Origin of the sequence: Desulfobacter hydrogenophilus, assembly GCF_004319545.1 — a bacterium.
Taxonomy (GTDB): domain Bacteria; phylum Desulfobacterota; class Desulfobacteria; order Desulfobacterales; family Desulfobacteraceae; genus Desulfobacter; species Desulfobacter hydrogenophilus.
Genome location: NZ_CP036313.1, coordinates 2,936,617 through 2,994,287 on the forward strand (window position 1 = coordinate 2,936,617; position 57,671 = coordinate 2,994,287).

Here is a 57,671-nt window from a genome sequence, read left to right on the forward strand (position 1 = left end):
TATCAGCATCCAGGCTCAACCCACAACAAAACATGAACGTAATTTAACCTAACGGCTATGTTGAAATCGGCTGATCAGATGGTTTATAGGGCTGATAATCTGTGTACCCTTCAGGTCCCGGGGTGTACCATAAGGACATATCTTCTGAAGGATTCAGCGGCCAGCCATTCTTTAACCGTTCCGGCAAATCGGGATTGGTAATATAGGGTCTGCCAAAGGCTGCCAGGTCCGCATCTCCACTTGCGATTCGCGCTTCAGCCGATTCTTTTGTGTATCCGCAATTGCCCATAATGATACCTTTGTATATCTTCCGGAACTCGGACAAAGTCATGGAATCGCCCTTTTCATGGAAGCCAAAAGCAAGGCCATCCATGATGTGCAGATACCCCAGGTGCAATTTATTCAGTTCTTCTGCGACATACAGGAAGGTCTGTCTAAAATCACTGCTGCCCATATCGTTAAAAATACCATTGGGGGATATCCGGACACCAACCTGTTCTGGAGGCCAGACTTCTAAAATAGTATCCAGCACTTCTTTTAAAAACCGGAATTTATTTTCCAGGCTGCCGCCGTACGCATCGTCCCTGAGATTGGATTTTGAATCAAGGAACTGATTGATCAGGTACCCGTTGGCCGCATGCACCTCTACGCCTGAAAAACCAGCTTCTTTTGCATTCACGGCTGCTTTCCGGTAATCATCCACGGTGGCTTTAATTTCATCAATGGTCAGGGGACGGGGTATTTCATACTCTTTTTTCCCTAAAGGCGTGTGGATGCCGTCGCCTTCCAGCCGGACAGCTGAAGCCGAAACCGGAGCATCTCCATTGTGGAAATCGCTGTGAGACGCTCTGCCGCAGTGCCAGAGTTGTAGAAAAATCGGAGTTCCTGTGGGGTTTAATTTCCGGGTGACTTTTTGCCATCCCTCTACCATTTCGCTGGTGTATATTCCCGGGGAATCAATCCACCCGATACCTTGCTTTGAAATCACTGTTGCTTCCGTGATGAGTAACCCGGCCGATGAACGCTGAAAATAATAGTCGGCCATCAAGTCATTGGGTATGCGTTCGGATCCGGCACGTCCCCGGGTCATGGGGGCCAATACAATTCTATTTTTTAGATTATAGTTTCCTATTGAAATTGGATCGAATAAACTTTTCATGTTGAAGCTCTCCTTGATTAAGAATGATAGATCATCTTAAGTATAAACTGGACAGAATCGTTGAACAATAGGGGATATCTATTTGGAAAAATGAAATACCGCATTTTGGGCCCGGCAATGGGTCAGTAGCTGTTTGAAGCAGCAGTGTCTGGCCAGCAGGGCGTCTGAATCGGGAATGACCGAGAAAAAGGCCTGGCTGCCCATGATGACCAGTTTCTTTCTGGCCCGGGTCATGGCTACATTGAGGCGGTTGGGGCTGTTTAAAAATTCGCTGGTCAGATGATCTGGGTCCGAGGCGGTGAGACCGAAGAGGATGACGTCCCGCTCGGCACCCTGGATTCGTTCTACGGTGTCCACGAGGGGTAGGGGGGGAAGGGAGGGATAGCCTGCCATGGATTTTCCCAGGCGCTGGAGGATGGCGTTGTTCTGGGCCCGGTGGGGCGTGATGATGGCCATCCGGTCCGGGGCGAGACCGTGGCCCAGGATCAGGCGCCCGGCCAGGGCGGCCATAAGATTCGCCTCCACATCCGATTGCTGGCCGCACCCCTGGTGATCCGTTAATACCAAGGTCACAGGCTGTTCCGGATTCAGGATGTCGCTGAGTATCGATTCGTCCCCTGTTGGACTGTATGTTTCGTCTGGGTCGTTCAGGTAAAGCCGTGCATTTTCCACTGAAGGGTCCGGGTAAAGCCGGCTGTGGTACCAGGTTTTGGATGGAAATGCGCAGATTTCTTTGTTCATCCGGTAGGTGGTGTCCAGGGTGACCTGGCAGTCTTCAGGATACAGGTCACGGATATTGGAGAGAATGGAACTGTTCAAGCGTATTTCGTTTTCATCGTCATCTTTATTGTCATCAGGGTCATGGGGATCATAATTGCCCATGACAATGGGGGGAAGCTGATGGATATCGCCCAGGAAAAGAAAATTTCCCCTGGCGTAGATGAGACTGAGCAGGGCCTGGGGCACCGGGACCTGGGAGGCTTCGTCAAAAATCATCCAGTCCAGGGCCAGGGGAAAGCCTTTGTCCTTGCTGTTGAACAGGGAATAAAATCCGTATCCGGTGGCGCCTAAAATCAACCAGGACCGGGTTGGCAGATCCCGGACGTCCTTTGTATATTCCACCTTCATGACGGCATCGTCGGGATTGGATGTTTCGGATGCCAGAGCGTTGTCTTCTCCCCATTTCACGCATTGGCCCGGAAACTCACCCGGCAGATATTGGTTGACCAGTTGGACCACTTTTTCCAATACCGTGTCAATGGCCTGGTGGGTCAGGGCGCTGATGCCGATGCGCAGGGGATTTCCGGCCTCATGGGCTTCAATGATCAGGGCAATGATGATCCATCCCAGCAAATGGGTTTTCCCAGTGCCGGGCGGTCCCTGGATCATGGCGGTGCGGTATTGGAAGGGGAGCTTTAAGGCCTGCTGCTGTGAGGGGTTGAGGCCGTGGTGGTCCCGGGCCAGCCATTTTTCCACCCAGGCTGCCGATGTAGGTGTCTGCCTTTCCAGGGCTGTTCCGGCCAGAAGCTGCTGGAGATGGAAATATCTGCTTTTTGAAAACAGGGTCTGGGAGGCGTGGTGCAGCTTTTCCCGGTTCCAGTCATCCATATCTTCTTCAAGGGAGTAGAACAACGTTTTGTTGAGATTTATCTTGCCGGACCGGGAAAGCAGCCCGATGTCACCGGCTTGCCTATCATATTCGACCATGATCACGGGAAAGCCGTTTTGCAGATCGACCATGCCATGGGGAACCAGTTTGAGGAAATCCCCCTGTCGGAATTTGGCCGGCTGGGTCTGGTCTGTGGGCCTGAAAATATTGATAAAGCGCCCGGTGTTGTCCAGCCGGGTCTGGTGGAATTTCAGGTATCCCAGGGACCTGAACCGCAGCATTCGCTCTTCCAGGGGCTGTTCCTGGAGCATCATGATATCTGCCTCTTTCAGGCGTTGCTCCTCCTGGATAAATGTTGTATAGGCCCGGGCTTTTTTATCCACATCGTTGCTTGAGGGCCACTCCTTGATCCACTGGCTTTGCAATTGGGACACGGCGGTCTGATACAGCTCTGCCATGAGCGCAAGGCATTTTTTTGCTTCGGCTGCAGCTTGGCCTATATCGCTGATAAATCCGCTGTTGTGGTGAAATAGGGTCGGTGGTGGTGCAGGGATGGTTTGGCATTTGAAGATGCGGCCCAGGGTATAAAGGGATGCTGTGCCCGGAGCGGGCATGTAAAAATGGGCGGTCAGGACCTTTTGTATGTCCGTCCAGGAAGAGGGCTGGGTTTGGTTGAGAAATTCCCAGGATAGTCTCTGTGCCTCCCCAAGCCATTTATTTATTGTCGCGGGTGTCTGGGATCCAAAATGGAAAATATGGGGACACTGACCGGTATGGATGCTCTCTTTCCACAATCGCGTCAATTCCTTTAAAAAGGTCTGTCGGACTGCCTGCCGTTCCGTTTCGGTTTCCATGGTCCATACATTTGATTCAATAATTGTCCGGCCGTCTGTATCCAATACCAACCACCCCAGGACCCGGGGCAGGCCGTCCAGGGGATTTTTTTCCAGGTGGATGAAAATGCGCCTGGATAGGTTGGCCGGGAAGCGGTGGGTCTTTTTTTCATGGCAGCTTATACGGCCGGTTAAAAAGGCGTCACACCACCCAATTAATTTTTTCTGCTGTCCAGGAGAGAGGTGACCGGTCTCTTTTTCAAGGGCACCGGATAGCTGTTCAAGGGTGGTGCAGCCCATCTGCTGCAGGGCAACCAGTTCGCCTTTGGTTAATTTTGGCAGAAATCGGATATCCTCATGGATCAGGGCATGGTGGTAGCAGCCAGGAAATCCCGAACAGGCGGTGCACAGGCTTTGAAGCCTGTAATCTGCATGGGCCGGCAGGCCGGAAAGCACATGGCAAAGGTGGTGCAGAAGGGTTGGCAGGGCCGCCATGTAAGGGCTTAAATCAAATTCATGGATCCGATACTGTTCTGTTTCCCGGACGTCACTTAACGGCGGCGGGGTAATGATGAACCCTTTGCGGGAGATCCGGGCAGGCAGCTTGCAGCGTTCAATAATTTGTTCTATGGCCAGGGCATAGAAGGCCACCTGCCATTTATGGTGGTATCCTGGTGTCCGGCTGTGCTTGATATCCCCGGCTTTAATGATTGCCTGTCCGCCTTTGCCTGGGGACAGTTTCAGAAGATCGGGGATGCCGATACCTGTGATATGGGGGAATTGATGGATGGGCGCTTCTGTCTTGAGATAGCACTGGGACAGCCAGACCGGCCGGGCTTTTTCCGGATCACGGTCGGCCAGTTGTTTTATTGTTTCTTCCAGCAGCTTAACGGAAGGGGCCCACCGGGGCTCTTCGGTCGCTGCAGGTTCCGGAACCGCCGGTTGGTTCCCCTGTTGTTCAAGGGCGGCCAGCACCGCCTGTTCATGTTGGACGCCCTGTTCCCGGACAAGGGCCATGACATCTTCCTGCTCTTTTACAGGGTGGGCCAAGCCAAGGTAGGACAGACAGAACCTGCGGTCACACTGCCCGTGAAAAATATAATCACTGACCATGGTGGCGGTGAGGGAGCGAGCATCGCCCGGGTCCGGGTCAAGGCAGGGAGATTGCCATACGGGGGATAAAAAGGGTGAATTTTCCGGCGGTTTTGCCGTCTGTTTTTCATGGGACAGGAGCGCGGTTCCGGCTTCCATCTCAAAGCGTGGAGATTCGTCGGTCGTTATGGGCAATGGTCCGGAAAGGTCGGCCATATCCCCGGAAACAATATCCGAATCCAATTTTAGGTACCGGGCAAAGGTATCCGCCACCCGTTGATCAAAGAGGAAATCCGCCACCTCTTCCACCATCTGTTTTCTGGGCAGGGTTCGCCAAAAAATATTCAAGGGGATCATGCTGCGCAGGACCCTTAAATGGGCGGATACCCATGTGTGAAATTTTTTTTCTGTAACGGGCAGGTTCAGTTTTTGAAAGTCAATCCAGCAGGAGCATTCCACCCCGGTTTCGCTGGAGGCCACCTCCAGGTCATCATCCTGGAAATGGTCCCGGACGGCCCATTCCAGCACCAGGTTACCGGCGGACCCCAGAAAGGTGCGGAAGTGGAACCTTGCCCGGGTCCCCGGAACCACCTCAATGCCGTTGGCCAGCGTCACCCGGTTTTCAGAATATGACAGCTCCCGGCGGAATAATTTTTGGGTCCGGGCCATGAGGCCGCTGTCTTGGGGCAGGGTGCCGGTGCCCAGGATACGCCCCATGGCCTGGGCTGTTTCCCAGGAGACATGTGCACCCAACCCTACCCAGACCAGGTCTTTATCATCTTTTTTCATGGTCGGCCGGGCCGTGACCTTGCCGGGATCACCCGCTTCAATTTTCAAAATTTTAAGGCGCCGGCCCGAAAGATAGACCCGGTCCCCCACCTCCATCTGGTCCACAATGGATTGGGGGATATCGGCAATGGATTCCATGTCTACTTCAAGGATGTATTCCTTTTCGCTTTCCGGAAAGTTTCCCCATATTTTGTATTCCATAAAATGGTTCCGGTACTGCCAGCCGCCTCGAAGCAGGCCGGGCCGCTTGGTCCGTCTCAGCCAGCCCTTTTTTTCAAGGGCCTTGAAAATATCCGGCAACAGGCTTTTGCGGTCCGGAAACAGGGATTTCAGGGCGTTGAGGGAAATTTCCTTTTTTTCGTAGAGACAGGAGATGACCTGCTGGCTCAACACACTGGGCAGGGTTTTGGGGGTCGGGGCCTCGATTCTTCCCTGGCGGCCCAGCGCCAGCAGGGCAAGAAAGCGGATCGCCTGGTTGCCGGCGGATTCCCCGGCGGTGATGCCCCAGAAATTGATGGACTGCCCCCGGCGGTTGGACCGGCCGATGCGCTGGAGAAAGGCCGACACCGAGCCCGGGGGCTGATAAAGGAGCACCGCATCCACATCCCCCACATCAATGCCCAGCTCCAGGGTTGAGGTGGCAATGCACAGGGCATGGGGATTTTTCCGGAACCGGTCTTCCGCTTTTTTCCTTTCCTTTGCCTTGAGGTTGGAGTAGTGCAGCTCGGTGACATCCCTGAACACCCCGTTGCGCCGGACAATGCCGGAAAGTCGGTCGCAGGCCGACCGGCTGTTGCAGAAAATAAGAATTTTTCGATACGCCCATTCCCGGTATAAATCATTGAGCAGGGCGGGCAGCTCGGTCTTCTCTTGTTTCAGATGAAGAAGCCGGGCCTGAATCTGTCGGTCCTGGCGGGTCGCACCGGCCGAGATGGCGGTGCTGCAAGGTCTGAAATTAAGGAAATCCATGACCTGGGGGATACCGGCAATGGTCGCGGACATGGCAATTTTTTGTATGGGCTCGCTCGTTCTGCGTTCCAGGCGGGTGAACAGATAGACCAGGTGTCGGCCCCGGTACTGGTGGACCAGGGGATGGACTTCATCGACAATCACGGTGCCCACCCGGGCCAAAAAGGCTTTAAGATTGGCATTGCCGCTGCCCAGCATTACATCCAGGGATTCCGGGGTGGTGAACATGATGTCCGGCCGCTTGGTTCCCCCCTTTTTGATGTCCCCGGTCCGGATGGCCAGGATCAGGTTCAGCCGCTCGGTGATGATGGGTTCAAACCGGCGCATGAGGTCCTTGGCCAGGGCCCGGGTGGGAATGATGTATAAAACGCCATGGGCACAGCCCGAGGTGATGACCCGTTCCAGGGCCGGGGCCAGTACAGCCTCACTTTTGCCCGATCCGGTGGCTGCCTGGACGATGAGATCCCGGCCCTCAAGGATGGGGGCGATAGTTTCAATCTGGACGGGCCGCAGACCGGCAAAAGCCCCATAAAAGGGGCGGAAGGTGTTGGGGAGCCTTAAAAGGGGGTTGGGTAGGGGGGCTGATTGCGGATCAGGGTCCTGGACCATAAGGCTCAGCAGGATTCTTTTTGCTGTTCCAGGTCCAGCTGGTTGACCAGAAGTCTTAATTTCATTCTGGATTCGGCCCCTTTGTTTTGGGATAGGATCTGCTTCATTTCCCGGTCTATGTCAGCGGTCTCCGGTGCCCATTCGTAGGCCCGGCTGTGGAGGATTCTAAGCTTGCCCGATAGTGTCTCCCATTCACCGGGTGACAGGTCCTGGAGAGAATGGATATTTATTTTTTTCCAGGCCTTGTGGTAATCGCGGGCAAAGCAGGGAATCTCTTCGGTCGGCTGGTCGGCTTTCTGCCGTCCGCCGGGTCTGCGGGTCCGGTCCCAGGGCTCGGTTTCAACCAGGGTAAAAAAATCATGGGTAAAGGCAAATACCGGGTAAAATCCCTGTGCCGGACGTTCCGGGCAGAAGATTTCATGGAGGAGATCATAGCTTTTGCTGCGGCTGGTGATGCGGGTCTGGCCGATGGATTCCCCTTCATCAAAAAGCAGGACCCATCCCCCGTATCCCATCTCTTTGAACAACCGGGCCAGTCCTTTTACCATGGCCAGATATTCCTTTGGTTCCCGGCACACCAGGGAGCCGCCCTTATAAAACGGCACTTCCCGGTAATGGAATGCTGCAGCAAGCTTATGGGCCGGGATCTCTTTGCCCATAAGGGCATTTTTCAGGGTCCAGGCAAAGGATCTGGGCTGAAACCGGGCATGTTTTTTAAGTTTGCGCTTGTTTGCCGGAATCTCCATGTTATTGTGGACCATGGCCGCCAGGATGGCCCGGAATCGGTGGGGCATGTCACCGGTGATGAAATCGCCGATAGCCTTATCCTTATTTTCCGGCCGGGCCAGCCATTGGGCGGCTGATTCCTTCCATACTTTTACCAGGTTGGTTTCCTCATTGGGAAAAACCATGGCCCCCATCAGGGCCCGGTAGACCGCTTTGAAATCGTGGAAGGGGATCTGCCGGGGGTCCAGGTTGATATAGCTGACCACAAAATTATTTTCCAGGGCCCGCTGTTTCAAATAGGTGAGGCTGTGGGATTTGCCCTGGCCGTATGCGCCGCAGACACAGAGGTGGTAAGGCGTTCCCTTGTCCAGGGCTTCGACCCCCCGGTCAAAAAGCTGGTTGAGCTTTTCTTCCCCCGAGGTGAGCCATTGAACCCCCAGTGGATCAAACAGACCCTCCCTAATGCGTTCTACCGCCCTGCGCAGATAAAAATTTTTGGTACCGTTGATCTGCTCGCTAAATGCCTTTTCATCCATGGTATCATTTCCGGTTTAAGAGTCCCGATTTAATTGTCCCAAGAGGGCTCCATCTGTTTCATCTTTTCCTCTTCCATCTCTTTCCGGGTTTCGACCATCTGCCGGGCCATGTCCATATCCTCCGGGGACTGGCCCTGTTCGGCCAGGTCCAGGACGCCGATGAGCTGCTTGATGAAAAGCCGCACCTCGCTGATGACACCCATTCTTTTCTGACTGGCACAGATATCCTCTATGACCTTGTCCGTGACCAACGCTTGCGGGGACCAGCGGTAGGCGACGCCGTGCAAAGACAAAAGGCACCGGCCCAGGTCCACCAGTTCTTCGGTTTGAAGGGGCGTCTGGTGGATATCCACAAGGACCCCTCGATAATTGAGGCGTTTGGCGTCGCCCATTGATGTCCCGATGGACCGCACCCGGCTCCACAGGGCGTCGTAGGACTTAAATCCTTTTTCCGATACCAGTACGTCCGGGATGATGGAAAAAAAGATGTGAAGGTATTGGGCGGTCTCGCTGTTATCTATGAAGAGGCGGACATTTTCGTAGGCGGCATTGCGCACCGAGGCACTCATGGTCACCACCGTCTCCATTTCATCCATGAGCAGGATTAAGCCCTGGTGTCCAAACCGTCGCAAAAACAGGATCAGGGAATTCATCAGCTGCCGGGCATTGGTCTTGGTCAGGTATTCGTAAATCTGGAAGGGCTTGATTTCCCGTTTAGTGACCTTGCCGCCGTCAAACCAGTGCATGAGGATTTCCCGGTCTGCTTTGCGGCTCACCTCATCCTCCTCCTCTGCCATGGGGGCAAACCGGTTGTTCACCAGGGCGGCCAGTGCATTGGCAAAGTTGATATCCATGTCCGGGATATCCCTGAATCCTTCGGCCAGGGCCGTGCATTTTTCTGTGGCGGCTTCTGCTTTGGCGTCTTGGAATTCCGTTGACAGGGAGTCCAGCCAGGCGGTCAGCAGATCCCGGATGCCCACGCCGTCAAAATTACCCTGGAGCTGCCGGACAATGGATTGGTAAACGGTTTCAAATTTGTGGATGGGCACATCCCGGGTCAGGACCACAAAGGAGACGGCAAATCCTTTTTCCATAGCCAGGTGCTGGACTACGGACATGAAATGGGTTTTACCATCTCCGTAATCCCCGCTGATGAACCGTACCTTGGCTCCGCCTTGGGCAATGTAGTTTTCAAGATCGTCTTCGATATAGGAAAGCCATTTTTGACGGCCCACGGTAAATACCGGCACATATTCCACAGGCACGCTGCCCTTGCGCAGATCTTCGATGATGGATCTGGCCTGGAAGGGTTTGAGTTCTTTGAGGGCATCCAATGATATCATGACCAAGATTCCTTAGGATTTATGGAAAGAGATGGCAGTGATCTGGCGCAGTTCCCCCTGGGTGTCCAGGAGCCACAGGGCCTTGTTACGCCCCGGGGTGAGTTGAAGTTCGTACCCTTGCGACGAGCCGCCGATGCCCGCCTGGTAGTAGCGCCACAGGTCCACTGAAAATTGATCCAGGCTGTAACCGTTGAATTTTCCCTTGTCCATGTTTTGGAAAAAGGTTTTGGACTGCAGGGAGATCACATAGGCCAGGTAAAAGTGCTGCATGGGAACGGGACGGGCGGCAGGTAGATCTTCTTTTTCAAGGAGTTCCAGGTAGACCTTGCACAGGGCATCAATGAATGCCTGGGGATCATAGGGTTTCTCATACAATTGTTTCTTTAGCCGGACCACCATGGCCATGATCCGCCGGGGATCAATGGATTTGAGCACCTTTTTGTTGATCTTTGTGGAACGGCTGGCGAAATCAATCTCCCCGGTGATGCCCTTTAAAACCGTGAACCTGGGAAAATCCATCTCCATTTCGAGACCGGCCTCTTCGCATTTCTGGGTCAGGTCTTCGATGAGATCCATGCGGTACTGCTCCACCTTTTTATCGGCATAGGCCCCCAGGGTTTCAAATACCGGGGCGCAGCTTTCAAGGGTTTCGTCCTCGCATATATCCCTGGCCAGTTTGCTTTTGAGCAGTTCATCCAGTTGGAGAAAGTCATCTCTTTCCGCACACCGGATGCATTGTTTGATCAAATCGGCTTTTTTTTGTTTTTGGTTCAGATCCCGCTGAAAGGGCTGAACAATCTGTTTTAAATTTTCTTGTACATTCTCAAGAAATTCATTTGGTTCCGGCATTTGATTCCTCGTTTGTTTTCAAATTTTAATTGATCAATTTTCTACACTGATGCCGGAAAAATTTCAATGGTTAAGGAATAAGTACCAGCAATTCCAAATTTATTTTGCACAAAGCCTCAAAGGGCCATCAAATAAAATAAATTTTTCTTTGTGGACGCTGTGTCCTTTGTGGCTTACTTTTATATATTATTTGTATTTAGTATAAAATTAGAGAAAAGAGTGAGTATGAAAAAAAGATATGTAACAGTCTTGCTGGTTTTAATGGTTTGGGGTGGCTTGCTGCCGGGCATTTTCCCGGAAGCATGGGGAGTTCCAAAAATAAAAATTCTGTTCATAGGGGATTCCATTACCGCCGGATACGGGATCGCCAAGGAAGAAGCCTATCCAGCCCTGTTGGGACAGAAACTTGAATCGCTCGGGATTCATCATGTTGAGATCATCAACGGCAGCATCAGCGGTTCGACTACGGCCAGTGCCCTTTCCCGGCTCAAATGGTTCCGGAAAACGTCTCCTGATATTCTGGTACTGGCCTTGGGGGCCAATGACGGCTTAAGGGGCCTGTCCGTGGAAAATATGGAAGACAACCTGGGCAGGGCCATTACATTTGCAAAAAATAACAACATGGATGTCATCCTGGCCGGTATGCAAATCCCCCCCAATTACGGGCCGGAATATGCTGATGATTTCAAACAGGTTTTTACCACACTGGCCGATGACCACGAAATTGTTCTGATTCCTTTTCTCCTGGAAGGGGTAGGGGGCAGGTCGAACATGAACCAGCCCGACGGGATTCATCCCAACCGGGCAGGGCATCAACAAATCGCGAAAACCGTATTTCCTTTTATTTTAAAACAGATTCAGGAGCCGTGATGGGACTGGAAATTAATCATCTTTGCAAGTCTTTTTATTCTCCGGGAACCGGTATGATCCAGGTCCTGAATGATGTGAACCTTGAGGTCAGGCCTGGCCAAACCCATGCCGTCATCGGACAATCCGGTTCGGGCAAGACCACCCTTTTGTCCCTGATTGCCGGTCTGGACCGCCCGGACAGCGGGGATATCATTCTGGACGGCGAAAACCTGTCCATCATGAATGAAGACCGGCTGGCCCGGTTCCGGGCAGAGAAAATCGGGATTATTTTTCAGCAGTTTCACCTCATGCCCCATTTGACGGCACAGGAGAACATCAGCCTGCCTTTGGAAATCCTCAAGGCCCCGGACATTGAAAAACAGACCCATGCCATGCTGGAAATGGTGGGTCTCTCCCACCGGCGGCACCACCTGCCCGGCGCCTTGTCCGGCGGAGAATGCCAGCGGGTGGCCATTGCCCGTGCTTTGATCATCAAACCCTCCCTGATCCTGGCCGACGAACCCACGGGTAACCTGGATACGGCCACCGGCGAAACAGTGTCTGATTTGCTGTTTAATCTGGTGGAAACCGAACATAAAAGCCTGATCCTGGTGACCCACAATGTTTCCCTGGCCGACCGGTGCCGCAGTACGTTCACCCTTGAACGGGGGGTGCTGTACTGATGTTTTGGATACGGACGGCGTTCAAGGAACTGATCACCCACAAGGGGTTTTCCCTGTTTTTCATCCTGAACCTGGCCCTGGGACTGGCCGGGTTTATCGCTATCCAGTCTTTCCGCGAGTCCCTGGACCGCCACATGGATGACAACCTTAAAGAAATTCTCACTGCCGACCTGGTGCTGAGTTCATATGATCCCCTGACACAGCAGGAAATGCAGCAGGCCGACCGGATACTGGCCGGATACCGGGACAAGGCACGGCTGGTCACGTTTTTTTCCATGGCCCGGGGACATGACCGGTCCAGGCTGGTCAGGGTTATGGCCATGGACGGGGCCTATCCCCTGTACGGTAGCTTTACATTTGAAGGAGAGACCGGTTCAAAAGATATCCAGGGCAACCCCGGGCTGTTTATGACCCGGGACACGGCCCGGGCCCTTGGGATTAAGACCGATTTCGACCGTGGAAAACCGGTGACGCTGGGAGAAAAAGATTTTATGATCCGGGATTTTTTCAAGGATGATCCGGACAAAAACCTGACCGGGTTTGAATTGGCCCCTAAGGTTTATATGGGTCTGGACCAGTTGGCCGGGACCGGGTTGATCCGGTTTGGCAGTCGGGTCCGGTATCGGTATTACTACCGATTCGAACCTGGCGTTAATCTGGAAGGAAAAATCCGTGACATAAAACAGTATTTCTATGATCCGGCCCGGAACCAGCCCCGGCTTAATGTCCATGACGCCCGGGACGTCAACCAGCGACTGGGGCGTATCAGCCGGTATTTTACCCGGTACATGGGCCTGGTCAGTATCATTGCCCTGTTTCTGGCCGGCATGGCGGCGGCTTATCTTTTCAGGGGTTTTTTAACTTTGAAGTCAAAGGAAATGGCCATTTTGATGGCCGTGGGGGCGGCCCGGAAACATATTTATTTTTATGTGAGTTGTCAGCTCATGTTCCTGGGTACACTTTCAGCCATCCTGGCGGTGATCGTCTCCATGGTGCTTCTGCCGGTTTTTCCCGTGATTTTCAAGGACCTGATACCGGCTCACCTGAACCTGGGGGTCTCCTTTGAAACCCTGGCTGTTGCCCTGGTTGTGGGCGTAGCCGGCAGCCTGATGTTTTGTCTGCCCCTGTTTGTCACGATTTTCAGTATCCGGCCCATGACCTTGCTCCAGGGACATTCCGTGACGGTCCGGCTTTCAAAACGCAAAACCCTGTGGCAGGTATTGTCATTTGTGCCGGTCATTGGAGCGCTTTTCCTGATGTCTGTAATGGTGTCCGGGACCATCGCCGACGGAATCCTGTTTGCCGGCGGGTTTATCCTGGCTTTGGGCGTGTTTTCCCTGATCGGTGGTCTGGTGTTTTGGGGATGCCGTTTTCCGGCCGCTTCAAAGCAAATCCCGGTGAAGATCGCTTTCCGGAACCTGTTCCGCAACAAATGGTCGTCCCTGTCCTGTTTTGTAACCATTGCCATGGGCGTGTTCCTGATTGCCATTGTCCCCCAGGTCCGCAAAGGCCTGGAAACCGAGATTATCCGGCCCGAAGGATTGAAAATTCCGGCATTGTTCCTGGCCGATATCCAGGAAGAGCAAAAAGCACCCCTGATCCGGTTCATGGAGGCGCAGGAGGGGGACCTGACCCGGATTTCCCCCATGGTCCGGGGACGAATCAACACCGTGAACGGCCAGCCCTTTTTCGGGCGGCAGGATAAATCCGGAAAAAGGACCCGGGGCAGACGGCTGGAGTTTATTTTTTCTTTTCGCAAAACCCTTGATGCGTCCGAAACGGTGATCCAGGGAGTGTCCATGTCCAAAACCCCCTGGGAATTTGGCAGCAACACACCTTTTGAAATTTCCCTGGAACGGTCCTTTGCCGAGCGCCATGACCTAAAGATTGGTGACGCGCTGGAAGTGGATATCCAGGGGATTTCCATGACCGGGAAAGTGGTCAACCTGCGTCAGGTAAAATGGGCCAGCTTCCAGCCCAATTTTTTTATGTTGTTCCAGGATGGGGTTCTCAACGATGCCCCCAAAACCTATCTGGCCAGCGTTTCAAACCTGGCCCAGCCCCGCCACCATGAACTGAAAAATAAAATCGTAGATCGGTTTTCCAATATTTCCGTCATTGATGTGACCCAGACGGCCCAGACCATTCTGGGTGTGACCGACCGGCTGTCCCTGTCGGTGAAATTTATGGCCTGGCTGGCCATTGCTGCGGGGCTTTTGTCCATCTTTTCCATTTCCCGGCATGAGGCCTTTAAAAACCGTAACCAGATCAACCTGCTCAAGGTCCTGGGCACGGATTTCAACACCCTAACGCTCATTACCCTGCTGGAGTCCGGGTTTGTCGGGTTTTCGGCAGGAATTACGGCCCTGTGTCTGAGCGTCGCGGTCTCCTTTGGGATCTCCTGGTATTTTTTTGACAGCTTGTGGCAGCTGGACGGGGGAACCCTTTTCCTGATCCTGTGCCTCTCAACGGTGACCTGCATGGCCACCGGCCTTGGGGCGGCCTGGCAAGTCATGAAGGCCCGGCCGGTTCAGCTACTGGGTCAAGGGTAATCAAAAAGTAGAGGATTGTCCTTGAATCCTGTTATGCATTGATTTATAACTCCTATAACTTAAGGCGTAACTATTTAAAATAATGGATAATAAGAAATGACCACGGCATGTGTAAGAAAGATATTGCCCAATGTTAAGGATTTTAAAACGTTTTGGAAAAAACAAGGTCCTTTCAGGTACGCTCTGACAAGCAATGAATACCCGCCGGTGCTGCTGGATCTCGAAGAGTGGATATTTGGTCAGGATAAACAGGCGGTGCTTAAAGAGCTGATGCAGTTCTCCCGTATGAAAATGTCTTTTGTATCAGCCCCGTTTAACCCGGACAATAAAAGTATCCTGCGTCCTGATGATCTCTGTGCCTGGAAGATTGTCCATTTCCCGGAAGCCTGGAATGCCATGGTATGCGAAGGGTTTCTGCCCGAAGGCCAGCTCACCCGGGCGGTGGTGGATGAATGTATTGCCCTGGGTTTGAACCAGGATAAATCAGGTATAGAACAGGCTTTTTTCAGCCTGCTGGAAAGGCAGCTGGATTGCATGGGTTATGTATGGCTGCCGCCCCGGGGGAACGCAAAGAGCGCCTTTATTCATGAATACCTGGATGAGTGGCGTCAGGATGAGGAAGAGGCCGGGCTACTGTAGTATGTGTAAATATCAATCTTGTTTTTATATCATTAATCTGCGGTCCTTAATGACGCAGGGCCCACTTGTTCCCTCACCCAATCCAAAAATGCGTTATTGCCACCAGACACATCCACCCCAACGATACAGGGACAATCATAGCTATGCATGCTCTTCACCGCCTCCTCCAGTTCAGGCAGACAATCCGCATGGGTTTTTGCAATTATGACCACCTCGCGTTCTTCCTGGATGGTCCCTTCCCATTCATAAACCGAACGCATACCATCAATGATGTTTACACAGGCGGCCAACCGCCGTTGAACCAATACTTTTGCTATTCGCAATGCTTCGTCCATATTTCCGGCTGTCATGTAAACAATTTTGATCTCCATGCGTCCCTCCATTCTTTTTCGTCTTTTGAGGTCATACCTTTGGGTTTAGGTCTTGAATTATAAGGTTTTTTTGGGTTAAAAAGTAACAATTCAAGACTTGACCCTGCCTCCCCTGTGATTCAACCACACAAGCCCTGCAAATAGAACAAGCCATACAAAGGTTCTTAAAATCATTGCCCGCACGCTATCAATTGCAACGGCACTTCCTGTTTTGTAGAGGTAAACAATTGCCAAAAGCACGACCGCATTAAGAATAAAGATTACACCCGCCATAGCCTTTCCTACAACCAGGTTACGCCATGCAATTATACCTGTGGCAATATAGGCAAAACCCATAAGCGCATTATAAATCAGTAGTGGCCTATACACAATATATCCCGGATCAGATCCGCCAAGGACCCGCAATCCGACGATGATTGTTAATGCACCAAACAGAATGGCGATGAGTACCAACACACGTTGTGCAATTTTGTCTGCCTTCATTCGTTTCTCCTACAATTTCAGATAGCTGTCCAACGTGCGGTCCACGTGGAATCAGTGGGGCTGGCTTATCATTTATTTCTTCGAAGTCTCCAACGCCTTCCCCAGAACACCCGTAAATTCAGCAAAACTTTCAATATGAGGTAAATGCCCCAGGCCGGGCAATTCATATAGTTCGGCATCAGGGATAAGTTTGGTTGCAATTTTGCCCAACCGATCATAACGCCCAAGCTCATAATCTACATTTTCTTTTTTCCATTTGCGGCCTGGTCCGGTACGATCTCGTGTGCCAATAATCAGGCTGACAGGAACAGATAAATTATTAAACTCAGTAATAACCGGTTGGGTAAAAATCATATCGTAAGTCAGGGCATTGACCCAGGCAATTTGTTCTTTGTCCGGCCCTTGCAGTTGCCCAATCATGAAATAAGTCAGCGCGGCATATTGATCATTCCATTGACCGTCATAGTAATTTTTTTGTTGATAATGCCTGATTGCCTCCGGAGTTTTTGCCAACTCGTTTTTATAAAAGAAGTCAGCATCTTTGTACTCTACGTATTTTAAGTAATTTTCTAACCCAATAGGATTAACAAGAATCAGCTGTTGTGTAGATTGCGGATACATAAGGGCAAAGCGACTCGCTAACATTCCTCCCATTGAATGCCCCATGACAATTGACTTTTGGATTTTCAGGGACGCCATCAAGTTTTTAGTATGATGCGCCAAAACCGAAAAAGAATATTGATAGTGCGTTGGTTTGGATGATTTGCCAAAACCGATTTGGTCGGGAATTAGTACCCCATACCCTTTTTTGTTTAGATAAATTGCTGTGGGCGTCCAATAGTCGGCGTTGAAATTTTTTCCATGCATCAAGGTAACCACCGGTTTATTTTGCTCACCTTTTAGATAGATGTAAGCCATGCGTAACTCTTGGCGTTGAGATGTTAATGGGAAAAAGTTCACCGCAAAATCATATTTATATCTACTTAATTCAGCGTCAAAAGAAAGTTTAGTTATATTTTTATTATCTTGGGCAAAAACAAACTGAGACGCCAACAAAAGATAAACAATGCTAATCAATTTAAATTTTGACATATAATTCTCCTAATAACTGTCATGACCGACCTGGTCTTTCACCGAGGTCAGGCCAATGATTTGATCTGGCTGGGTTTTGGTGGAAATTCCCAGAATCCTTTAATGCCGAAGGTCTGGAACATTGATGCTAAATTACTTTTGTCCAGATGCCGCTGGAGGGAGCTTACCATGAGTGGGACCTCTTCTGCGGGATAAAGCGCTCTGATTTCCCGGGCAAGATCGTTGACCCGCATCTGTCTGATGAAAAAATCCGTTATGATTGCCGCCGGTTTTTTGCTTACAATGAACTCGAATGCCTCCTGGGGGTCTGAAAAGGTTCGAGCGCAGAATCCACATCCGTGAATGAGTCTTGAAAAAACATCCGTATAGGGGGCTGATTGATGAATCACCACAACCACCGGGCTGTCTGTCCGGATTCGATTTTCCCTGATTTGGGCAAATTTTTTGGCGGTTGAGGTCCGTTTGCGTTTTTCAAGAATGCTGATCCAGGTGTCAATAGTCCTGACCTGGGCAGACGATTTTAGATAATTTGAACTTATATATGAAAATGTATCCGAGGTCATCAACGCTTCTATGAGCCGAGGTGCGCATGTGTCCAGGATAGTCGTGGCCACAGTTTCTCCAGTTTTGGTGCCCGATTCAATTTTTTTTCTTATTTCGGCGACCACATAATCCGAGCAGTGTGTGTCCAAAGCCCTGATGGCTGCCATGCTCACAAAAATAGCCGGATCTGCGACCGCGGTTACAATGGGCGCTGTGGATTCAAGTTCAGGGTAATGTGACAGGGCTGTATACAAAGAAAAACGGACCGAATTTTTAAGCTCTTTTTTTTCGGTAAGGGTCAGAAGATCGCCCAACGATTCCTGGGGAATGGTCCTGGCAATAAGCCTTAACAGGTTCTCCAGCAGATCGGGTGTCTGATTTTCCAGATTGTCATGCAGGGCATCGGCCACTTCAGGTCCTTTGTCCCCAAAGTATTCAAAGGCCTTTAGACGGTCTTCAATTTGAGGAGAGACCAGCAGCTGGACATTGGGGTCCTCAGGGGCCCGGCAGGGTGGTGTCTGTTTGGGCGGTTGGAGTTGCCTGGATGGGTTTGACAGTTGAGATGGTTTTGACTTTTTCCGGGACTGGGGCATGGGAGGTACTTTTCGTTTCCCCCTTAAAAAGGCCAGTGCATCCAGAATATCGGAATCACATTTGTCGGTTTGCGCAATTTGTTCCAGTCTCTGTACAGCCTTGTCCGTGCCGATACGTTCCATGGCCGTGACCGCTTCCTGCCGCAGTTCAAGATCATCGTAAAAAATAAATTCCGCCAGATCATCAACGAGAAATTCCATGCCAAGTCGGCCTGCGGCCCGGAAAATGTCCTTGAGCAGATCCTTGTCGGTCGCCTTGCTCAGAATATGTTTGATTAAATGGGTGATGGGGCCGGGACGGTCCGGGTTGGTGTGGTTGATCAGGATCATGGAAAATTTAAAATTGATATGTGCCCTGTCCATGATGAGTTGATACAGACGTGGGTGAAGGGGATGGGTGGGCCCCATGGTGTTCATAAGAAAAAATAAAATATTATAGGCAACATCGTCCGGCGCCAGGGCAAGCGGTTCAATTATAGCCTGATATTGGTCTTCATCAAGGGTTAAAGTCTGTAGCAGGGTCTCTGAATTTATTTCCCCTGTGTTGATAATCCTTTCAAATTCCGAAATAAATGACGCCATACATTCTCCCTATGAATCATACCCTTTGGGATTTTTTTGCTGCCAGTGCCATGCATCTTTGCACATATCTTCAATGTCCAGGGTGGCTTCCCAGCCAAGCTCGCGCCCGGCTTTAGACGGGTCTGCCCAGCATGCGGCAATGTCGCCCGGTCTGCGGGGAACAATTTCGTAGGGGATCTTGTGTCCGCAGGCTTTTTCAAATCCTTTGATCATCTCAATTACGGAATATCCCCGGCCGGTGCCAAGGTTGTAAATACCTACACCTGGGGTTTCCATGAGTCTTTGAAGGCAGCAGATATGTCCTTTGGCAAGGTCGGTGACATGGATGAAATCCCGGACCCCTGTTCCGTCCGGGGTATCGTAATCATCGCCGAAAACATTGACCCGGGGCAGCTGTCCTATGGCCACCCGGGCTACATAAGGCATCAGGTTGTTGGGAATGTCCCTGGGATCTTCGCCAATATCTCCGGATGGATGTGCCCCCACCGGGTTGAAATATCGCAACAGGGTAATGTGCCATTTGGGGTCGGCTGTATAAAGATCGGACAGGATTTCTTCGATCATCAGTTTGGTTCTGCCGTAGGGGTTGGTGACGGACAACGGAAAATCTTCGGTGATGGGCAGGCGGGCCGGGTTGCCGTAAACCGTGGCAGATGATGAAAATACAATGGCGGTAACACCTGCTTTTTCCATGGCTGCCATCAGGTTCAACGTGCCGGTGATATTGTTGTGGTAATAGCGCAGGGGCTGTGAAACCGATTCGCCCACAGCTTTAAGCCCTGCAAAGTGGATCACGGCCTCAATATTTTTATGGGCTTTGAACACTGCATGGGTGCCGGCTTCATCCAGCAAGTCCGTTTTGAAAAACGCAAGGTCTTTTCCCGTAATGTTTCTAACCCGGTCAAGGGCCTTGGCGGACGAGTTGACAAGATTATCCAGTACGACCACTTCGTGGCCTTGGTTAAGCAGTTCGACGCAGGTATGGCTACCGATATATCCGGCTCCGCCAGTGACAAGAATTTTCATTTGAATTCCTTGTAAGATTTGAAAGTTATCGCTTTTTTCCAGGATGCCTTGTTGAATATTTCAGAACATATTTTACATGTTTCGCACACTTTTGTACAGGAGGTAAGGGGGGTGAAAAACTGCCTCCCCAGACGGGAATTGTCTATGTGGCATTGCCGGGCAAGTGTTTCCGGTGTATCCATTAGATCAAGAAGGTTGCCGTTAAAAGACTCTTCAATATAAGCACTGATGCACCTTTTTAAAAACCGCACGCCCCGGGTACGGCCGCAAAGCTTTATCCCGTCGGCAACACCCTGATAGTGGTGAATGTCTTCGGGCCGGATAAAAGGGGATTTAAGAAACGCGTGGGGTTGAACGTTAAAATAGGCCTGGCACCCCAGATCTTGATTCATTCGAAATGTGGCTTCCCTGGCAAGTCCGGTATTGGAAAGGGCAATATGGGCATCGTGGGTGAGTTTGAACGGGCATTGGTAAATGCAGCCTTCATTGGCCAAAAGTTCAATGCGTATGTTCGGGTCGTACGCTTTGACTGACTTTGACAGGAAGGTCAGTTTTTCGGGGTTTCTGTTTAAGGCGCGGTCAGGCACAATGCGACTCGGCTCTTTAAACCGGGAAAGGGTAAGCAGATCAAAAAAAGAGAAGAATTTTTCAGGGCTGTCCAGCATGGCGTTTATTCCCGGTATCGCTTCAAGGCGAGGGACGATTTCATGTCCGGTTTGGTCAAGGGCGCGCAAAAGATACATATCTGAAAGCACAATGCCTTTTATGCCGACGGTATTGTCAAGGTGCGCAATATCATCGAGTATGCCGGATAAAATAGTGTTGTCCGCATATACATGGGGGGGCATGAAGCGGGTGTTCATTAAAATATATTTGTCAACCGCTTTTAAGCCGGACAGGGTGGCGCATAGATCCTGGGTCCCGGAGGTAAGATTGTCACCGATTCGTACCCTTGCATCGGTGACAGGCCCTGAAGGCAATGGAAAATATATGGATGAAAGGCTTGATGCGTGTCTGATGAGAAATTGAGCATAGCCTTCGTCCGGAACAAAGGGAACAGATAGTTTCATAAATAAATCGAAGTCCAAAGCAAAGGTGACAAAACTTTAATATGTTACAAATGCATCAAAAAGGCAAGATCAAGATATTGACACACAATAATGCATGGTTAAACTTTAATTTAATCCCGGGCGAAAGTCTGGAATCCATACACTGAATAAAAGGAGTGTTTTTAATGATTGAACTTACAGATGCTGCAAAAACGCAGATCGACAATTATTTCCAGGGGAATGAACCCTCCCCCATCCGGATTTTTCTTAACTCTGGTGGCTGAGCGGGTCCGTCTTTAGCAATGGCTCTGGATGAGCCTAAAGACAGCGACGACCTCTTTGACGTTAAAGGGCTTAAATTTGTGGTAGACAAAGAGTTTATGGAAAAAGCACAACAGATTAATATTGATTTTAACGGTATGGGCTTTAGCCTTGATTCCGGTATTGACCTGGGCCAGGGCGGTAACTGCGGGGGATGCTCAGGCGGATCCTGCGGATAGACCGGCTCAACCTGTGACTGTTATTGAAAAGGCGTCTTTGCATGAAAAAAGCAAAAGACGCCTTTTTACTTTTTCTAAAAAGAAAATCGTTCGTAATTTTTTTTATATGAAAGTTCCAATAAGTTACTGAATTACTTTCATGCTTTGTTGTGGGTTGAACCTCGGTATTGATAGACCAAGTCAGCCCATGGCTGTTTATATGAAATAACCACCAACTACTTGAATCCTTTCATCGTTTGTTGTGGGCACGATGACGAACGTTCAAGGCGGCCTATGGCCGTTATTCAGTAATTACATAGAGATAAAGGGCCCGGGGACCATGGGCGCCGTGTACCATGACCAGTTCAATGTCCGCGGTTTTGCTGGGACCCGAGATCATGGTCATGTGGTGGGGAAGCACTCCGGGGTCCCTTGTGTCCGGATCATATTTAAGCAGGGTATAAAGTTCTTTTAAATTGGTAAGTATCTGTTCTTTTCTAATCACTGCCACATGGATGGCGGGCAGCAATGAGACGGCCCGGGCCTCTTTGGGCCTGGATCTCATGACCAGCGTGGCCGTGTCTGCCAGGCAGAAATCAGCCGAGGTTACACCGATATAGGAATCAATCATTTGTTGCCGCACCCGTTCCTTAGCCTTGGATCTTTTGATGTTATCCATGCCTGCGCTGTCGAAAACCGCCGTGTGAACCGGCACGTTCTGGCCTTTTAATGCGGTTTTAAGATCCAGGGCATTGACCAGGGGATGATCCCACTGGACCACACTTTTTTTTGTGCCCCATTCCGGCTCCGTCTCTTTCACCAGTTCGACAATGGCTTTTGACACCTGGGCTTCATCCTTTACCGGAATGACATTGAGCTTCAATGGTACCGCCTCCCGGCAAAGATGATCTATCAGACCCATGTAATCTTTACCTTGGCGGGATTTTATTGTTTCCACAATGCCAGTCTGTTCCGGATTCGGGTCATTAGGGGATGTAAAAATTTGTGCAGCACGTTTTTCAGCATTATCCTGTTTAATGCCTAACGCTGCCCGAAGGGTTGCCATAAATTGAGTTTCATTGGTATTGGCTTGCATAAATTTTAGGTCCTCAACGATCTGCCTTTTGGGCGTTTAGCTTTTTAAACCGTTTTCGGAAAGGGGTTTGGGAAAGCGGTTGTATATCCCTGGATTTAGTCCAGCCCGCACCGGGTCCCGGCATTTTGGTAATCATGCCCTTGGATGTGGGAAATATTTTCTGGCCCAGGGCAAAGGTTGTAAGCACGGCGCGGTACAGGGCAGGGTGCCCGGCCAGAAGCGCCCACGCCTGGTGGATGGTTTTTTCCACAACGCTGACCGGTTTGGTCTCCCACTGGTCATCTCCGTATGCCAGCCGGTACCGCAATTCAAGCAGCATCCGGGGCAAATCAATGTTCACCGAGCAGGCCTGCTTGCAGGCACCGCATAATGATTCTCCCAGGCAAAGGTCTTTTGCCTGGTTCATGCCCTCCATCAGCGGTGTGAGCACCGCTCCGATGGGACCGCAATAGGTTGAGTCATAGGCATGACCGCCGATTTTACCGTAAACCGGGCAGGCGTTGAGACAGGCCGAACAGCGGATACAGCACAAAATTTCCCTGAATTTGGGATCTGCAAGGATACGGCTTCTGCCGTTGTCCAGAATAACCAGGTGAAATTCTTCGGGACCGTCGGGAAATTCCGGTCCGCCCGGTCCGCCGATGTAGGAGACGTACCCGCCCAGTTTTTGGGCCGCCGCTCCCCTGGACAGAAGGCGGAACAGGATGTCGTGGTCCTCGAGATTGGGCACCACCCGCTCCATACCCATGATGGCCACATGTACTTTGGGCAGGGTGGTGGACATGCGGATATTGCCTTCGTTGGATACCACGGTCATATGGCCGGTTTCCGCACAGGCCAGGTTGCAGCCGGAAATTCCCATATCTGCGGTGAGGAACTTTTCACGCAGGGCTTTTCTGGCGATCCGGGTCAGTTCTGGCGGATCTTCAGTATAGGGAACCCCCAGTTTTTGTTCAAACAGCCTACCTACCTGCTGCCGGGTTTTATGGGCCGCCGGGGCAATGATGTGGGAGGGTTTTTCTCCGGCAAGCTGCACGATGTATTCGCCCAGGTCGGTTTCGTTGACTTCAATGCCCTTTGCTTCAAAGGCAGGATTCAGGCCGATTTCCTCTGTGACCATGGACTTGCCCTTGACCACCTGTTTGACATGGTGCTGTTGGGCTACTTTAAGACAGTAGTCCACGGCTTGCTTATCTGTCCGGGCAAAATAAACTTTTCCGCCGTTATCCCGGACTTTGGCAGCTAACCGGGTCAGCACAACATCCAGGTTGTTGATGGTTTTTTCCCGGATTTCATGGGCTTTAAGGCGCAGGGGCGGGCCTTCGTCCAGGTTCTGGTAGGAAAGCGCCGTGGCCTTACCCAGGCCCGACTGAATTTTATTTAAAGCACTTTGCAGGATTTCATCTTTGATGGCTAACGCGGAATTTTGTACATATTTTTTTGTGGCTGTATCGTGGTTCATACCGCACCTGCCTTTTGGCCTGCCAGAAGCTGGGCAATGTGCATCACCCTGACATTGAGGTTGTGACGGTTCAGATACCCCTTGATGTTCATCAGGCATCCCATATCACAGCCCACCACGGCATCGGCTCCAGAATCAAGAATGTTTTTTACCTTTTCTTTGACCATGGCCGTAGAGATATCCGGGTATTTGGTTGAAAATGCACCCCCAAAGCCGCAGCATGTGTCCGAATCCTTCATCTCCACAAATGTGGCGCCCTTGACCTGGTTGATCAAGGCCCGGGGCTGAGCTGCCACGCCAAGATAACGTTTCAGGTGGCAGGAGTCATGGTAGGTGATGGTCCCGTCATAATAGGCGTCTGTGTTTTCGATCTTGAGCACGTCAATCAGGTACTCGGTGAGTTCAAAGGTCCTTTTTCCCACATCAATGGCCCGGTTTTTCCACGCCGGCTCATTTTCAAACAGTTCGGGATAGTGATGCCGGACCATGGAAACGCAGGAACCTGACGGACAAACAATGGTTTCAGCATCTTCAAAGGTCTCAATATAATGCTTTGCCGCCTTTGCCGCTTCTTTCCGGTATCCGGAGTTGAACGAGGGCTGTCCGCAGCAGGTCTGATTTTCCGGGTAGTCCATGGTAATGTCAAGACGCTGGAACAGCTTGACCATGGCCTCTCCGACTTCCGGGTACATGCCATCCACGATGCACTGGATGAACAGGGTTGCATGTGTCATTGAATTAATTCCTAACGGGGTGTATTTTGCCGGATGGGGCCTGTAACCAGGATCGGGGATGCCTCTAACTTCTCTGCGGCCATGAGACTGACCACCCGCTCAAAGGCGCTTATGATCATCATCTGCTCCCAGTCTTCAATATCGGAAAAATGTTTAGTGAATGTTTCCTGGAGTAGAGGTGGCAGGTTTTTGATGACATCCTGGCCCTTTTCCGTGAGGAAAAGGCTGACAGCCCGTCTGTCATCTTCTCTTTTTTTTCTAGCAATGTATCCACGGGTTTCAAGCCGCTTGGTGATATCCGTCACGGTTGCTTGACTTAAGCTTGTGCCCCGGGATAACGGGGTAATGGAAATTTGACCATGGGAGGAAATTTCCTGGAGTACAATAAGCTGGGGGCCTGTCAGACCAAATTCTTTGTTCAGCTTTCTGGAATGAATATCAACTGCCTGGATAATTTTACGAATTGATATCAAAAGGGTTTGACATCTTTGTTTGCTCAGTTCTGTTACGGCCATAGTTATATGTATTAATATTGTATCTGCGTTATTGATTTTATATGAAAGTTCCAATAAGTTACTGAATTACTTTCATGCTTTGTTGTGGGTTGAACCTCGGTATTGATAGACCAAGTCAGCCCATGGCTGTTATTAAGAAAATCTGTGTAATCTAAATAGTATTGTATACTATTGTCCGGGCAGGAGGCAAGCACCAATGCTTTTTGTCCTGGTTGACCTGCAACATCGACCATGGTACCTATGTATTGGCCGACCGAAAATCGTAATTTTTGCCGATTAATTCGTTGAGCACAAATTTTAATCCTCGAAATACGCCATGTATTCCTCCGATTAAAATTTGCGTCCGCTTTGTATTCGACAAAATTTACAGGTTTTCGTTCAGACACTATGTCATCATAAGAAAAAATAAAACGCATTCCAATGTCAATTTTTCGGGGAAATATCATGGAACAACAGATTGGAAACGTGGTTTTGAACAGGTGTGCTGCTGTTTGCACCGTCATGTTCATGCTCCTTGTCGGTATTGCCGGGTGCGGTGGAGAAAAAAAAGATACGGATTTAATCCTGGGTAACTGGGTTTATTACAGTAATCGCACCTATCTCCTTACCGTCATTGATATGAAAGGCACATGGACCTCTTCTGTTCGGATAGCAGACGTGACCTCCAAAATTGTTGATTCCAGGGGGACGGCCGGCGGTACCTGGGATTTGGATGAGGGTCAGCTCGTTTTTACCGTCGTGGCGTCAGATATCAACGATGTCTGGGAAAAAGAAAGCACTTACTCTTATAAGTTGCTCGAACTCAGGGACCATTTCATGGTCCTTGAGGGCGACAACGGTCGCAAGGAAGAATGGAAGAAAACGGTTCAGCTGAAGGGAAAAGAGGGCCCCGGTGCCGTCAATTCGATTGTTACCATGGCGCCCTATACTGTTAATCTGGATAAACATTCTTCCAATGCCAAGGATCGCTATTTGTGTTTGAGTATGCATTTGGAACTTATGGAACTGATGCCGGAACAGCCTGTGCCCCAATTTCATCCCAGGGCCAGGGATGCCGCCATCATGTATCTGTCTTCTTTGACCTATGAGAATGTATCTGATTTTGATCGCATCAAGGTTCAGAAAGAAAAAGTTAAGGATATACTCAACCCCTATATGGAAGGGTTAATCAAAGAAGTTGTCATTGACCATGTGGTTGTTGCCGTTTCTGCCGCAAAGGTGGAAGAATTTATCATTGAACATACGGCGGCACCAAGCGCGGAGGAACCCGCTGACGGGGAAGAGGGGGAAACCGGCGAAGAAGAGAACCCAAAAGACTCCTGATCGACAGGTGGTCAGTTTTCTTCCTTTGGCTTTATAACCAGTACGCCCCCGGATTTAAGACTGATGCTGGCTTTATCTTGTGTGAACACATTGCTGATACCCATGGTTGACCCCATGCAAAGGTTTTTATCCGTTAACGGATACTCCAGTCCCTCCAGGGTCAGCCCTTTAACATGGTCTGATACCGGGATGACGGATATCAGGTCGCCGGGATGGCCCGTGAGTGTCAGGCGGGAAACAACAATATGAATATCATTATGTGCATCTAAGATCGTGACCGGGATTCCCTTTGCTGCAAGTCTGCGCAGAAGGAAAATATTTGCCAGGGTATGGTCGAGTCGGGTGCTGGTAGCACCCATAATGAGAAGGTCGGTACATCCATGGTCAACGGCATATTCCATGCACAATTCCATATCTGTCTGGTCCTTGCGTACCGGGTGCTTTAAAATTTTAACCTGTTTTTTTTCAAAAAATAAAAGGAGCTCTTTAGGAATGGAATCAAGGTCGCCGATGATAATCCGGGGCACAATGCCCATGTGGTGAAGATGAACTGCCCCGCCGTCTGCAGCAATAACCATGTCCGCTTGTTGTATCCGGGGTAAAAGTCCGTCTGCTTCAGACAGGGTTCCGTTTGCTACAATGACTATTTTCATAATTCTATTTTCATACCAGAAAAATAATATAATGCAAACAATACTATTTATTGACACAATGTCCAGAAGTTCATATTTTCCAAGCCGATGAAGGTTTTCAAACGTATACATACATATCTGTTTTTTGAGTTTATCCCGCCGTTTGCCATAAGCACCTTTTTTTTAACCTCGGTGTTTTTGATGACCCGGATTCCGGATATCACGAATATGGTGGTTAACTACAACTCCAGTATTACGGACATTCTTCTTCTGATCTCTTATACTTTGCCGCGGTTCATGGAATTTACCATTCCCATGTCAACCATGATTTCGGTGCTTTTGACCATCATGCGCATGTCAGGGGAAAATGAGATCATTGCCCTGAAAGGGGCGGGTATGTCTTTGTACAAACTTTTGCCTCCGGTACTCATATTCAGCGGGATAACCCTTTTAATAACCATGTGGGTGACGGTTTACGGGATACCCAAGGGTAAACTGGCCCTGAAGGTGAAAACCATAGAACTTGCCAGGTCCAGTATTGACGCAGCGTTGCAGGAGCGTCAGTTTAACGATCAGCTTGACGGGATCATGATTTATGTGGCCCATGTGGATATGGGTACCCGGGATTTGACGGACGTATTCATTGAGGACCGCAGGACGGCCGATATGGTCTCTATCTCAACAGCGCCCAGAGGGCGCCTGGTGCGCCAGGAAAATCAGGATCTATACACCATCCGCCTGTATGACGGTATGATCAATCAGGTCAATGTTCAGGATCATTCCGTGACCAATATTAATTTCGGGCACTATGACATCAACATCGATCTTACTGCCATGCAAAAAGATGGGGAAAGGGAAGTGAGAAAAAGTTTTGATGAAATGGGTCTGCATGAACTGGTCCAGCGTATCCGGAACGGTTTTAAAACGCCGGAAAGAGAGAGTGAGGCACGTCTGGTGTTGCATGAAAAGTTTTCCATCCCCTTTGCATGTCTTGCTTTGGGGATGTTGGCATTCCCTTTGGGGGTTCAGTCCACATCTTTTAGAAAATCAAACGGTTTTGGTATGGGGCTGGGTTTTTTCCTGCTGTATTATTTGCTGCTGGCCTTGGGTTGGTCCGGCGGAGAGGCCGGTCGTTATCCGCCGGTCATTGCCATGTGGCTGCCCAATGTGGTGATGGGGATTGCGGGCATTTTTCTTTTGGTTCGTAATGCAAAGGAGCGGCCCGTACGTCTGCCCCTTTGGATTCGAAATCTTTCGGCAACTGTTGTGGCTCGTTTTAGAAAAAGGATAAAGCCGTGATCCGATGCCTCCATAAATATTGGCTTAAAGAATTTGTCAGGATTTTTATTATTATCCAGGCATTGGTCATGGTATTGTTCATTTTTATTGATTACCTGTCCCATATGGACAGAATTCTTGAATATGATGTGACCTTTGCCAGGGGCCTTTGGTATGTGCTGCTTAAGCTGCCGTATATGTTTGTTCAATTCACCCCGGCAGGACTGCTTCTTGCTGTTATTTCCGTGTTTGGTCTCATGAACCGGAATCAGGAAATTACTGCTTTAAAGTCTTCGGGTGTCTCCGTTTATTTCTTGGTTAAGCCAGCCATTTGGGTAGGATGTCTTCTGGCGCTGTTGATGCTGTTTTTGGGTGAAACCGTGATCCCCTTGTCCATGGCGCGTTCCAACTACATCCGTTACCATGAGATGAGTGGAAATAAGGGGGTTGTTCATAGTCAAAAAGACATCTGGATTCGCTCGGATAAAACGCTGGTACACATTAATTTTTTTGACCCGGTTCAAAAGACAGTGGCCGGCATCACATGTACCACTATGGGCGCAGGATTCAAGATTGCCTCGCGCATTGATGCGGCAAAAGGGTATTATGACAACGGTCAATGGATTCTGGACGATGTCGCTGAACAGGTGTATGACCCCAAAATTGACGACTATCATGTGGCCATAAGGCCCAGAAAGGTCGTCGATCTCGACCTGAATCCTGACGATCTTGGCCGCATGACCAAAAAGACCAACGAAATGAGTTATACCGAGCTGAGACGGTATGTCGAAAAAGTAACCGGCGAAGGGTATGACGCCACCACTTATAAGGTTGATATGCATGGAAAGCTGGCCTTTCCTTTTATCTGCGTGATCATGGCGTTGACAGGGGCTGCCACGGGAATGAGGAATTTTGTGAAGAGCAATTTGCCCGTGGGCATTGCCATGGGTATCGGCTTTTGTTTTCTATACTGGTTTGTCTTTGGGTTTACCGCTTCTTTGGGCTACGCAAAGATTTTGCCGCCTGTGGTGGCCGCCTGGGTGGGTAATCTGGTTTTTTTATGCCTGGGGTGTATCTACCTGATTCAGACGGAATGATGTTGATTCCATGATTTTTTTTTATCATATCATCACCCTGGTGGTGTTTTCTTTCTGCCTGCCTTTTTTACCGCTTGTCTGGATATTTTCAGCCAAACGGCGGGCCAATCTATTGCAACGTCTGGGTCTGTTTACCCGGTTTCCTAAAAAAGAAGCCAATACGCGCAGAATATGGGTTCATGCCTTGTCCGTGGGTGAAGTGAACTCAAGTTTGCCCCTGGTAAGTGCCTTAAAAAAAAATTACCCTGCCCATGATATTGTTTTTACGGCATCCACCAAAACCGGATTTGAGCGGGCCCTTGATCTGATGCCCCCGGGCCGGGCCGATTCCCCGGTCACGGCGGTGGGGTATTTCCCCTTTGATATTTGGTTTGCCGTGATACGGGTTGTCTTACGCATTTCACCGGATATCGTTTGTCTGGTGGAAACGGATTTATGGCCCGGTTTTTTGTCTGTCATGCACCAACGCCGGATTCCGGTGATCCTTGTGAATGCCCGGTTGTCACCAAGGTCCTTAAAAGGGTACCGATGCATGGGACCGCTGAGCAATTTGTTTTTCTCAACACTTTCTTGTGTCATGGCCCAAACCCGACAGGATGCTTTGGGCTTTGAACAGCTTGGTGTGGCCGGGAATCGTATTGAGGTTACCGGCAATATCAAGTTTGATCAGCCCTGCCCGAAGTTGTCCCGGGAAGAGATTTCAAGTCTTGTCCGGGATCTGGGATTTCACACGGGTGACCGGATAATGATGGCCGGTTCCACCCACCCCGGTGAAGAACCCATGGTGGTCCGGGCGTTTATCCAGGCAAGACAAACAGACCCTGCACTCAAACTTGTCATTGCGCCCCGGGACCCGGGCAGGTGTACCGCTTTGCTCAGGGAATTGCCTTTAGCCGGATTCAGGGTTGCATGTTACCTGGATCCGCTTGAAAGCAAGCACGGCGCAGATATTATGTTTCTTAACACCATTGGGATTCTGGCCAAGGCCTATGCGCTCTGTACATTTGCCTTTGTGGGCGGGTCCCTGGTGGCCCAAGGCGGGCATAACCTTCTGGAGCCGGCCATGTTTGGCAAGCCGGTCTTTTTTGGACCCCATATGACGGATTTTCATGATATGGCCCAGTTGTTTGTCCAGGGTGAAGGCGGCATTCAGGTTGAAGATGAAAAAGCTCTGGCCGTTGAACTGGAAAAAATGCTGGACAATCCGGATTACTGCATCCGAACAGGGCACAATGCCCGGCAAATTTTTAAAGACAACGCAGGGGCGATAAATGCCTGTTTAACCCGGATGGAGGCATTTCTTGACTAAATCCTGGTTGGACCGGATAGAAAAACGGGTATTGCAGACCATGGAAACCCCGGGGCACTTTGCACCTTTTTCTTTTGATCAGGTGCTGGCCGGCTGCGCAAGCCTCTACAAAGCCGGGGTGAGACTACGTTATGGCATGTATGGGAGCGGTTTTTTTAAAGCCAGGCGCCTTGATTGCCCTGTGATTTCCATCGGCAACCTGGCCGTGGGCGGGTCCGGTAAAACACCCATGGCGGTTTGGCTGGCAAAAATGCTGATGAAAAAAGGGTTGCGCCCTGTGGTGATCAGCCGGGGTTACAGAGGGACACTTGAAGATGAGGCTGCTGTGGTATCGGACGGCCGGGAGGTGTTTCTCGATGCAAAGACCTGCGGTGACGAGCCTTATATGATGGCCATGGAAAAAGCCTTTCCCGTGGTGGTGGGAAAAGACCGGTATAAAGCGGGGCTGATGGCTGTGGAAACGTTTGCACCTGATGTGATTATTCTTGATGACGGATTCCAACATCTGAAATTGAGCCGGGATCTGAACCTGGTGCTTCTGGATTACAAACAGCCTTTGGGGAACGGACGCATGCTCCCGGCAGGCCGGTTGCGTGAAACCCTTTGTATGGCAAAGGACAGAATTGACGCCGTCGTGTTTACCCGGTGTCCCCCGGATGCATTTCAATTGGACGCGTTTCAGGAAACTGGGAGTCGATCTTTTACAAACGATATCATTAAAACATTGCCGTCTGTGCCCGTTTTTTTCTGCACCCATGAGCCCTTTGTGGCGCAATTATTTCCGGCCGAAAGCAATAATAACACAAAGGATTTTAAATCCTGGAACCTGAAAGGGAAAACCGCTGTTCTGTTTTCAGGCCTGGCCCGGAATGCTTCCTTTGCACAGTCCGTGCAGGATCTGGGTGTAAACGTTGCCGACCACTTTGAATTCTGTGACCATTATCGGTATAACGAGCCTGATTTTAAAAGGATTTCAGCCCGGGCTGAGGCGTTGAATGCTGATTTCATTCTGACAACCCAGAAGGACTGGGTAAAGGTGAACCCGGTATGCTTCAGGGGTGTGACGGTTGCTGTTATTGGTATTCGGTTGCGCTTTTCTAACCCCCAGGGCCTTGAAAAATTTATTTTGAACAATAGGAAAGGGTAGAGCAGTGCGTCAGGGGTGCCCATGATAATTTATTGATTGCTCTTATAATCAATTTCGCGGTAGGACAGCAGTTCTCCTTTTTCGGCAAAAAGGGTCGAATTCTCACAAAATGACCGCCAAAATATATCTGACTGACAATTGTTCAGGTGTTTTAAAAATCGGTGGTTTAGTTTCCTCATAACACTTCGGGATAGCGTTTCTTTATCTTTAAAGTGTCTTAAATCTGAATCTATCCAGGCAAGTTTACCCTCAACCGGGTGATACATGATATTCCCAAGTCCCAAATCCTTAGGATAGAGCATTGCGTTGAGCATCACTGCCAGGTCACGGCCGAAGCACTGGATGATGCCAAGGCAATCCGGACGGTGCACAAATTTAGGATTTAAATCGTCGTAACCAGATAGAAAATCCATCTCGTGCATTGATTCCACCCCTTTGCGCATTTTCGGGAATAAAGAGAAAGCTGAAAAATAAGTTTTCGGGGTGACCAGGCCAAGTTCGGACAAAATGGCGGCGCTTTTTGATTCTCTTTCAGCTTGGGATTTTAAGGCATATTTTCTAAAAATATCTTTAGGGATTGATTGCCCGTAACAAACCTTTAGAATATAATCGTCCACTTTGTAGAGGTTGGCATGCAATTGCCTTTTGAATAAAAAGGAATCGTCAAGCATTTCTCTACTTGCAATGCGGGAGTCTCCTTTGCAAACAAATAAATGCGAGATGCCGCCTATGTTTATATTTTTAAAAAAAAAATCATTCATAATTTTTTCAAATAGGGCCCTTCATATTTCAGATTCCGGTCTGTCTTTCCTGATTTTCCATATCACAGTAAGTAAAGAAAAAATTATAAATTGGACCATATCAATAAAATGCGTGGTCATGACCTGCAAAACGCCATTTGCCAGAAACATGGTTAAAAGTGCAAGACAACATCTTGAGAGGCTTTGTATGAATAAATTTTTCTCATATAAAATCAGCCGGCAACACATGAATATGCAAACGGCAAATAATCCGGCATACAGTAGCATCCCCACAAGACCTGTCCTGGTAGCCATGCTCAAAAACATATTATGGGGCCGGTCAAATCTATTCTTTCTGTATTTTTCAGGTATCTGGGAACTATATGTTTCTTTATCAATAAATTCAGGATTCCGGAAAGTATCAATTGAAAATCCAGTTCCTAAAATAGGATAATCTTTTATTATCTCTATTGAATACAGAATTAAGCCTTTTCTGGCATCATCTTCAAAGAGCTTAGCCTGAATCCTGTTTTGCATAGGGCTTAGTGCTATAATTAAAATTATGGTAATCATCAAAAAGCTTAAAATTTTTTTGTGATCCCACAGCTGTACAGGAAATGCGATGCAAAGCGTCAAGATGGCCCCCCTTGACTGGGTTGCAATAGTAGATATGACTAAAACCATAATTGCCACTGCCAGAAAAGAACGTTGAAATTTATTCCGGCATATTTGAATCAACCACACGGCCAGAAAAATACCCAACGTAAACCCAAAAGGAACCGCATCCGGGGCAACTGCTTTAAGTCCAATAAGAAAACGAGTAGCGAAATCATGCCCCATTATGCCATAATAAAAAACTAAAGCACCCACGGCAAAAATAAATTCCGAGAGAACAACACAACCGGCAAGCAATAATAAACGTTTTTTTGTGCCGAATAAATTTATGACGACCAGATAAAAGATTAAATAACGAATCAAATGAGAGTATAGGTCGCGGGCGCTATCCTGTTTATCCAACGCAAAAATAACACTTATTGCGGCCCAGAAAAGAAATAAGACCAATGCGTAGAGCAGGGGCGTGTTATAATAAAAACCGTCAAATTTATTTCGTGCTATGGCTATCATGGGCAAAATGGCAGCATAAAAAAATAGTTGATCTAAAAATGTTGTGTGGGGGAATGGATTTAAAAAAATAACAAGCAACATTAAAAAAACAACTATCTCTTCCAACCTGTTATTTACATTATAATCCGTTTTTTGAGCAGCTATCGAAGGCTGCAATAAAGAAGCCATTTTTTTCATAAATTTGAATAGATGAGTCATATTTACTCTCTGGTGTAATTTTTCCATCATCCTGATTAACACAAGACAAAGGGGTTTCAATTATCCTAGAAGGAAGACTAACATCAATCATTGGAATCATTCACCCCATTTTTTTTTTACGGCTTCTGCAGTTTGATCGTCATAGAAATGTTTGAAATAAATACCCGACAATCTTTCGCTAATATATTCTTCAGAAAATTTTACTTTCTGAGTGAACTCTTTATATAATTTGCCATAGGCTTTTTCGACCCCGACATTTTGAGCCTGTAAAACAAATTCTTCGATATTTAAAAAAGATCTAATTGCAGATTCTATAACTTTATTTTTTGCTTCAATTTTTATTAGCAGCAGACGGATACGCCCATTTTCATATATCTGGTAACCAGTATCAGGAATAGCCTTATTATAAACATCGATCCCAAAATTTTTTTTGATATGTTCCTGGAACCACTTATCCGCTATATCATGGTCATAACTCTCAAGGAATTTTCTTTTTAATTTTTCTATAGGTGTTGATAACGGACCATCGTATTTTTGAAAAAAATGTGACACATTGCGACTAATTGGCTCTCTTACCATTGTAATAATATCGAGAGGGTTCCCTTTTTGAAAATATCTATACAGATACCGTGGCATCCAGTTATGAAAATTGTATGAAAACCCATGACCATGGATAATAGGCTCACTATATGACATTTTTAGTGATTCACGAACTGAAGTAGACCCTACTTTTCCCATTTGATAAATAAATACAGGACAGGTACTTTTTTCAAGCTGTTGGACAAACAGTATCCTTTTACCATATTTTTTGCATTTCTTTAAAAGTTTATACTCAACGTTTAGTTTGATTTGTTGGAACATTATCTGCTTTGCCTATTAATAAATGTTTTATTTTTAAAATTTTTTTGAAGTAATGATTTTCATGTAATCTTGAGGGAAAATTTTTTTTATATAATCCAAGGCCTCATAGGGGGAATCTGTGCCGTGTATCAGGTGACGTTTATGTTTAGACGGGAAGTTCTCATTTACATATGTACGGATTTCATTTTTTATCTTGGCACATTCTTTGGCCAAATATTCTTTGCCGCCCCCGTCGGTATCAACGTAATTGGACCGGCATACAACAATCGAATAAGGAGCGACCAGGTGAAATTTTTTTTTATCCAACTCGATCCAATTTCCGCCACGGGTGAATTGAATGGCACAGTTTATCTGTTCTTCGGTCAATTCCTTAGAAAGCAGAATTGAATAATTATCACTGATCACCCCTTTTATATATTCAATAATATCCGCCTGTGCCGCATCATCTCTTATAATAAAAACGACTATGTTTTTTTTATCCGTCAGAAGTTCTTCCCTTAGAGGCTGTTCTTCCATTTTGGTTATAGCGTCTATTGTTTCATTTCTTTTAGGCCATTTTACAAGCATATCATAGGGCATGTTGAAGTTTTCGTTTTTTAAAAACTGATGAAATCCATTTAAAGAGAGTTCAAAACGGTCCTTAAAACCATTGCATTCAATCAAATATAATATTGTTTCATAATATTTATTCTCCGGTGTAATTTTTCCATCATTCTGGTTAAACCCTTTGATAAGGCCTTTATGATAGGTAAGATGATATAAAAGCGACACTAAGTGGTAATAATCATTCGGTACATAGCAATCCTGATTGTTTTTTACCTTTTTTTCCAGAATTTTTAAAGCGAACACAGGCGGGAAATAGGGATAGCATTCTACACTTTGGTAGGTATCAAAATATACATCACAGGGAATTGAACCTGGGAAACGGGCTGCCACTCCGATTATTTTTAGAATATGGGAGGCCTTCAGAATGAAATCGACATCTTCATCAGGACTGGGATTACCGTCATGCAACCCCCTCAATACTACATAATCCACGCCACTCTGATTCAAGGCCCGTATGAAGGCATGGAAATTACCAATCATCAATTGAAGCGCGTTCCCTTTTTTGCGAGACGTTCTCCACCGTAATCGTATTTTCGGATATTGGTATAAAAAAAACAGAAAACGCTTTAAATTCATTCGGTGTACCATAAAAAAAATTCCAGTCCTTATTGTTCGGGAACCAACTCTTAATACGGACAAAAATTCGTTTCTATTATACTTTGACCTGAGTTAGCGGCATAAAGATTGCTTTTTTGAATATAACACATTGAAATTTTAATATAAAATTAATATAATGGCATTAAAAAAACATTCACTTCGGAGGTGAAGACCGATGCCGACCACTATCAATGTAAAACATGGAAATGAAAACCTTGTCAGTCAAAGCGGATTGCTCCCTGTAGGTGCATTGCTTAAGTCCATTAATTTTGCTGAGCGCTTCAAAAATTTACCGGATGTACATTGTGTTGATCCTAATATTTCTCATGGAGAGATCCTTTCGTCCATGTTAGGACTTATTTGTGTTGGTAAGCCAGACTACATCGCTATTGAAATTTTCAGGCAGGATCCATTTTTTTTTACCCAAGCTATGGGAATCAGCAATTGTCCTTCCCAATCAACCTTGCGTGAACGTATTGACCTGATCGGGGAATCTGCCAATGAACTTATCAAGGAAGCTTCAGTTGAAATGATTCGAGGCAAAGCACCCGCCATTTCACCAGTTCAGACGAGTGTCGGCAATTATATTCCCTTAGACCTGGATGTCAGCCCCTTTGACAATTCAAAAACGAAAAAAGAGGGGGTTTCCAGGACATACAAAGGTTGTGATGGATATGCACCGATGTTCGGATATCTGGGAACTGAAGGATATTTAATCAATGTGGAGCTTAGAAAAGGCAGTCAGCATTGTCAAAAAAACACCCCGGCATTCATTCAAGAAATATTGAAATTAACCAGGCAGATCACCCAAGAACCTCTTCTTATGCGTCTTGATTCAGGAAATGACAGTCAGGATAATTTTGAAATAATAAAAAAATACGAAGGTGTTGATGTCTTGGTTAAGCGCAATTTACGTAAAGAATCTTTGGATGGCTGGTTTATCCTGGCTCAGAATACTGAAAACGTTAAATTGATTCGCTGTAAACACAAAAGTGTGTGGGTCGGGCAAACAACTGTTGACCCCAAAGGGCATGCATTGCCACGTCCGATTGTCTTCAAAGTGACTGAACGATATGAAGAAAAAGGAGAACCCCTGCTTTTTCCCAAAATCGAAGTAGAGACCTATTGGATTACCATAACCGGGCTGAGCCCCCAAGAGGTCATTAATTTATACCATGATCATGGAACCAGTGAACAATTTCACTCAGAAATTAAAAGTGATATTGGGTTAGAACGGTTCCCCAGCTGCCATTTTAGCAGCAACAGCCTGATTCTCCATCTCGCTCTTTTGGCGTACAACACCCTTAGAATCATAGGCCAAATTAGTCTTGAGGAACAGGATGAGAACAATCTTCCGGTCAACCGTAGAAAAACAGTCTCACGAAGGAGGTTAAGAACAGTCATGCAGGACTTAATGTATATGGCCGGCCGTTTAATTTATAGTGGCAGGCGGTGGAGCATTTCATTTGGTAAGATTAACCCATTCGCCCAATTGGCTGAGAACGTATTGCACCGATTACGTTGTTCTCCCGGATAAGCGCATTATTGGGTGAAAACTTGGGCTGGAAAAGTTATGCGCAGAGCGCTAATGGTGAACTATTCCTATCTGGCGTGATTTGAGCATGGGAATTGAGTATAGTTCAGTAAAAAAACGGATTAGCTAGGATTGCCAGCCAATAAACCATCAAATATGATCTTAGGTCAGGGTTTGCAGAGGCCAAACCTCAGCAGATTTTTATGTATCAGAGGGCAAAGGCTGATTAGGCAAATTTTATGCCGGGAATTCAGGTTTGATATAATTTTTTTATTTTGGAGATTGTATATTAAAACATGGAGGCCCTTATCTTTTATAATCAATGACGTGAGATAACCGGATATCTCATTGAGCAACACAAACAATGCACGGTCTTTTGTTTTATCCTCTATAACAGCAGACATTGAAACCGAATTCATGGGCGTATCAACTTTCTCTTTCATTCGCTTCAATTGTTTGTATACGTCGGACTGCTTTGAGATATTATCAAAATGGAAACCAATCCCGGACCTTTCAATATATTTAATCAACAGCCCGAACTGATAAATATTTTTAAAAAAGATAACCGGGTCGTCCTCTTCAGTGACGATGGGATATAAAACATTTTTGTGTTTTTTAAAAACCGCAAATCCGGAAAGGTTGTCGTCATGCCGGATCGTAACATAAAACAATTCCTCTCCACCCTTTTTCAGGGATGACAACGAATCCAATAAATTTGCCCCAAAGCCGGAAGGGGTCTCACCTATTAAATCCAAAACCTTGCTTTTCACCAAATACGGTAATTCAGGATAAACAATTATCTCTTTTAAATTGTTATCTATTGCAAAATTAATCCGTTCATTTAATTTAAATTTTAAGCTGTGAAGCTTTCTGTAATAATCTTTTCTTCTCCAAAGTAATTTTGTTTTATATGTCGTCCGGCAGTACGCGTATAAATCAAACCCGGCAGGTTGTGTCTCCCGGCTGAACTCAAAATCAATCAAATGGTTTGAATGCAAACCGGTCAATATATTATTCAGCGCAAAATCCCCGTGCTCAGGACAAATAGAAATTTCATCATAAGAGCGCAGCTGCGTAAGGTATTTTAAATATTCAGGTAGAGAACGAATGTAATTATGATATTCTTCAGGCCAGCTGTTCAGAAAGGCATCAGTAATTTCTTTGATACTTTGATCGGATATTTTCCTTACGGATGTGTGCTCTTTGTACAATGCCTTTAAAATTTTTTCGCTGTTAAGGTTCGGTTTTCCCGGCGTACCATCGAGATATGGGAACACCGCAAAATAGATATCGTCAATTTCGTCCACTAAAATCGGCATATTTACGGTGGCATATTTTATTATTTCTTTAAAAAATTTTGAATAATGAATAGATCTCTTAAGGTAGAATTTCTGGATACCGTTTTTAGCCAGCTCAATATAATATTGTCCCTTACGCCCTCTAACAATGATCGACTTACGGGCCCGCGGCCTATTTTTTGGATTGTGAATATATAATATGGAAAGTTGTTCTGAAAGCCTTTGAGAGATAGCGGTTAGAATGTTTTGTTCTCTTTCATTCAGGCTTGTTTTATTATTTTCATTGATATTGATCATAAAATTGATATAGGTCTTTAAACCCTAAATTAACACCCCTGGCATGCCTGGATAGCAGGTCTGTCAAAAAGCTTGCTACCCATCATATACGTCCAGCTTATCCAGAAATCTTTTTTGAAGCCCCTGTGGAATATTATAAAAAATATCTTTTTTAAGCCCTCTGACATCTCTATTTTTAACACGTGGCGGTTTGTACCATCGTTTTGGCCGCATATCATCAAAGTCCAACAAACAAATTCGATTATCCTTAAAAATCAGATTCGACATTCGTATGTCTCCATGAATAATACCCAGTTCCCTGATTCTATCCACAAGGGAAATCACCATATCCATTCCCTGCTCTATCTTCTCGGGATATTCAATATTATTCTTAAAATACGCTTCTCCAGTGATGCCTTCCACATATTCATAAATAAAATGTGACATGCCGCGCAACACTCCGCCGATTCTTTTTTCAACAAAGGCAACCGGCGTTGGCACAAAAAGACCTCTGGAGATTAAAAAATGCGAATAGTACCAGTTCCGGCTTGAGCGTGTCGGTCTGAAATATCGTTTAAATTTATGCCACCGGGATTTATAATTGTGTCGTTTAATCACAAGCTTTTTACCGTCCAATACAACAATGCCGACTTTACTTTTAAAGTTATTTTGTATGATGTGGGTTGTGTTGTTGTTGAGAAAAGCATCCGGATCGTCCAGGAGTCTGAGCATGTCATCTGACAGGAATTGTTTATTGCACACCACTACGGCTGAAAACGTTTTTTTTGAATAAACCTCATCTATCATATGGTGTTTGTCATCCTGGTCCATTTACTTTTTTGATTTTTTCTTTGACAAAATTTTTTCATAAAGAGCCTCATGGGAGGCACCGACCCGTGACCAGCCGTATTGTTCAGCTGTTTTCCTTGCGCGAAGACCAATTTCCCGTCTCTTTTCACCGGACCGCATTAATTCTAACAATCCCGGAAGCTCGGATGCCTTGTTCATCAAAAAACCATTTTCGCCGTGCCGAATCAGGTCGGCAATTCCTGAGTTATGGCTGACAATCACCGGCAACCCGCATGCCATGCCTTCAAGAATACTCATGCCAAAGGCTTCTGACCGGGAAGGCAGCACAACAACATCGGCAAGGGCATAATATTTTATAATATTATCCGTGATCCCTTCCATACTGATTCGCTGCCCGCAATCATGTGCCTTGATCATTTTCTTAAACTTGGGGATATGATCCCCCTTTCCAACGACCAATAAACGCATCTCCTCAGTAATGGCGGGTATCAACCGATCAAGCCCCTTACGCTGAAACGCCGACCCGACAAAGAGCACGGCAAGCTCATTTTCTTCGATGGCTTTTTCTTTTCGGGCCTGTTCACGTATGGCATGAATAGAGCTTCCGTCAAATACGGTCAAATCAACGCCAGGCGGAATCTCAACGATATTGCCGGTCCGATGATAGTTCTTTTCAACATCCTTTGATATGGCCGTGGAGACGGAAATCAGCCAGGGGGTTTTCATCTGCCGCCGTTCAAGCCAGAGATAAAGCAAACTGCGCAGGCTCAAGTATTTCTGATCAATTTTTCTGAATAAGGTATATTTTTCCAATCCTTCATAATAAGAAAAACTGTGTAAAGTCAAAACCTCCTGCGTATAGTTACGCTCGTGGGAATGAATAATGTCATAATTATGATTCTTAAGTATTTTTGCCGTTTCCCTCACAAAGGAAATGGTATTTAGAACACTTGAAAACCGCATGCGATTCGGCACAGGAAAAAAACCAATTCCGTTCAAAAGTTGGGGCTCTGCTTCACAGGCAAACACATCAACATGGTGTCCACGGCGGCATAAAGCCTGAATCAGCTCCACAACATAACGTTCCTTGCCGCCCGACAAGGTAAACCGCTTCACCAAAATGGCAATTTTCAATGCCTTGACCCCATTCTTTCATTCCTTTAGAAAACATATATCTAAGGCAACCATTCTTGACTACGCCACATCTTTAATTTACTATAAATAGCTTATCAATAAAGTTTGAAACAAATATCATAAAACAAATATTTTTAATAGAAAATGAAAAAATCACCCGGAAAAATGACATGGTTGATACTTGCCCACTGCTATAACATGGACGGTAGGGCGGCAAGCCAAACAATAACAGACCGCATTCCGTTTCTCAGGAAGAAAGGGGTTACCCCGGTTGTAATCAGTGCCCCAACCGGTAGGAAGGCTATAGACTATCCCCATTACCAGGTGTTTTCGCCGGCACCGTCCGGACTAAAATTCGAACTGCGCCATGTCATTAAAAGCAGTGCACAGGACAGCTTTTCTGGCAGAATTATAAATTTTTTGCTGACAATGATCATCCTGCCATTTTTTCTTATAGAAAAAACGGTGATTCACTTAGACAGTCATTGGTCGTGGCTTTTATCGGCTTCATTATATGGCATCTTCATCATTCCCAAACATCGTCCAGAGCTAATTTACTCCACAGCCGGCCCCTCTTCAACCCATTATACCGGATTCATTTTGAGCAGGATTTTTAAACTGCCCTGGGTAGCAGAACTCCATGATCCGCTGATTTATGACAATGAAAAACAAAAATGGCATAAATATTTTTTCCACAAATACCTTGAAAAATTAATATTCAGATATGCCGACAAGATTATTTATTTTACGGACCAAGCCAGTGCAAATGCATTGAAGCGCAACCCTGGTGCCAAGGACAAATTGAGTGTTATCCGCCCCGGCGCATCCCCTGCTGAAAACTGGACCCAAACTTATCAAAAACAAGAAAAAATTCATTTCGGATATTTTGGATCCCTTGCCGCCAAACGCAACCTCAAAAAAGTATTTAAAGCCTTCCATGACCTTTTACAGGAAGAACCGGACTTATGCAGGCAGGTTGTCATTGATATTTATGGAACAGCCCTTGACCCGGTAACCATGCAGGCCCTGGATGCGTATAATTTAAAGGCCATTGTAACGGTTCACGGCAGGCTGGAATACGATCCAACGACGGGAAAAACAGGCAGAGAACAGGTTCTTGAAGCCATGAAGAGAATGGATGTACTCATCCTTGTTCATGGGGATGATATTTTTCGGTGCGATGAATACATTCCCTCTAAATTCTATGATTATATGCTGGTTCAGCGTCCTATTCTGGGCTTAACCCATCCGGGCTCCGAACTTCAAACGATGCTGGAGGAGAACGGTTTTTTTGCCGCAGACAGCCAAAATGAAACAGAAATAAAGTCGACACTTCAGAGTTTGATTTCCCAATGGAAAGATACAGGCTTGCCCGATTTTGAACATGCCTCTCCTTTAACGGTCCAAGGCGCTGTCAACCAATTGATGGAAATCAGAGCGAATATTGTAAAAGACTGATACTTTTATGGAAAAAATTGCATTATTTTGCAAATCCTACTCAAAAGATTTGCTCAGAGCAAAACGAATGGCTCAAAGCGTTCAGATGTTCAATCGTGACGCCATCCCCCTTTACATCAGTGTGCCGTCATCTGAACTGAATTTTTTCAAGGATAAGTTTAACGATTTACCCTGCCATTTTTTAACCGATGAAAAGATAATAGAAAACTGCATTAAAGCTTATGGGCCATTTCCCAGGCTGTTTCCAACGTATCTGATGCAACAGCTTGTAAAGCTTGAATTCTGGCGGTTAAAAAAATGTGAGCACTATTTATGGATTGATTCGGACGCATATTTTTTAAGACCATTTTCTACAAAAGATTTTTTCCATGGCGAAAACACCCCTTTGCTTGTGATGCATAAAGCTAAAGACTTAAGAGCCTTTTCAAAAAAACACGATCCCAGGATAGCCGAAAAATTAGATAACCGTATTAAAAAAATACAGCGATTATTTGGAAGAAAAGGAGAAGCCTTCTATTTTGGAGATCCGCCTCTTATCTGGAGCAGCTCCGTCCTTGAGGCCCTGTCCACTGAATTTCTGGAACCAAAGGGGATGACCATATATGAACTTCTTTATTCATATCCCTGTGAAATGCAGCTCTACGGTGAATTTCTCCTGGCATCCGGCAACTATAAATTTGCCCCCACTGAACCATTTTTTAAAATTTTTCACTATGCAGAACAATTTTTTGAAGCCCAGAGGCAAGGCGAATCTGAGTTTAGCCTTGCAAAGACACATATGGGTGTCCTAATACAGTCCAACTGGACCGATCCCAAAGAAAAGAAAAAGAACAATATGGCAAGATTTAAAAAATTTTTAAGGGAACAGCAGAGAAAGCTTGGATTAATGGGATCTCAAGAGTTCTAACTATTTGTTTTTTCCACAATTTTATCATCGACAAGGCCGCTGACACACCGATAATTTCCAGAGTCCATGACTGCTTTTAGAAGTTGGTCGTTTTTTTCAAGGTTGGTTCGGTCATTTTCTTCATGCCAGAGGTGAAAACAAACAGCCATAAACGGATGTTCTCTGCGCCTTATGCCATAGTTATAGAGTCTTGCCACAAGTTCTGAGTCCTCTCTGCCCCACCCCTGAAACGCCTGATTAAATCCGTTAACTGCAAAAAGATCTTTTTTGAAGAATCCCATATTACAACTCCGGATACCTGACATTTTATTGGTTATTAGCGCCGGTACAAAAGGGAGTCTGACCAGATGATGGGCATTGGAGATCTGTCCTTTAAGGGCGTTTGCAATAAGCCCCAGTGTTTTCCGTGTATGGGAAAAATTAAACGCGTCTTGAAGCGCCTTTTCCACAAGCACCCGCTTTCCCTGAAAAAAATATCCGGGCTTGGCGAGCTGGAGGTGATCCTGAATAAAATACCGGCCAGGGATACAATCTCCGTCAAGGAATATGATATAGTCTCCCGACGATTTTAAAATTGCCTTATTCCTTATTTCGGCCGCACGAAAACCAAGGTCCTCATGCCAGACGTGCTGCACATGACAATCCGGAGATGACAGGGCAATTTGATTAACAAGAAGTGAGGTCTCTTCGGAGGAACCGTCGTCTGCAACAATAATCTCCCGGGGCAATCGGGTTTGGTTCAACAAACCTTCAAGGACCTTTTCCAGACTGTCCGGCCGATTAAAGGTGGTGACAATGACAGATATGTTCATGGCACCCCCATCTGCTTTTTTACTGCGGACATCACCTGATCCACGGAAATGTCACGCATGCATGATTTATGCTCACACTCTCTTTTGAAGCAGGGGGAGCATCCTGTGGCTGAACGTACCACCACATGATCTGGGCCATACGGCCCGGTCCGCCACGGTGCGGTAGATCCGAAAATGGCAACCACCCGTGTGCCGGCAGCTGCGCCAAGATGCATGGGGCCGGTATCTGTGGTGACAAGCACATCTGCCTGTTCATACAAAGCTGCCAGCATTTTCAGGGTGGTCAAACCGGCCAGATTGACACAGGTTTTATTTGTCATGGACATGATGGCATCAATTACCGGCCTGTCCTCAGGTCCCCCTGTGAACACAATCCGTGCACCGTATTGTTCCTGTATCCGGTCACTTAAATCTGCAAATTTTTCATTGTCCCACAATTTGGTTTCCCAGGTTGCCTGTGGGTTGATGCAGATGATTTTTTCTTTGGAGGTGATACCATTTTTTTGGAGCAGCGTATGGACTGCATGCCTGTCTTCAGGGGTAACCGGCAGTCTGTATTCAACCTTATCCGCCTTGACGCCAAGGGATTGAATCATCATCAGACCTCTTTTCAGGGCATGGATCTCCATGTTCACCGGCGCAATTCGAAGGTTATAGAAAAGATGGCTGCATTCGGCATGTTCCATACCTTTATCAAACCCGATCTTTTTCTTCCCCCGGGCAAGCATGACCATAACACCGCTTTTAAGCAAGCCCTGAAAATCGATAATCATATCATATTCAGTTTCCCTAAGCGTATGTATAAATGATAAGATTTTCATAAAGGCACTTGGAAAAGAAGAAGAAAAAAGAGACTTCATCCAGTGCTTACGCTTTGAGACAATGACATTGTCAAGGGACGGATGCCCGATAACAAGATCCGCCGCAGCCTCTTCCACAAGCCAGGTGATACAAGCATCCGGAAAATAATCCCTGAGGGCATTCAATGCAGGAAATGTGTGGATAACATCGCCTATGGCACTCATTTTTACAATCAGGATATTCATGGGTTTGAATTCTCCATCATGGCGACAGCCTCTTTGAAAACCATATCAACGGAAATTTTATCCATGCATTGATGATGTTCGTACCGGCACTCGGGTTTCATGCAGGGGCTGCAGTGGACGGGCACCCTGACGATACGGCTGTTGGTATTGGCCGGCGGTGTTGTAATATGGTTGGTGGAGCCGATTATGGCGACTTGGTTTATGCCAAGCGCCGCTGCAGCGTGCATCAAGCCCGAATCGTTGGTGATAAAGAGAGAACACCGTTCAATCAGCGCAAAGGCTTGGGCGAGGTTTGTTTTTCCTGCGAGGTTGACACAAACATCTCCTGATAATCCGGAAATTTGTTCTCCCAGGGTATTATCGCCGGGACCGCCGAATATCAGCACCTTTACACCAAAATGTTCGGCAAGTTTTGCTGAAAGTTTGGCAAACCGATTGGGAAACCACCGTTTTGCTGTCCCCCCGGTGGCACCTGGATTTATGGCAATAACAGGTTTTAAAATATCAATACCATTGTCCTGAAGTGTTTTCTCGGCTTTTTGTTTTTCGTGGTCACTGATAAAAAGGTCAAGGGTTCCACCATCGTCATACAATCCCCCTCCCTTAAGGATTCCCCGATAATAATCAATAAGATGAACCCGTTTAAGTTTGGGGTCGAGTTTTATACACCGGTTCAGCAGCAACGCCCTGCCGTCGGTATTATATCCGAGCCGCTCCGGAATTCCCGCAAGAAAGGTTATCAATGCCGCCTCAAACGCATTTTGCATTAACACCGTAAGGTCAAAATTATACTGTCGTAAATCTTTTGCAAGCCGTATCGTACCCCAGCCCTTTTTGTGACGGCCACTGTCATCATAGATCAGCACGCTGTCGACAAACGGGTTGTTGTGAAAAACAGGTGCCACCCAGGGTTTCACAAGTATAAAAATTTCAGCTTCCGGGAAATTTTTTCTGACAGCCCTTATCACGGGGGTGGTCATAATTGCGTCGCCGACCCAGTTTGCCCCTCGTATCAGTATCCGGGCAGGATCAGATTGTCTTAGTTTAAATTTTGTCATTTGCCTTCACACCTTGGCCAAGGGCAGAAATTTTTTGTTTTCCATCGATTATGAATCCAGAAATACTGGTCTGGATATTTTCTGACCATGGATTCAATGACCTTATTGTAATTTTTGGTATTAATTTCAAGATTTTTGATCGGGTCATCGGTTTCCACTGTTGGGATTTCCGGTAGAAATTCAATGGTAAATTTTCTATTCTTGCGCACCGTATACAGTGGAACTACAGGAGCTCCGGTCTTTAATGCCAGTATGGCAAGCCCTTGGTTGGTACAGGCAGGCCGGCCGAAGAAATTCACAAAAACCCCCTTATGCCAGCTGACATTCGTGTCCAGCAGTGTCCCCACTATGCCCCCTTGGGACAACGCCGCCTCAATTTGCTTAAAAGCCCCTTTGGTCGGAATGACAGTTACCCCGAATCTTTGGCGAAGTTTTTGGATCAGCCGGTCCAGAGGTTTAAAGTCCAGGGCTCTGTAAATCACATATCCCTTGAGCCCGGTCTCATCAATGGCCGGCGCCAGCATTTCAAAATTGCCCATATGGCAGGTTAACACAAGGACGCCTTTACCCTTGGCATGGGCCGCATGGATATGCTCAAGCCCTTTAATGGTAAAATGGGATAAAAATGCCTCTTTGGAGAATTTTTGACCCCAGGCCACCTCAAAAATTATGGCTGCTATATTTTTAAAAACCTGCTTGCCCATTATTTCGATTTGTTCGGGCTCCATTTCACTGCCAAAGCAATGGGTCAAATTTTCCAGGGTGATCGCCCGGTGGCGTTTGTCAATCCTGAACCAAAGCAGGCCCAACAGATTTGAACAAAAATCGGCAGCCCATACAGGCAGTCTGCTCAAAACGTGTGTCAGAAGTTTCAAAAGCCTATAAATATAGTCATCACTCATATCTTTAATCTCAATTCTGTAGCGGTGCTAAAATTCTGCTGTGGCTCAAATTTGATCTGGATTCCCACAATGCCCATAGCAATGCCACCCTCAAACCCGGAGTCAACCTTAATCCAATCCTTTTTTTGTAATCAAAACCATATGGGCACTCAAAGTTGCTACCCGGTCTTGAACCATTGAAAAATCAGCTCAGTTATACCTGTAACGATCTTTAAATTCAAGATGATCAAAAAGAACGACACCAATATCAGTTAACGTTTTCCTGAAAAATATATGGGTACATATGGGTATTTTTATGGCTATTTATAAAGGCTGCCAATGTTAAGTCCCTCAATTAATATCACACCTGATATCCTAAATTTAATTGCAAAAATAGATGAATTCAAGGGAGCATGGATCGCCATAGGTAATCTGGCTCCGGATCGCCTCAACTCCCTTAAGGACCGCAGATTAAATAACTTGAACGAAATCGCTTGCCTTTTGGCCCATTTACTTCGTTGCATCAAAGGTCCCATCGGCCTGCTATTCAACCTTTAATGCGCCTTGTAGATGAACCAAAATTCGGCGTTATTTTTGCCCAACTTATTTAATCTACGGTCCTAAGCATGTAGCCACCAGCGAATCCATTGGATCATCCACCCGCATTGAAGGTGTAAAACTGACGGATCGAGAGATTGAGACGTTATTGTCCGGCTGGGATAAAAAGTCTTTTGGCTCCAGGAATGAGCAAGAGGTGGCCGGATACGCAGATGTGATGAATTTCGTGTTTGAATCCCATAGAGAGATCCCTTTCACAAAAAATCAAATCAGGCAACTGCATATCGATTCACGTGGCCTTCTATTGTGATTAAAAAAACTGGGGTCAATTGATGGAAGATAGATGCTTGTCCATAGATGAAATCAGCGCATATCTCGGCGTCAAAAGAGATACGATTTACAGTTGGATCAACAAAAAAAGAATGCCGGCACACAAAATTATCCGTCTTTGAAAATTTAAAAATGATGGACATATGATGGACAAAATGGCTCATACGCAAAAAAGCCTTTCAGGAAAAAATCCTGAAAGGCTTTGTTATCGGTGGCTGGCTGATAAGGATTCGAACCTTAATTGACGGAGTCAGAGTCCGTAGTCCTGCCATTGGACGATCAGCCAGCAAATGAACAACGTCAGGGTATATACAATAAAGACATGATTGAAGTCAAGAAAATATTCGTTGAAAGTTGAGATTGAATTGGGCTATTGTTTTTCATTTTAATCAATCAAAATATATGAACAATAATATGGTTAATTGGAAGGATATAGGAAAGGAGCTGCCTGCTAAAAATAAAGAATTTTCACATCTTCTTGATTTGTTAAAGGATGCTCCGGGAGTGGCCATTGCATTTTCAGGTGGTGCGGATTCTGCGTTTCTGCTTGCGGCAGCACTTATTGCCGGGGTTAAATCGGTATTACCTGTTACTATTGTCTCTGATTTTTTTACGGTTGGAGAAAAAGACCGGGTGATCCGTTTGGGACAATATTTGGGTATAACCCCCATTCTTGTTCCTGCAAATATCCTGGAGGATGCCAGGGTGACCCGGAATACGGACAGACGCTGTTATTTTTGTAAATTGTTTTTATTCTCTAAAGTTATGGAGGTGGCAAAAAAACGCGGGATTCATACCTTGTTGCACGGGGCAAACCTGGACGATTTGCAGGAATTTAGACCTGGTATGGATGCGGCCCGGGAATTGGGTTTTAAAACGCCTTTGGTGGCGGCTGGGTTTTCCAAGGAACAAATCCGGGCGTGTTCAAAAACACTGGGGCTTGAGACCTGGAATTTGCCTGCCCAGTCCTGCTTGGCCACCCGTATCCCCCAAGGAGATATCATCACCAAAGAAAAGCTGGTAAGGGTTGAGCTGGCAGAAGAGTGTCTTCATAGGCTGGGTTTCGGCCAAGTGCGGGTGCGGTGTCATGGAGATATGGCCCGAATTGAAGCAGATCTTTACGAATTACAACGCTTTGTGGAACCGAATGTAAGGCAGGAAGTCATACAGACGTTTAAACGTGCGGGCTTTTATTCCGTATGTCTTGATTTGGATGGTTATGCGTCGGCGTCCGGCGTGCAACAATAAAAATATAAATCGAATCGTCCCCGGCGTCATTAGACTGCCGGGGATGAAAATTTTTGAACTGTACTAACGGGCGTGCAGTTCTAGCGCATTGAAGAAATAACCAATTTCGAATGCAGCGGTTTCGGGGGCATCAGATCCGTGGACAACGTTCTTTTCAATATCCGTGGCATACTCCTTTCGGATGGTACCTTCTTCTGCTTCCTTGAAATTTGTAGCACCCATCAGTTTTCTGTTTTTTGCGATAACATCATCGCCTTCAAGTACCATTACAACGATGGGGCCCGATGTCATGAAATCTGTCAGGCTGTCGAAAAAAGGACGTTCCTTATGGACTGCATAGAACCCCTGGGCTTGGGATTTGCTCAGATGGATCATTTTCATGGCTGCGATTTTAATGCCGTTGGTTTCAAAGCGTTTGATGACTTCGCCGATGACGTTTTTTTCTACACCGTCAGGCTTGATAATGGATAAGGTTCTTTCCACGTATGTTCCCCTTTAATGAGTAATAATAATGTTAATGGTTGATTTAACGGGCTTGATAAATATCACAGGAATAGATTATAAGTCAAACTCGATAAACGTTGGGAATTGAAGGCGAAAAACAAACCATTATAATGGCAGAGCATAATGCTTAAAATAGGTGTGACAGGTTCGGCAGGATCGGGGAAAAGTCTTGTGTGTGAGGGGTTTCGGCGTATCGGTTTGGCAACCCTGGATTGTGATGAAATTGCAAGACAGGTGGTGGAGCCGGGTCAGGCTGCGTATAATCAGGTCGTTAAAGCGTTTGGGTCCAAAATTGTAGCGCCGGACTGCACGTTGGACCGCCCGGCCCTGAGACGTATGATTGTAACCACAAAAGGCAGTCGGGAAAAACTTGAATCCATTTTGCATCCTGTGATTATCAGTGAAACGGTCAGGCTGATGGATGAAGTGGTCCATTCAAAAAAAAAATCATGTGCTGTTGAAGTGCCTCTTCTGTTTGAACTTGGCATGGAAAATCTTTTCGATGTAGTTGTGGTGGTGACTGCTGCGGATAACGCCCTCGTTGACCGGATTTCCCGTCGGGACGGTGTGGACCGGGAAGGAGCCCAAAAGCTTTTAGCCATCCAGATGCCCCAATCTGAGAAGGTCCAAAAGGCGGATTATGTCATTGAAAATAGAGGCAAGCCGGAAGCCGTTTTTAAATCAGTGGGTATTTTGTATCAGAAACTTGTCAATCAGCGCTTGACAAAAAAATAATAATATCTTAATAGATTTTCTAACTACTGACGTTTCACATTATCTGTCTTTTTTTTCCGCAGGGCCGATTGGCCTCCAGATTGTCAAAAAGGCATCCCCAAAAAAAAATTGCATTGTGAATTCATACACATTTAACCAAACGAATGGATCAGACCAGGAGATTGCATGAATCTTGTAGAACTCAATAAGATGAAAATCAGTGAGCTGACCAAGCTTGCCAAGAAATACAATATTCAGGGTATTGGCGGCCTTAAGAAGCAGGAACTGATTTTTGCCTTGCTCCAGGCGAATATTGAAGAAAGCGGACAGATTTACGGTGAAGGCACCCTTGAAATCCTTCCGGATGGATTTGGTTTTTTGAGGGCGCCTGGGTACAATTATCTGCCCGGCCCCGACGATATTTATGTGTCTCCCTCCCAGATCCGACGGTTTAACCTGCGCACCGGTGATACCATTTCCGGCCAGGTCCGCCAGCCAAAGGATTCCGAACGGTATTTTGCATTGCTTAAAGTGGAAGCCGTTAATTTCATGAATCCTGAAATGGCGGCTGAAACCATTTTATTTGACAATCTTATGCCCCTGTACCCGGATCGTAAAATGAATCTTGAGGCAGAATCTGATAACTATTCCATGCGGGTCATTGATATGATGTCCCCCATCGGGTTCGGCCAGCGCGGTCTTATCGTGTCTCCCCCCAAGGCTGGCAAGACCATGCTGCTCCAGAATATTGCCAATTCCATGATCAAGGCACATAAAAATATTGTTCCCATGATCCTGCTCATTGATGAACGCCCCGAAGAGGTGACGGATATGGCACGCTCCGTAGACGCGGAAGTTATCTCTTCCACCTTTGACGAACCTTCCGAGCGTCATGTGCAGGTGGCTGAAATGGTAATTGAGAAAGCCAAAAGAATTGTGGAACAGGGCCATGATGTCGTGATTCTTTTGGACAGTATCACACGCCTTGCAAGGGCCTACAATTCGGTGATGCCGCCTTCTGGGAAAATTTTGTCCGGTGGTGTGGATTCCAATGCTCTTGACCGTCCCAAACGATTTTTCGGGGCAGCTCGAAATATTGAGGAAGGCGGCAGCTTGACAATTATTGCCACAGCACTTGTTGATACCGGGTCCAGAATGGATGAGGTTATTTTTGAAGAATTCAAGGGTACGGGTAATATGGAACTTGTGCTGGATCGAAAACTGGCGGACAAGCGTGTATTTCCTGCCATTGATATGAATCGTTCCGGTACCCGGAAAGAGGAATTGCTCCTTGACCCTGAAGTGCTGAACCGGGTCTGGATTTTAAGAAAATTGCTTTCAAGTTTAAATTCTGTGGATGCCATGCAGTTTTTACTTGAAAAAATGGGCGGAACAAAGGATAATAAAGAGTTTCTTGAAATGATGAATTCATGACAGGAAAATTTTTGGTATTTAGTATTTGAACGCAAAACCTAAGTGTTTGGACGAACAGTTGTCTATGTGCAAGGCTTAGAAAAATTTGCATATGGGTGAATTTTCGTTCAAATACCATTTACGGTCTTTTATAACGAAGGCTTCAAGGAGTGACGTGTAAGATGAAAAAAGACATCCATCCGAACTACACAAAAACAACAGCAACCTGTGCCTGTGGCGCAACATTTGACATCAGTTCCACAAGAGAGAACATCAAAGTGGAAATTTGTTCCCAGTGCCATCCTTTTTTTACCGGCAAGCAGAAACTGGTTGACTCTGCCGGGCGTATTGACCGCTTCAAGAAAAAATACGCAGGGTTTGACGCAAGCAAACTGGTTTAGCTGTTTTGTCGGCAAGTATGCAAAAGGGGTCTTGAACAAAGACCCCTTTTTGAATTTTTATCCGGGGCGGGTTGACCATGATCAGAAAATTAAAAGGCATTGAAGAACGATTTATAAAAATTGAGCATTTGCTTAGTGACCCCGCAGTGATGGCGGATCAGAAAAAATACCAAGGATATCTCAAGGAACACGGCGAATTGAACAAGATTGTGCCGGTGTTCCGGGAATATGAGGGTGCTAGGGGAGAGCTTAAGGAAGCCAAGGAGCTTCTCAAAGACAGCGACCCTGACATCCGGGCCATGGCCAAGGAAGAGATCCCCGTACTTGAATCTATGATTGCACAGCTACAGGAACAACTTAATGTGCTTTTGATGCCCAAAGATCCCCGGGATGAGAAAAATGTTATTCTGGAAATTCGTGCCGGCACCGGCGGTGAAGAAGCCGGCATTTTTACCGGTGACCTTTTTCGCATGTATACACGGTACGCGGAGTCCAAGCACTGGAAGATTGAAATCATTGAGAAGAACGACTCGGCAGCAGGGGGGTTCAAGGAAGTGGTCTCCATGATACAGGGTAAAGGCGCTTATTCTCAGTTCAAATATGAAAGTGGTATCCATAGGGTTCAGCGAGTCCCTGAGACTGAAACCCAGGGTCGTGTTCACACCTCTGCGGTGACCGTGGCAGTGCTGCCCGAAGCCGAAGATGTCGATATTGACATTAATCCTGCGGATCTGAAAGTGGATGTCTTCCGTTCTTCTGGCCCTGGTGGCCAGTCCGTAAATACCACGGATTCCGCTGTCCGTATCACCCACATTCCCACAGGTGTTGTGGCTACCTGCCAGGACGAAAAATCCCAACATAAAAACAAGGCTAAAGCTTTAAATGTTCTTAAGTCTCGTATTCTTGATGCCAAGATCCAGGAAGAGGATGCCAAGCGGGCTGCGGACCGGAAGGGGCAGGTGGGTACAGGAGACAGGTCCGGTCGCATTCGCACTTATAATTTTCCCCAGGGCCGGATGACCGACCACCGTATCGGTTTGACCCTGTATAGACTGGACAGTATCATGGAAGGCGAAATCCAGGAGATTATTGATGCCTTGAGAGCACACAACCAGGCCTTGGCGGTGAAAGAAAAATAGTGTTTGAGCGAAAAAATATTCATCTGCGGCGTTATGAAAATATTTGCATCTGGGGAACTTTTTGTCCAAATACGGGGTTTGCGACCAGGTACAAACTATTTCGGGAGAGCTAATTTGTGAGTGTCTGGACCATAAAATCCATTCTTTCCTGGACAGATGCCTATTTTTCACAGCGTAGTATTGACAGCCCCAGGCTTACAGCCGAAATCCTTTTGGCACAGACTCTGGGGCTGCGGCGCCTTGATCTTTACCTTCAGCACGACCGGCCTTTGGAAAGGCAGGAACTTGCAGCATTTAAAATTTTTATTCGCCGAAGGGTTGCCAGGGAACCTGTGGCTTATATCACCGGGCGTAAGGGTTTTTTCAAGGAGCAGTTTAAAGTTGCGCCGGGGGTGCTCATTCCTAGACCGGATACCGAAACCCTGGTGGAAACGGCTATCGGGCTATTGTCGGAAATGGAGCGGTGCGGCAGACAGGCCCGGGTGATGGAGCTCGGGGTCGGGTCCGGTGCGGTGATTATTTCCATTGCCAATGCCTGTAAGGGCCATCTCTATTTTGGAAGTGAACTATCTTTGGTTGCACTTGCCATGGCCTGTGCCAATGTAAAGGCCTTTGCCCGGACCTCGGTGGCACTATTTAGGGGGGACTGGCTTGCACCGGTGACGCCGCAGCCGCTGTTTGATTTGATTTTGTCCAATCCGCCCTATATCCCCAGTGCTGACATTGAATCCCTGGCACCTGAGATCAGGGATCATGAGCCTCGCCAGGCATTGGACGGGGGGGCTGACGGCCTGGATGCCGTCAGGGTGATTCTTGCCCAGGCAGGTGAGCGGCTTTTGCCCTACGGTCGTTTGATCCTTGAGATCGGATATGACCAGAAACCCCTGGTCAAAAGCCTTGCCCAAGGATTTAACTGGGTGGCTGAGCTGGATTTTATCAAAGATCTTGCCGGGCATTACCGGTTGGCTGTTTTCAAAAAATAAATTGATTGTTTCCTCTCTTTTTGATATAGAAATCAGGATTTTGCTTTTGCAAACATATAACACACGCTTGCGGACCTGTGATCCGGTGCTTTTGAAAAGTCGATTCCGGGGATGAGGCAAGCGGATGAACATTAAAAACCATTGAGAAACTGGAGAAAAAATGGCTTACATTACGATTAAAGAATTACTCGAAGCAGGGGTTCATTTCGGACATCAGACCAAACGCTGGAACCCCAAAATGAAACGGTATATTTTCGGTGCCAGAAACGGAATTTACATTATAGATCTTCAGCAGACCGTCAAATTGTACAGACAGGCCCATGATTTTATAAAAAATATTGCTGCAAACGGTGGTGATGTGCTGTTTGTGGGTACAAAAAAACAGGCTTCCGAAGCTATTTATGAAGAAGCCAACAGAGCGGAAAGTTATTATGTCGAAAATCGTTGGTTAGGCGGCATGCTGACCAACTTTCAGACCATAAAAAATAATATTACCCGTTTTCATTTTTTAAAGTCCATTGAAAATGACGGTACGTTGGAAAATTATCCCAAAAAAGAACAGGCAAAAATGCTCAAGGACAAGACAAAGCTGGAGTTTGCCATTGGCGGTATTTCCAACATGAAAAAGCTACCTGCAGCCTTGTTTATTATTGATTCTAAAAATGAGACTATTGCCGTAAAGGAAGCAAAACGCCTGGGTATTCCCATTATTGCCGTGGTTGATACCAATTGTGACCCCGATGATATCGATTATGTCATTCCCGGCAACGACGACGCTATCCGTTCCATTCGGTTATTTGCCTCCCGGATTGCCGATGCCGTAATTGAAGGCCGTCAGGTATGGGAAGAACGCCAGCGTGCAAAGTCAGACAAGGATGCAGGAGAGGGTAAGGCACCTGAATATTCAGGTGAACAAATCGGTATTGAGGTTGTTTCTGACGGTACGGATGGGCCTGTGATTGAAAAAATTAAAAGAAAAACAGCTGCTGCGGAAAGTTCAGAAACCCAGGAATCTGTAGCTGCTGAATAACAGCCATGGGTTGATATCGTCTATTTCAATAATAGGCGCAGTCCACAACAAAATAAAAAAAGTAATTCAATAAGTTATGGTTACTTTTATATAAATAATTAAAGATATTAAAATATTCGAAACAAAGGAGCATACAAGATGGCTGAGATTACGGCACTAATGGTAAAGGAGCTTCGTGCTGCCACCGGGTCGGGGATTATGGACTGCAAAAAAGTCCTGGCCGAGGCTGATGGGGATATAGATAAGGCAATTGAGCTTTTGCGTAAAAAAGGCCTGGCCAAAGCAGCCAAGCGCGCAGGGCGCTCCACCAGCGAAGGCCTTATTTACTCCTACATCCATACCGGTGCAAAACTTGGTGTGCTGCTTGAAGTGAACTGCGAATCTGATTTTGTTGCAAAAACTGAAGATTTTGAAACTTTTGCCAAAGATATTGCCATGCATATTGCGGCTGCCAACCCGGCCGGTCTGGTTCCCGAAGACGTGGATCAATCCGTCATTGAAAAAGAGCGTGAAATTTACCGCGCCCAGATGCTGGAAGAAGGAAAGCCCGAAAATATCATTGACAAAATCGTCGACGGCAAGGTGGAAAAATTCTACAAGGAAGTCTGCCTGTTAAGCCAGCCATACATTAAAGATCCCCAGAAAACCGTTGAAGATGTTCTCAAGGAAACCATTGGAAAAATCGGCGAAAATATTCAGATTAGAAGATTTGCACGCTTCCAGATAGGAGAATAAGCGCTTGGATACGAAACCTGAGTTTCAACGGGTTCTGATCAAGTTGAGTGGCGAAGCCCTGATGGGTAATCAGGGCTTCGGCATTACGCCCGAGATGATAAACTATGTGGCGGGTGAAGTGGCCAAAGTCTTCCATCTGGGCTTGGAAATTTCAATTGTTGTGGGTGGCGGCAACATCTTTCGGGGGGTAGCAGGATCTTCTGCCGGCATGGACCGGACGTCCGCCGACAATATGGGTATGCTGGCCACTGTTATTAACAGTCTGGCCCTGTGCGATGCCTTGGAAAAGCACGATATCCCCACAAGAGTTCAATCTGCCATTCGTATGGACAGGGTGGCAGAGCCTTTTATTCGCAGAAGGGCCATCCGCCACCTGGAAAAGGGTCGGGTGGTGATTTTTGCCGCCGGTACCGGAAACCCTTACTTTACAACGGATACCGCGGCAGTTCTTCGCGCCAATGAGGTCCGTGCCCAGATCATTTTCAAGGCCACCCAGGTGGATGGGGTATATGACAAGGATCCCCAGGTTCATGATGATGCTGTGATGTTTAATAAAATATCGTATATGCAGGTGATTGAAAAACAGCTTCATGTCATGGATATGACAGCCATATCCCTTGCCATGGAACATGACCTTCCTTTACAGGTGCTCAACCTGCACAAGGCCGATAATATTTATAAAGCGGCCACGGGCGGGGAAATCGGTACACGGATTTATAATAAATTAAAGGACGTGTGAATATGATTAATGAGGTGCTTGAAGAAACCAGAGACCGCATGGGTAAATCCGAGAAAGCCTTTGAAACCGAACTTGGCAAAGTGCGCACCGGCAGAGCTTCCCAGTCCATGCTCGATAACGTCAGGGTAGATTACTACGGTACACAGACACCCCTTCCCCAGATGGCCACCGTATCTGTGCCTGAAAGTCGTTTACTCACCGTAAAGCCATGGGACGCTTCAGTGATCAATGATGTGGAAAAAGCAATATTAAAGGCAAATATTGGGCTTACGCCTTCCAATGATGGTAAGCTGATTCGTATTTCCATCCCACCGTTGACCGAAGATCGCAGGAAAGAGATCGTAAAAAGCGTGGCAAAAACCTGTGAGGAATTCAAGGTCGCCGTCAGGAATATCCGTCGTGATTCCAATGAGATCCTCAAGGATCTACAGAAAGAGGGTGATATTTCCGAAGACGACAGTTTTAAAGCCCAGAAACAGGTCCAGGAC

The 57,671-nt window shown here is 46.9% G+C and carries 52 protein-coding genes and 1 tRNA gene (1 of these 53 running past the window's edge); 24 read left to right on the forward strand and 29 right to left on the reverse strand.

From position 1 onward, the window contains the following. Nucleotides 1-55 precede the first annotated feature (55 nt). From EYB58_RS13075 to EYB58_RS13095, 5 genes are all read right to left on the reverse strand, one after another. Nucleotides 56-1,159 (reverse strand): alkene reductase, encoded by a 1,104-nt coding sequence (locus EYB58_RS13075; RefSeq protein ID WP_111957080.1) that lies wholly within the window; start codon nt 1,157-1,159, stop codon nt 56-58. 78 nt (nt 1,160-1,237) lie between these two features. Continuing rightward, the gene (locus EYB58_RS13080; protein WP_111957082.1) at nt 1,238-7,060 is read right to left on the reverse strand and encodes a DEAD/DEAH box helicase; all 5,823 of its coding nucleotides are present in this window, start codon (nt 7,058-7,060) and stop codon (nt 1,238-1,240) included. Nucleotides 7,061-7,065: 5 nt separating this feature from the next. Beyond that, on the reverse strand, nt 7,066-8,322 hold the full coding sequence (locus tag EYB58_RS13085; RefSeq protein ID WP_111957084.1) for a BREX system ATP-binding domain-containing protein: 1,257 nt from the start codon (nt 8,320-8,322) through the stop codon (nt 7,066-7,068). 29 nt (nt 8,323-8,351) lie between these two features. After that, nucleotides 8,352-9,665 carry a BREX system ATP-binding domain-containing protein gene (locus EYB58_RS13090; protein ID WP_111957086.1) on the reverse strand — a complete coding sequence of 438 codons (1,314 nt, stop codon included), beginning with the start codon at nt 9,663-9,665 and terminating at the stop codon, nt 8,352-8,354. A gap of 12 nt (nt 9,666-9,677) precedes the next feature. Beyond that, nucleotides 9,678-10,514 carry a hypothetical protein gene (locus EYB58_RS13095; RefSeq protein ID WP_111957088.1) on the reverse strand — a complete coding sequence of 279 codons (837 nt, stop codon included), beginning with the start codon at nt 10,512-10,514 and terminating at the stop codon, nt 9,678-9,680. A 225-nt stretch (nt 10,515-10,739) separates the two neighbouring features. Between EYB58_RS13095 and EYB58_RS13100 the strand changes: the two genes are divergently transcribed. The 4 genes from EYB58_RS13100 to EYB58_RS13115 all read left to right on the forward strand — a co-directional run bounded on the left by EYB58_RS13100 (nt 10,740) and on the right by EYB58_RS13115 (nt 15,237). Then, a complete protein-coding gene (locus EYB58_RS13100) occupies nt 10,740-11,384 on the forward strand; it encodes an arylesterase (RefSeq protein ID WP_111957090.1) in 645 nt (214 codons plus the stop codon). Then, nucleotides 11,384-12,046 (forward strand): ABC transporter ATP-binding protein, encoded by a 663-nt coding sequence (locus EYB58_RS13105; protein WP_111957092.1) that lies wholly within the window; start codon nt 11,384-11,386, stop codon nt 12,044-12,046. Before EYB58_RS13100 ends, EYB58_RS13105 begins: the two co-directional genes overlap by 1 nt. Next, nucleotides 12,046-14,598 carry an ABC transporter permease gene (locus EYB58_RS13110; protein ID WP_111957094.1) on the forward strand — a complete coding sequence of 851 codons (2,553 nt, stop codon included), beginning with the start codon at nt 12,046-12,048 and terminating at the stop codon, nt 14,596-14,598. The genes EYB58_RS13105 and EYB58_RS13110 overlap by 1 nt, the downstream gene beginning before the upstream one ends. 96 nt (nt 14,599-14,694) lie before the next feature. Then, on the forward strand, nt 14,695-15,237 hold the full coding sequence (locus EYB58_RS13115; protein WP_111957096.1) for a hypothetical protein: 543 nt from the start codon (nt 14,695-14,697) through the stop codon (nt 15,235-15,237). A 32-nt stretch (nt 15,238-15,269) separates the two neighbouring features. Here the strand turns inward: EYB58_RS13115 and cutA are convergent, their stop codons facing one another. The 6 genes from cutA to EYB58_RS13145 form a co-directional block, all read right to left on the reverse strand. After that, complete coding sequence (cutA, locus tag EYB58_RS13120) at nt 15,270-15,608, reverse strand: divalent-cation tolerance protein CutA (protein WP_111957098.1); 339 nt, start codon at nt 15,606-15,608, stop codon at nt 15,270-15,272. Nucleotides 15,609-15,698: 90 nt separating this feature from the next. Further along, nucleotides 15,699-16,091 carry a hypothetical protein gene (locus tag EYB58_RS13125; RefSeq protein ID WP_111957100.1) on the reverse strand — a complete coding sequence of 131 codons (393 nt, stop codon included), beginning with the start codon at nt 16,089-16,091 and terminating at the stop codon, nt 15,699-15,701. A gap of 72 nt (nt 16,092-16,163) precedes the next feature. After that, nucleotides 16,164-17,183 carry an alpha/beta fold hydrolase gene (locus EYB58_RS13130; protein WP_111957102.1) on the reverse strand — a complete coding sequence of 340 codons (1,020 nt, stop codon included), beginning with the start codon at nt 17,181-17,183 and terminating at the stop codon, nt 16,164-16,166. Between the two features lie 47 nt (nt 17,184-17,230). Next, the gene (locus EYB58_RS13135) at nt 17,231-18,901 is read right to left on the reverse strand and encodes a HEAT repeat domain-containing protein (RefSeq protein ID WP_111957104.1); all 1,671 of its coding nucleotides are present in this window, start codon (nt 18,899-18,901) and stop codon (nt 17,231-17,233) included. Nucleotides 18,902-18,910: 9 nt separating this feature from the next. Further along, on the reverse strand, nt 18,911-19,927 hold the full coding sequence (galE, locus tag EYB58_RS13140) for a UDP-glucose 4-epimerase GalE (RefSeq protein WP_111957106.1): 1,017 nt from the start codon (nt 19,925-19,927) through the stop codon (nt 18,911-18,913). Beyond that, entirely contained in the window at nt 19,924-20,997 is a 1,074-nt protein-coding gene (locus EYB58_RS13145; protein ID WP_111957108.1) for a hypothetical protein, read from the reverse strand. The genes galE and EYB58_RS13145 overlap by 4 nt, the downstream gene beginning before the upstream one ends. A 281-nt stretch (nt 20,998-21,278) precedes the next feature. Between EYB58_RS13145 and EYB58_RS25000 the strand changes: the two genes are divergently transcribed. Next, complete coding sequence (locus EYB58_RS25000; RefSeq protein WP_111957110.1) at nt 21,279-21,476, forward strand: hypothetical protein; 198 nt, start codon at nt 21,279-21,281, stop codon at nt 21,474-21,476. Between the two features lie 280 nt (nt 21,477-21,756). Here EYB58_RS25000 and EYB58_RS13155 read toward each other — a convergent pair whose 3' ends face one another. From EYB58_RS13155 to EYB58_RS13170, 4 genes are read right to left on the reverse strand one after another with little or no spacing between them, the layout of a single operon-like run. Then, nucleotides 21,757-22,551: a LutC/YkgG family protein gene (locus tag EYB58_RS13155; RefSeq protein ID WP_111957112.1), complete on the reverse strand. Its 795-nt coding sequence runs from the start codon at nt 22,549-22,551 to the stop codon at nt 21,757-21,759. A gap of 13 nt (nt 22,552-22,564) precedes the next feature. Next, a complete protein-coding gene (locus EYB58_RS13160; RefSeq protein ID WP_111957114.1) occupies nt 22,565-24,013 on the reverse strand; it encodes a LutB/LldF family L-lactate oxidation iron-sulfur protein in 1,449 nt (482 codons plus the stop codon). Next, nucleotides 24,010-24,747, reverse strand: a complete 738-nt coding sequence (locus tag EYB58_RS13165; protein WP_111957116.1) for a (Fe-S)-binding protein — start codon at nt 24,745-24,747, stop codon at nt 24,010-24,012. Before EYB58_RS13165 ends, EYB58_RS13160 begins: the two co-directional genes overlap by 4 nt. 11 nt (nt 24,748-24,758) lie before the next feature. Then, nucleotides 24,759-25,220 carry a MarR family winged helix-turn-helix transcriptional regulator gene (locus EYB58_RS13170; RefSeq protein WP_242637352.1) on the reverse strand — a complete coding sequence of 154 codons (462 nt, stop codon included), beginning with the start codon at nt 25,218-25,220 and terminating at the stop codon, nt 24,759-24,761. Between the two features lie 486 nt (nt 25,221-25,706). Here EYB58_RS13170 and EYB58_RS13175 point away from each other — a divergent pair, with 486 nt between their 5' ends. Then, entirely contained in the window at nt 25,707-26,585 is an 879-nt protein-coding gene (locus EYB58_RS13175; RefSeq protein ID WP_242637353.1) for a flagellar basal body-associated FliL family protein, read from the forward strand. Between the two features lie 11 nt (nt 26,586-26,596). Here the strand turns inward: EYB58_RS13175 and EYB58_RS13180 are convergent, their stop codons facing one another. Then, on the reverse strand, nt 26,597-27,238 hold the full coding sequence (locus EYB58_RS13180; RefSeq protein ID WP_111957145.1) for a thiamine diphosphokinase: 642 nt from the start codon (nt 27,236-27,238) through the stop codon (nt 26,597-26,599). 87 nt (nt 27,239-27,325) lie between these two features. Here EYB58_RS13180 and lptF point away from each other — a divergent pair, with 87 nt between their 5' ends. From lptF to lpxK, 4 genes are read left to right on the forward strand one after another with little or no spacing between them, the layout of a single operon-like run. Continuing rightward, on the forward strand, nt 27,326-28,516 hold the full coding sequence (gene lptF, locus EYB58_RS13185; protein WP_111957124.1) for an LPS export ABC transporter permease LptF: 1,191 nt from the start codon (nt 27,326-27,328) through the stop codon (nt 28,514-28,516). Then, nucleotides 28,513-29,592: an LPS export ABC transporter permease LptG gene (gene lptG / locus EYB58_RS13190; RefSeq protein ID WP_111957126.1), complete on the forward strand. Its 1,080-nt coding sequence runs from the start codon at nt 28,513-28,515 to the stop codon at nt 29,590-29,592. Before lptF ends, lptG begins: the two co-directional genes overlap by 4 nt. Nucleotides 29,593-29,602: 10 nt before the next feature. Beyond that, nucleotides 29,603-30,901: a 3-deoxy-D-manno-octulosonic acid transferase gene (locus tag EYB58_RS13195; RefSeq protein ID WP_111957128.1), complete on the forward strand. Its 1,299-nt coding sequence runs from the start codon at nt 29,603-29,605 to the stop codon at nt 30,899-30,901. Then, nucleotides 30,894-32,048, forward strand: coding sequence for a tetraacyldisaccharide 4'-kinase (gene lpxK, locus EYB58_RS13200; RefSeq protein WP_111957130.1), 1,155 nt, complete (start codon nt 30,894-30,896; stop codon nt 32,046-32,048). The genes EYB58_RS13195 and lpxK overlap by 8 nt, the downstream gene beginning before the upstream one ends. Before the next feature lie 29 nt (nt 32,049-32,077). Here lpxK and EYB58_RS13205 read toward each other — a convergent pair whose 3' ends face one another. The 4 genes from EYB58_RS13205 to EYB58_RS13220 all read right to left on the reverse strand — a co-directional run bounded on the left by EYB58_RS13205 (nt 32,078) and on the right by EYB58_RS13220 (nt 36,061). After that, on the reverse strand, nt 32,078-32,809 hold the full coding sequence (locus tag EYB58_RS13205) for a hypothetical protein (RefSeq protein WP_111957132.1): 732 nt from the start codon (nt 32,807-32,809) through the stop codon (nt 32,078-32,080). Nucleotides 32,810-32,830: 21 nt separating this feature from the next. After that, nucleotides 32,831-34,111, reverse strand: a complete 1,281-nt coding sequence (locus tag EYB58_RS13210; protein ID WP_163354430.1) for an O-antigen ligase family protein — start codon at nt 34,109-34,111, stop codon at nt 32,831-32,833. A gap of 96 nt (nt 34,112-34,207) precedes the next feature. Then, the gene (locus tag EYB58_RS13215) at nt 34,208-34,972 is read right to left on the reverse strand and encodes a putative capsular polysaccharide synthesis family protein (protein ID WP_111957136.1); all 765 of its coding nucleotides are present in this window, start codon (nt 34,970-34,972) and stop codon (nt 34,208-34,210) included. A gap of 33 nt (nt 34,973-35,005) precedes the next feature. Continuing rightward, nucleotides 35,006-36,061, reverse strand: a complete 1,056-nt coding sequence (locus EYB58_RS13220) for a hypothetical protein (protein ID WP_131072068.1) — start codon at nt 36,059-36,061, stop codon at nt 35,006-35,008. 289 nt (nt 36,062-36,350) lie between these two features. On the opposite strand from EYB58_RS13220, the gene EYB58_RS13225 reads away from it, so the two are divergent. Further along, nucleotides 36,351-37,712, forward strand: coding sequence for an IS1380 family transposase (locus EYB58_RS13225; RefSeq protein ID WP_111960849.1), 1,362 nt, complete (start codon nt 36,351-36,353; stop codon nt 37,710-37,712). A gap of 164 nt (nt 37,713-37,876) precedes the next feature. Here EYB58_RS13225 and EYB58_RS13230 read toward each other — a convergent pair whose 3' ends face one another. The 3 genes from EYB58_RS13230 to EYB58_RS13240 form a co-directional block, all read right to left on the reverse strand. Further along, a complete protein-coding gene (locus EYB58_RS13230) occupies nt 37,877-39,028 on the reverse strand; it encodes a hypothetical protein (RefSeq protein ID WP_131072069.1) in 1,152 nt (383 codons plus the stop codon). A gap of 351 nt (nt 39,029-39,379) precedes the next feature. Beyond that, on the reverse strand, nt 39,380-40,090 hold the full coding sequence (locus tag EYB58_RS13235) for a lipopolysaccharide kinase InaA family protein (RefSeq protein ID WP_111958873.1): 711 nt from the start codon (nt 40,088-40,090) through the stop codon (nt 39,380-39,382). A gap of 24 nt (nt 40,091-40,114) precedes the next feature. Then, nucleotides 40,115-41,227 carry a glycosyltransferase family 4 protein gene (locus EYB58_RS13240; protein ID WP_111958773.1) on the reverse strand — a complete coding sequence of 371 codons (1,113 nt, stop codon included), beginning with the start codon at nt 41,225-41,227 and terminating at the stop codon, nt 40,115-40,117. A 165-nt stretch (nt 41,228-41,392) separates the two neighbouring features. Between EYB58_RS13240 and EYB58_RS13245 the strand changes: the two genes are divergently transcribed. Beyond that, nucleotides 41,393-42,685, forward strand: coding sequence for a glycosyltransferase family protein (locus EYB58_RS13245; protein ID WP_242637354.1), 1,293 nt, complete (start codon nt 41,393-41,395; stop codon nt 42,683-42,685). 7 nt (nt 42,686-42,692) lie between these two features. Next, on the forward strand, nt 42,693-43,592 hold the full coding sequence (locus tag EYB58_RS13250) for a DUF6492 family protein (protein WP_111958777.1): 900 nt from the start codon (nt 42,693-42,695) through the stop codon (nt 43,590-43,592). Here EYB58_RS13250 and EYB58_RS13255 read toward each other — a convergent pair. Genes EYB58_RS13255 through EYB58_RS13270 form a run of 4 tightly spaced genes read right to left on the reverse strand, consistent with a single transcriptional unit; the run spans nt 43,589 to nt 47,410 of the window. Beyond that, nucleotides 43,589-44,404: a glycosyltransferase family 2 protein gene (locus EYB58_RS13255; RefSeq protein ID WP_111958779.1), complete on the reverse strand. Its 816-nt coding sequence runs from the start codon at nt 44,402-44,404 to the stop codon at nt 43,589-43,591. The genes EYB58_RS13250 and EYB58_RS13255 overlap by 4 nt on opposite strands. Continuing rightward, the gene (waaC, locus tag EYB58_RS13260; RefSeq protein WP_111958781.1) at nt 44,401-45,450 is read right to left on the reverse strand and encodes a lipopolysaccharide heptosyltransferase I; all 1,050 of its coding nucleotides are present in this window, start codon (nt 45,448-45,450) and stop codon (nt 44,401-44,403) included. The genes EYB58_RS13255 and waaC overlap by 4 nt, the downstream gene beginning before the upstream one ends. Then, complete coding sequence (gene waaF, locus EYB58_RS13265; RefSeq protein ID WP_111958783.1) at nt 45,447-46,508, reverse strand: lipopolysaccharide heptosyltransferase II; 1,062 nt, start codon at nt 46,506-46,508, stop codon at nt 45,447-45,449. The genes waaC and waaF overlap by 4 nt, the downstream gene beginning before the upstream one ends. After that, nucleotides 46,505-47,410 carry a lysophospholipid acyltransferase family protein gene (locus EYB58_RS13270; RefSeq protein WP_165477769.1) on the reverse strand — a complete coding sequence of 302 codons (906 nt, stop codon included), beginning with the start codon at nt 47,408-47,410 and terminating at the stop codon, nt 46,505-46,507. Before EYB58_RS13270 ends, waaF begins: the two co-directional genes overlap by 4 nt. An 869-nt stretch (nt 47,411-48,279) precedes the next feature. Here EYB58_RS13270 and EYB58_RS13280 point away from each other — a divergent pair. Then, nucleotides 48,280-48,399, forward strand: a complete 120-nt coding sequence (locus EYB58_RS13280) for a helix-turn-helix domain-containing protein (protein WP_111958787.1) — start codon at nt 48,280-48,282, stop codon at nt 48,397-48,399. Nucleotides 48,400-48,489: 90 nt separating this feature from the next. Here EYB58_RS13280 and EYB58_RS13285 read toward each other — a convergent pair. Beyond that, nucleotides 48,490-48,563, reverse strand: a tRNA-Gln gene (locus EYB58_RS13285). A 128-nt stretch (nt 48,564-48,691) separates the two neighbouring features. Here EYB58_RS13285 and larE point away from each other — a divergent pair. Beyond that, a complete protein-coding gene (gene larE, locus EYB58_RS13290) occupies nt 48,692-49,525 on the forward strand; it encodes an ATP-dependent sacrificial sulfur transferase LarE (protein WP_111958789.1) in 834 nt (277 codons plus the stop codon). Between the two features lie 63 nt (nt 49,526-49,588). Here the strand turns inward: larE and ndk are convergent, their stop codons facing one another. Further along, nucleotides 49,589-50,008 carry a nucleoside-diphosphate kinase gene (gene ndk, locus EYB58_RS13295; RefSeq protein ID WP_111958791.1) on the reverse strand — a complete coding sequence of 140 codons (420 nt, stop codon included), beginning with the start codon at nt 50,006-50,008 and terminating at the stop codon, nt 49,589-49,591. Between the two features lie 144 nt (nt 50,009-50,152). Here ndk and coaE point away from each other — a divergent pair, with 144 nt between their 5' ends. The 9 genes from coaE to frr all read left to right on the forward strand — a co-directional run. Continuing rightward, on the forward strand, nt 50,153-50,764 hold the full coding sequence (gene coaE / locus EYB58_RS13300; RefSeq protein ID WP_111958793.1) for a dephospho-CoA kinase: 612 nt from the start codon (nt 50,153-50,155) through the stop codon (nt 50,762-50,764). A 165-nt stretch (nt 50,765-50,929) separates the two neighbouring features. Further along, a complete protein-coding gene (rho, locus tag EYB58_RS13305) occupies nt 50,930-52,177 on the forward strand; it encodes a transcription termination factor Rho (protein ID WP_111958795.1) in 1,248 nt (415 codons plus the stop codon). A 161-nt stretch (nt 52,178-52,338) separates the two neighbouring features. Next, on the forward strand, nt 52,339-52,557 hold the full coding sequence (rpmE, locus tag EYB58_RS13310; protein WP_111958797.1) for a 50S ribosomal protein L31: 219 nt from the start codon (nt 52,339-52,341) through the stop codon (nt 52,555-52,557). Nucleotides 52,558-52,634: 77 nt separating this feature from the next. Next, the gene (gene prfA, locus EYB58_RS13315) at nt 52,635-53,696 is read left to right on the forward strand and encodes a peptide chain release factor 1 (protein ID WP_111958799.1); all 1,062 of its coding nucleotides are present in this window, start codon (nt 52,635-52,637) and stop codon (nt 53,694-53,696) included. 116 nt (nt 53,697-53,812) lie between these two features. Then, nucleotides 53,813-54,679 carry a peptide chain release factor N(5)-glutamine methyltransferase gene (prmC, locus tag EYB58_RS13320; protein ID WP_111958801.1) on the forward strand — a complete coding sequence of 289 codons (867 nt, stop codon included), beginning with the start codon at nt 53,813-53,815 and terminating at the stop codon, nt 54,677-54,679. A 160-nt stretch (nt 54,680-54,839) separates the two neighbouring features. After that, nucleotides 54,840-55,709, forward strand: coding sequence for a 30S ribosomal protein S2 (rpsB, locus tag EYB58_RS13325; protein WP_111958803.1), 870 nt, complete (start codon nt 54,840-54,842; stop codon nt 55,707-55,709). Between the two features lie 138 nt (nt 55,710-55,847). Continuing rightward, nucleotides 55,848-56,444 carry a translation elongation factor Ts gene (gene tsf / locus EYB58_RS13330; protein ID WP_111958805.1) on the forward strand — a complete coding sequence of 199 codons (597 nt, stop codon included), beginning with the start codon at nt 55,848-55,850 and terminating at the stop codon, nt 56,442-56,444. 4 nt (nt 56,445-56,448) lie between these two features. After that, entirely contained in the window at nt 56,449-57,183 is a 735-nt protein-coding gene (gene pyrH / locus EYB58_RS13335; protein ID WP_111958807.1) for a UMP kinase, read from the forward strand. Between the two features lie 2 nt (nt 57,184-57,185). Further along, nucleotides 57,186-57,671, forward strand: partial view of a ribosome recycling factor gene (gene frr, locus EYB58_RS13340; protein WP_111958809.1) — the 5' portion only. 72 nt of this gene lie beyond the right edge of the window; 486 of the gene's 558 nt are visible here — the first part of the coding sequence; its start codon is at nt 57,186-57,188; the stop codon falls past the right edge of the window.

Coding starts and splice junctions, on each gene's coding strand:
- EYB58_RS13075 (WP_111957080.1), bottom strand. CDS start 1,159: ATGAAAAGTTTATTCGATCCAATTTCAATAGGAAACTATAATCTAAAA.
- EYB58_RS13080 (WP_111957082.1), bottom strand. CDS start 7,060: ATGGTCCAGGACCCTGATCCGCAATCAGCCCCCCTACCCAACCCCCTT.
- EYB58_RS13085 (WP_111957084.1), bottom strand. CDS start 8,322: ATGGATGAAAAGGCATTTAGCGAGCAGATCAACGGTACCAAAAATTTT.
- EYB58_RS13090 (WP_111957086.1), bottom strand. CDS start 9,665: ATGATATCATTGGATGCCCTCAAAGAACTCAAACCCTTCCAGGCCAGA.
- EYB58_RS13095 (WP_111957088.1), bottom strand. CDS start 10,514: ATGCCGGAACCAAATGAATTTCTTGAGAATGTACAAGAAAATTTAAAA.
- EYB58_RS13100 (WP_111957090.1), top strand. CDS start 10,740: ATGAAAAAAAGATATGTAACAGTCTTGCTGGTTTTAATGGTTTGGGGT.
- EYB58_RS13105 (WP_111957092.1), top strand. CDS start 11,384: ATGGGACTGGAAATTAATCATCTTTGCAAGTCTTTTTATTCTCCGGGA.
- EYB58_RS13110 (WP_111957094.1), top strand. CDS start 12,046: ATGTTTTGGATACGGACGGCGTTCAAGGAACTGATCACCCACAAGGGG.
- EYB58_RS13115 (WP_111957096.1), top strand. CDS start 14,695: ATGACCACGGCATGTGTAAGAAAGATATTGCCCAATGTTAAGGATTTT.
- cutA (WP_111957098.1), bottom strand. CDS start 15,608: ATGGAGATCAAAATTGTTTACATGACAGCCGGAAATATGGACGAAGCA.
- EYB58_RS13125 (WP_111957100.1), bottom strand. CDS start 16,091: ATGAAGGCAGACAAAATTGCACAACGTGTGTTGGTACTCATCGCCATT.
- EYB58_RS13130 (WP_111957102.1), bottom strand. CDS start 17,183: ATGTCAAAATTTAAATTGATTAGCATTGTTTATCTTTTGTTGGCGTCT.
- EYB58_RS13135 (WP_111957104.1), bottom strand. CDS start 18,901: ATGGCGTCATTTATTTCGGAATTTGAAAGGATTATCAACACAGGGGAA.
- galE (WP_111957106.1), bottom strand. CDS start 19,927: ATGAAAATTCTTGTCACTGGCGGAGCCGGATATATCGGTAGCCATACC.
- EYB58_RS13145 (WP_111957108.1), bottom strand. CDS start 20,997: ATGAAACTATCTGTTCCCTTTGTTCCGGACGAAGGCTATGCTCAATTT.
- EYB58_RS25000 (WP_111957110.1), top strand. CDS start 21,279: ATGGCTCTGGATGAGCCTAAAGACAGCGACGACCTCTTTGACGTTAAA.
- EYB58_RS13155 (WP_111957112.1), bottom strand. CDS start 22,551: ATGCAAGCCAATACCAATGAAACTCAATTTATGGCAACCCTTCGGGCA.
- EYB58_RS13160 (WP_111957114.1), bottom strand. CDS start 24,013: ATGAACCACGATACAGCCACAAAAAAATATGTACAAAATTCCGCGTTA.
- EYB58_RS13165 (WP_111957116.1), bottom strand. CDS start 24,747: ATGACACATGCAACCCTGTTCATCCAGTGCATCGTGGATGGCATGTAC.
- EYB58_RS13175 (WP_242637353.1), top strand. CDS start 25,707: ATGGAACAACAGATTGGAAACGTGGTTTTGAACAGGTGTGCTGCTGTT.
- EYB58_RS13180 (WP_111957145.1), bottom strand. CDS start 27,238: ATGAAAATAGTCATTGTAGCAAACGGAACCCTGTCTGAAGCAGACGGA.
- lptF (WP_111957124.1), top strand. CDS start 27,326: ATGAAGGTTTTCAAACGTATACATACATATCTGTTTTTTGAGTTTATC.
- EYB58_RS13195 (WP_111957128.1), top strand. CDS start 29,603: ATGATTTTTTTTTATCATATCATCACCCTGGTGGTGTTTTCTTTCTGC.
- EYB58_RS13205 (WP_111957132.1), bottom strand. CDS start 32,809: ATGAATGATTTTTTTTTTAAAAATATAAACATAGGCGGCATCTCGCAT.
- EYB58_RS13210 (WP_163354430.1), bottom strand. CDS start 34,111: ATGACTCATCTATTCAAATTTATGAAAAAAATGGCTTCTTTATTGCAG.
- EYB58_RS13215 (WP_111957136.1), bottom strand. CDS start 34,972: ATGTTCCAACAAATCAAACTAAACGTTGAGTATAAACTTTTAAAGAAA.
- EYB58_RS13225 (WP_111960849.1), top strand. CDS start 36,351: ATGCCGACCACTATCAATGTAAAACATGGAAATGAAAACCTTGTCAGT.
- EYB58_RS13230 (WP_131072069.1), bottom strand. CDS start 39,028: ATGCCGATTTTAGTGGACGAAATTGACGATATCTATTTTGCGGTGTTC.
- EYB58_RS13235 (WP_111958873.1), bottom strand. CDS start 40,090: ATGATAGATGAGGTTTATTCAAAAAAAACGTTTTCAGCCGTAGTGGTG.
- EYB58_RS13245 (WP_242637354.1), top strand. CDS start 41,393: ATGACATGGTTGATACTTGCCCACTGCTATAACATGGACGGTAGGGCG.
- EYB58_RS13250 (WP_111958777.1), top strand. CDS start 42,693: ATGGAAAAAATTGCATTATTTTGCAAATCCTACTCAAAAGATTTGCTC.
- EYB58_RS13255 (WP_111958779.1), bottom strand. CDS start 44,404: ATGAACATATCTGTCATTGTCACCACCTTTAATCGGCCGGACAGTCTG.
- waaC (WP_111958781.1), bottom strand. CDS start 45,450: ATGAATATCCTGATTGTAAAAATGAGTGCCATAGGCGATGTTATCCAC.
- waaF (WP_111958783.1), bottom strand. CDS start 46,508: ATGACAAAATTTAAACTAAGACAATCTGATCCTGCCCGGATACTGATA.
- EYB58_RS13270 (WP_165477769.1), bottom strand. CDS start 47,410: ATGAGTGATGACTATATTTATAGGCTTTTGAAACTTCTGACACACGTT.
- EYB58_RS13280 (WP_111958787.1), top strand. CDS start 48,280: ATGGAAGATAGATGCTTGTCCATAGATGAAATCAGCGCATATCTCGGC.
- larE (WP_111958789.1), top strand. CDS start 48,692: ATGGTTAATTGGAAGGATATAGGAAAGGAGCTGCCTGCTAAAAATAAA.
- coaE (WP_111958793.1), top strand. CDS start 50,153: ATGCTTAAAATAGGTGTGACAGGTTCGGCAGGATCGGGGAAAAGTCTT.
- rho (WP_111958795.1), top strand. CDS start 50,930: ATGAATCTTGTAGAACTCAATAAGATGAAAATCAGTGAGCTGACCAAG.
- rpmE (WP_111958797.1), top strand. CDS start 52,339: ATGAAAAAAGACATCCATCCGAACTACACAAAAACAACAGCAACCTGT.
- prfA (WP_111958799.1), top strand. CDS start 52,635: ATGATCAGAAAATTAAAAGGCATTGAAGAACGATTTATAAAAATTGAG.
- rpsB (WP_111958803.1), top strand. CDS start 54,840: ATGGCTTACATTACGATTAAAGAATTACTCGAAGCAGGGGTTCATTTC.
- tsf (WP_111958805.1), top strand. CDS start 55,848: ATGGCTGAGATTACGGCACTAATGGTAAAGGAGCTTCGTGCTGCCACC.